A 57671-nucleotide genomic window follows, 5' to 3' on the forward strand; every position below is an offset into this window, starting at 1 on the left:
TGATTTGTGCTTGATTGAAGTTTGCTTCATAAATCCCTTCATGGTCGAGCCCCCGGCAAGATAAAAAGGCAGCATTGAAACGAAAGGAACTGGTAATGGGATCAAGTGTATTTGAAATAACTGTACTAGCATTAAGTTTGACTTCACCGCCAGTCAAATAAATTTTTAAAGATTCGTTCTAACATTCACTTAACTTTAAAGCTGTACGCAAACCATTGGTAATGATAATTAAGTTAGGTATCTTAACAAGTAGTGGAATAAGGTGTAGAACAGTACTGCTGGAATCTAAAAAAATACACATACCTGGTGCAATAAAATCTCGTGCTAATTCACTGATGATCTTTTTTTCCGGGATATTACTGGCTTCTCTTTGAAGATAAGTATATTCCATGTTTGTCGTTTCGTTCAAGATCGCTCCGCCCCAAGTTCTGCGGATCAATTTTCGTTTTTCTAGCTCAAGTAATTCTCTGCGAAGTGTACTTATACTACAGTGAAGGTGAGTACAAAGTTCTTTGGAAGTTGCTTGTTTCTTTTTTACCAAATAGCTTAAAAGATCGCTTGTACGTCTAGTCTCCATTTTTTTCTCCAAGTTTTTCTTTTATTATAGCGCTTTCTTTTTGCGAATAAAATGCTTTTGAATAAAAATGAATGAGTTGAACAAAAATCTTGCTAATTTTTGAACAATGATCAAAATTTTAAGCAAGGATTTCCTTTGGTTAGAAAGCGCTTTATAATCGAGGCATACATACGTTGGAATAAAAGGAAACGATGGAAGAATAACAGATAAAAATTAGATTTGTGATATATGTAAATAAAATGTGGCGGCAAAAAGCTGGGTTGTCAGGATAAAGAAAATGGTTCTATGAAGTTGATGGATCAGTTTTTTTAGGTATCTTCATCGGGATCAGCAGCCTGTAGATTATTCATTGACCAGTGCGGATGGAATTGTGAGGAGTAATTATAGAAATGAAAAGTTGCTATTTATAACTAAAGCCCTAGATAACACGACAGGATTAGCTAAAGAATCAAGGAGGGACATATGGTACGAGAAGTTGCTACTAACGGGAAAAATAAACAGCACAGACAGCTTTCTAAGTCGATTTTATCTTATCTTTTTGTCTTTCTAGTGCCATTTTTTATGGTATCGTTAATTTGGTTTCATACGGCTAAAGAAAGCATTAATCAGCAAGTTGTTTTGACAGCCAAGAACCAGTTACTCCAATTGAAGTACTCATCTGAAAATAAGTTTTTGCAATTGGATAATATCACTCAACATATTCCTTATAACACCAATCTTTCACCTGGAAGGCTTTCCCATAGTTATTATGCTCGTGAAGGACAACTTAGCTTGCAACAATATAAGCTAAGTAATGATTTTGTTGAGGAAATTTATCTTTACTACAAAGAAAACCCAAATACATTGTTTTCATCTGCCGGTAGCTTGACAGTGGACAATTTTTTGCAACGAAAAATCAATAATCATTCGCTTGATAAAAAAGAGCTGCTTTCACATCTAGATAACGATATTCCAACTGGGCTAACCCTGAAAAAAGAACCCAATTCCACACAACTTTTTTACATTGTTCCAATTAAAGATGCAGAAATGCATTTTTATGGCGTAGCAATCTATTCAATCAATCTTTCGATTTTGAATAAGCTGTTGAATCTTTCCAATAGTGATGGTATCAGTACCAACTATCTGATTGATGACTCGTATCGTATTCTAGCAGCAGATACCAGTAATAACAAACTAACGGCGCATTTGCATCAGCCGAAGCAAATACAAATGATCTTGCAACAGGATAATTTTTACTACAACCATCGAAACTATCTTGTCCAGTCTTTGAATAGCAGGGATTTGAATATGTCATTTGTTTCTGTAATGGATCCATCACAAGCTTTGACAAAGATCAATACCATCCACCAAAAGTTTTTAAAACTTTTTTTTGTGATATTTGTGTTTGGTCTAGTGTTTGTAGTGATTATAGGTACTCGTTTTTCACAGCCAATCCGCAACATTGAAAAATTGATTGATCAATATTATCGAAATAAAATCGGTGTAGCTGTTTCCAACGGGAATGTCTATGAAACGTTGGCGCAATTTTTGAACGAACATGAAGAGCTACATAAAGAAATTAAACGACAGACTCCCCATGCGAGAGAACAGGTCCTTAGAAAAATTTTAGGAGGGAAATTTAAGTCTCCAGAAGATTCATTAGTTCTACTGAACTCTGTCCAAGTACATTTTACCGGTACTTGCTATTTTGTCGTCGTAGTTGATTATCCTATCCAGAGCATTGACGACACAGCTAATGAGTTACCGCTGAAAGTAAGCGGAAAGAACTTTTCGGGATATGGTACAGAGATCCTATCTGCAGGAGTGACCGCCTATATTTTTAGTACCTATGAAAAAACTAGTCACAAGAAAGTTGTAATAGAGATGATTCAGCAACTAAAAAAAACGTGTTACGGTACTTTTAGGATAGGAGTAGGAAATAGTACTGAAAACCTTACGAAGATCAATGCTTCTTATATTGAAGGTTTGGCCGCATTAGACTATTCAACAGTAGAAAATAACTTTGTTTTCTATAATGAAATTCCAAGTGAAGAGTCTTCAACTAGCATTAATTACCCAGATGGAGAAAAACTGAAATTGATTCAAAGTCTGCGTCAAGGAGACTTAACGATTGCTGCGGAAACGATTGAATCGTTGATTGAGCGGGGGATTAAAGAACATTTTTCTTATAGTGGACAAAAAATGTATGGTTTTTATCTGTTAAATGCAGTTGCTAAAGTAAGTAGTAATTTGCAAAATAAAACAATTTTGAAAAAAGCAGAAAGAAGTGCCAAGTTTAGTAATTTACTCGAATTGAAGCAACAACTATTAATGCTCGCAAAAATGATCTGTGAGGTTATGCAAGTTAAGCCACAAAATCAAGAGTCTGTGCTGAAAAAAGAATTGTTCGAATATCTTCACAAAAACTATGCTTCTTCCCAATTATCTATGGAAAAGTTGGCAGATGAATTTCAACTTTCAGTTTCGTATCTTAGCCGTTTTATCAAAAAAGAAACAGGTACTACTTTCTCAAAATATCTGCAAGAATTGCGGCTAGAAAAAATCAAGCAAGACTTAATAGAAACTGATTTGCCAATAAAAACGATTATTCAAAAGAATGGTTATTATGATGTTTCAAACTATACGAGAAAATTCAGGACGAACGTTGGTGTGACTCCAGGTCAATACCGAACAATGAATAGAGAAGGAACTTTATAAGCAATAAATAGGAGTAAACTAAGGGGGGCATCGAACTGGAGCAGGACGAAGAAGTCATTTTATTTCCAGTTTTGAGCTTCTAACTAAAAAAACAAAAGCAAATAATTGTAAAAGACTGAAATAACTACCCAAATTGTTGCTTTTTCAGCATACAACTTGGGTAGTTATTCAAATGTTTTACGATATTTCTCACTAAAAGTATGTTTTTACAAGCTTTCGATGCCAGTATTGTTTGTGAATCGACGAAGGAAGTATCATCTGCTTTATATTTGCTCTTTATTCGTCTTTCAAGGTAATTTCAATTACTGGGATCAGCACATCAGGCTTGATGATTGGCAAGGTGATGACAAGATCTTCTGGAGCAATGACTGCTTCTGTAGAAGTAATCACTTCGTCCGGATCAAATCCTCGATAAAAAATTTCCGAGCCATCATTGAGCAGACGAATAAACTCAACTTTACCTGCTAATCCTTTAAGATGAAGGTTGCGGTAAGGATAAGAAAAGAGATGCAGATAAAGCTTGTTTCCATTTTGTGTATATCGGCAATCGTCAGGAGCTTCAAAGGCGCTATATGAACAGCCAATGACAGATGCTTTGTGAAGGGTCATCCAATCCCCGATAGCATGAAGCCGCTCCAACGTTTTCGTATCAATCATTCCTCGTGGATTAGGACCAATATTCATCAAGAAATTCCCATTTTTTGAAACGGTATCAATCAGCATTTTCAAAAGCATCTCACTACTTTTCCATTCCATATTGTCACGGTCATACCCCCAAGTGCCATACATTGTCTGACAGGCTTCCCAGATAACAGGCATGCCGTTTTTCTCTAATGGTTTATCAGGTTGAAACTGTTCTGGAGTAGTGATGCCATGTCCTAAATCAAGCCGATCATTCAATAGGAGATGGGGTTGCAGTTCTAAGCAGAGCTTTTCTAGTGCTTCGCTATCCCAATCAATGTGCCCTTTTCCTTTTGACCAACCCCAATCGCGGTGGCTGTAAGAAAAATCGAACCATAAATAATCGATTTTTCCATATTCTGTCAGTAGTTCTTTGACTTGTTCGCGAAGATAGCGTTGATAAATCTTGATATCTCTTTCGGAATTTTTTTCTCGCAGTTTCTGGTTCTCTCTTTCAGGATGCAGTCCGTCTAGTGGGAAATGTTCATGGCGCCAATCGATCAGTGAGTGGTATAACCCGATTTTGATCCCGACTTTGCGAAAAGCCGGGAGTAGCTCTGCCAGAAGATCTCGTCCAAAAGCAGTATTGGTGATTTTGTAATCAGTTTGTTTCGTATCCCATAAGGCAAAGCCTTCATGATGTTTTGTCGTGAATACCATGTATTTTACCCCACAGCGAGCGGCTTCTTTTGCCCAAGCATCTGCATCAAACAAATCAGGGTTAAAATGCTGAAAATATTTTTTTGAATATTCCTCTAAAGAGACTTGTTCTGTGGTCATAAACCATTCGTGTCTAGCTCCCACACTGAACAAGCCAAAATGGATAAACAAACCAAAACGATCATGGATAAACCAGTTAGGATCAGGATAGTCGGTGGGCCAATTATTGAATTTTTTCATATGAACACTCCTAATTTAAAAATTGTGTATTTGTCATTGTTGTTTCTTTGATTTTCCATTTATTCTCTTCAAAAATAAAGGTGTGATATGCCGTTGTGATATGATCTCGATATGCCTTCTTCCCATGATTCACTGTTTTTTGTTCTGCCACTACTAACATCGATTGAGGCGCTTGTTTGATTACTTCGAAAGAAAGCAGTTCATGACTGACATCATAGTCTTTAAAAAATTGCTGCATTTCTTTTGTGGTCGCTTTATGTGCATCTTTGACTAGTGTTGCTAAATAGTCGTTCAGATTTTTATCCGTTGCAGCCTTTAAATTTTGTTGCAAAAGCTGATGGCAGATGTTCGCAGTTCTTTGATTATTGATTTTCCCAGTGATTTTAGTAGATGTCTGTTTTGCTTCGACACGAGGCACGTTTCTGACAAGCTGAGAAGCAGCAGTGACCAACAAAAAAATACTCAGAATGACCAAAAAAAGAGTTCTCTTTTTCATTTTTTATTCCTGCCTTTAGATATCTGATAGTTTACTAGCACTATAAATTCCATGGAACAAGTTTCGCCCGACACCGCTTGCTGTTTTGAAAGGAGCATCGAAGGGTAAAGGCGTTTGCTCAAGCTCAGGCAATTGCTTGATTTCTCCTGTTAAAAATTTATTCAGTCGCCAAATGGTTGTTTCTATCCGACTTTTTAAGGCACCGTAACGAAGATCGATAATTTCATAGCCAAAGGGTTTATTCCATTCAAACCATAGCTGGCGATGGAGGTGTTGCAACTCATTGATCTTTTTGGTGAGAACTTCCAGTTCGTGAAGGATTAGTTGTAACTGGTCATTCCTTTTTGATTGGTAGGCTCGATAAGAGCGACCGATCAAATTTGTTTTTATAAAAAGGACTTGTGCTAATTTCTGATAAAAAGTAAACATCGTTTGTGTGTCCTCATTAGCTGTTACGCTAGATAGTTTCTCACTTAAGTCCTTATAATGCGAAGGAAGTTCTAAATTTTGCAGATCAACATCGTAAAGACCGTATAATAGATCTTGATAAAGTGCCAACTTACTACTATTTGATCCATCAGGGTTATTTTTTGCTACACCTTTCGTCTGATCAAAAGCATCTAGCAGTAAAAAATCATCAGCTTCAAGATGGTGGAAGAGACGGAAACGCTCCTTAATCAGTTCCATGCTTACTTCAGGAGCAAATTGTTCCTCGCTGAATTGTTGTAATCCTAACAAACTTGCGATGATCGGTGTTTCAGCACTATCATCGCCCCATAAAGTAGCATAAACTTCGTTGATTTTTTCCTCTTTTGCGACAGAAAGACTAGCACTGGTCGTTTCAAACGATTTTCCATAATTTGGTGCAAGACCATTCCACGTCCAGATACCGCCCGCAAAAACGATCGGTCGTTGCAATTTTTTATGATTTGAAAAATGCAATTGGTATTCTTCTTTTGAATGATGGTAATAATCCCAATAAACCATACTAATTTCAGGAATCTTTGCAATCAAATCTTCTGGGAAATGTACGTCTTTATCGTAATAGTCTCCTGACTTTGAACCGATTCTAAAAAACATATCGCTCCACATCATGGGCTGTAACTGATAGTTCCTGCAGATTTCCATTACTTTTTTCAGATGCTTTTCCATAATATCAAAGCGATCGATCAAACCATGCTGGGTTAAATAATGACCACGTCCCAGATCATGAGCTTCGTCCATCCCGATATGAATTTTTGAGGTTTTAAAAGCGGCTGCGATCACAGAAATTGCACGATCTAAAAATTGATATGTTTTTTCCTCTTCCACAAGGAGAATATCACTTGTATCTCTCATGCCATTGGCAAATCCCCATTTTAGCGGATTAGTTAAATGAGCCAGCGTTTGAATACAAGGAATCAGCTCGATCCCTACCGTCTCTGCAAAAGCATCCAACGCCTTTAATTCCTCAAGAGAATAGGCACCACGACAATAACCAAAATAAGGATAATCAGGGATTTGATACGTATCTTCCATATAAAGCATGCAGCTATTTAATCCCATCTTGCTACAAAGAACAAAAAAGTGTTTCAGCTGATCAACAGTCATCACAGCATTTCTAGAAAGATCTACCATGGGACCAATTTTTTCAAATTGCGGAAACTCTTCATAAACAAATTCTTCTTCACAGCGATCTAACCAGAGTGACAGCGCTCGAAAAAGATGGGCTTTTTCCTGAAAATAGATAAACGTTTCGTTTTCTTTATTTTCAATTTTTAATGAACCGTTGCGCTGAATCAGTTGGAGTGGTTTTCCATTATCTGAAATAGTTAACGCTAATTCGTTTGTCGCAATTTCAAAAAAATCACGCATGACATCTGTAAGTTCGATTGAAACTTGCATAATAACCTCCTTGAAGTAATCGTTTTCATTTTCAGTATATAGCACTTGTAAAAAAAGAAAATAACTAGCTTGAAAGTACATAATCTGTTTATTTGACATAGTGAAAGTTGATGAATATACATAGCCAATCAGCTTCTGGAAAATAATCAATGAAAGAAAAAACGAAAGGGATAAGTAACAGGTAGTAGCCTTAGCAAAAATTGAAAAAAGGCTTGAGTCAACGATTGGCAGAAGGTTCCCTTTGATGGCGACAATTATGAATAAGGAGTGAAACAGACATTTGACTTTTACCTAAAGGGCTGACGAATCGCATTGTAGATTGTAAGTTAAAAAAAGAGCTATTATTGAGGTTTCCTTGTAAAATCTCCTCGCAGTTCTGTTACAGCTTTTAGCTGTTTGTTTGATTTAAGGTTTGTTTTTTGTTATTGCGTTAACGTACGATTTTTTTCTTCAATTTTAATCATTGATTGCAAAGAGAACCAACTTAATGGCAAACAGAATAAAGGCACAAAAGCCACGATTGTCAAAATTGGGAAAAAGGTAGAGACAGCCGTCACGACAAAGATCCCCAGAATAATCGCTACGGTCTCAATCAAGCTACACAAAGATAGAAATAATGCTTGTTTGAAATATTGTGTGAATGACAAATCATAACGTAAAAATACTGGGAATAAATAAAGAATGACTATGACAGTTGCGATAAATAATAATAAGATCCCCATATGAATGAAAGGGTTTTGTAAATACACAGCTGCAATTCTCAGATCCATCCATAGAAATCCTAGTAACATGCCAGCAGCATAGCCTAGTTGATTTGTTGAAATAAACAGATTATTGAAGCTTGTTTGAAAATCTGAATATAAGACTTGAGGAATTTGTTTTTCTTCAAATAAATGATAGAAAAATTTGAGAACGGTAACACTTGCGGGAAAAGTTCCTAGTAGAATACAACCTTTTAATACCGATAAAAACCAAAATACTTGGAGCTTGATGAGAAAAAGCAAGAATTTTCCTAAAGAATAGGTGAAATCAAAAATAGAATGTGGTGATCGTTTATGTTGATTCATAGCTAAAACCTCCTTGTATTAGTCATACAGCTCTTTTTATTATAGTAAGGTTTATTTATGTTTTCTATCAGTATGCGATTATTACATAGCTTTTTCTACTTTTACATAGTTACTTTCCGACTAAGAGATAAGATATAGATATCCTCTAAATAAGTTACGCTTTATGCTGTTTTTACATAGCTTATGCTTTTTACATATTGCTGTTGCCTTGCTTTTTTTGTAAATTTAAAGCACAAACATGAAAGGGGTTTCATAAATGGCGATACGCGGAGATATCGAAGTACCTAAAGAGGTTGAATTAGATCATAGGACTTATCCAGAAACAGAAATGCTAAAAGAACGATTAGAATGGTTTCAAGATTTAAAACTTGGCGTGATTTTTCACTACGGACTTTATGCTCAAGCAGGAATCGTAGAATCTTGGCAACTTTCTGAAAAAGACCTTTGGGCAAGAGAAGGGCGTGAGTTTCGGAAAGATTTTAAACAACTGCAACTAGACTACTGGAATTTGATTAAAGAGTTTAACCCAGAAAAATTACAGGCAAAGAAATGGGCAAGTATATGTAAAGAAGCAGGCTTTAAGTATTGTATTTTTACAACGAAACATCACGATGGGTTTAATATGTACAATACTCTTGAAACAGAATATAAGGTTGGCGGTAAACAAAGCCCGTTTAAAAGAGATATTTTAAAAGAAGTTTTTGAGGCTTTTCGTAAGGAAGAAATAGCAACAGGAGCCTACTATTCAAAAGCCGATTGGTATTCGCCGTTTTATTGGTTGGATGACGATACGATCAAGGGGCGTCATGCGAGCTATGATACGGAACGTTACCCAGAAATTTGGCAACGTTACGTATGTTTTGTTCATAATCAGATTAAAGAAATCACGCATAACTATGGTCATGTGGATCTTTTATGGTTAGATGCTGGTTGGTGTGGACAGAAAAAAGAAGACCTGGAAATGGATCGATTAGCAGAAATCGCTCGTGAGAAGCAACCGGAATTAATTATTGTGGATCGTATGATGGGGGGCAGACATGAGAACTATGTGACCCCTGAACGAAAGGTGCCAGAACTAGCTGAAATTCCCAAGAAAGTTTGGGAAAGTAATATCCCGATTGGTGATGATTGGGGCTATGTACCAAATGATCGCTTTAAGAGTTCCCAAGAACTATTGGAAACTTTTGTCGATGTGGTCAGCAAAGGTGGGAATTTGATCTTAGGAGTTGGGCCAAAACCAGATGGTACCTTTACTGATGAAGAAACCAAAATCTTACAGGAAATTGGGAATTGGCTAAATATCTATGGAGAAGGAATCTATGAAACTCGCTCACAACCTAAAGAATGGCAAAATCAGTGGAAATTAACATACAGCAAAGATCAAACCATACACTATGCCTTTCAAAGTATTCGCTTTACACAAGAAAAAATATTTTTAGCTGACATTGAGGCCGATAAACATCATGTGATTAAAGATTTATCTACAAAAAAAGAATTAGAAGTATATACGGAAGAAGATCAAATATATATCCTCAGCAGTGAATTAGAGAAACCAGCAATTGGGCTGATTGGTCTTGAAATTTCAAAAAAGCCACAAGGATAGAGATGAGTGAACTTCATAAAAGGAGGTTAAAAAATGGCTGATGCATTACTTGATGTCAATAAAGAGAAAGAGAAAACAAAATGGTCAGAGATCAAAAAAAAATTATATAAAAGCCGACAGCTGTATGTTTTTGTCATTCCAGCATTGGTGGTGGTTGCTGTTTTTTCTTACGGTCCCATGTACGGCGTGATTATAGCATTCAAGGATTATATCCCATCATTAGGGATTTTTGGAAGTCCTTGGGTAGGATTTAAGCATTTCCAACGTTTTTTTGATTCCTACTATTTCTGGGATCTAATTAAAAACACGTTAGGTATCAGTATATATTCTTTGGTCGTAGGATTTCCGCTACCGATTATATTAGCACTAGCACTAAATGAGTTGAAAGATGGAAAATTTAAAAAATTTACGCAGACAGTGACTTATGCACCTAATTTTATTTCAGTCGTTGTCGTTTGCGGTATGTTAATTGCTTTTTTGACGCCTTCCACCGGTATTATTAACCATCTACTGGTTTTTCTAGGTTTTGAGCGAATTAGTTTCATGACAGATCCTCGTTGGTTTAAAACGATCTACGTATTATCTGGGGTTTGGCAAGGAACAGGATGGGGCTCAGTGATTTATTTAGCTGCATTATCTGGTGTTGATACGCAGCTTCATGAAGCTGCAACTGTCGATGGTGCAACGAGATGGCAAAGAATCTGGTATATCAACTTACCGACTATCATTCCTACTATGGTTATTTTACTGATCATGAATGTAGGGAGTTTGATGTCATTAGGTTATGAAAAAATCCTGTTGATGCAAAATGCGTTGAATATGGATTCTTCAAATGTGATTGCCACGTTTGTTTACAAACAAGGGTTGCTTGACGCACAGTACAGCTATGCATCAGCTGTCGGACTGTTCAATGCAGCAATCAACGCATTTTTATTAATCACAGTAAATAAAATTTCGCGTAAAGTCAGCGAAACAAGCTTATGGTAATGGAGGGAAAATAATGTATTCAAAAGCGATCCGATCATCGAAAGGCGACAAATTTTTTATGTTTCTCATCTACTTGTTTATTGCCATTGCACTTTTGTTGGTTATTTATCCGTTGATTTATGTTATAAGCGCATCTATATCTAGTCCGACCTCCGTCAATTCTGGAGAAATGTGGCTATTGCCAAAAAAGATCACTTGGGATGGTTACAAAACAATTTTTACGTATAAAAGTATCTGGCAAGGTTACCGGAACACGATTTATTACACATTACTAGGTACATTTATCAATTTATTATGTACACTTCCTTGTGCATATGCTCTAGGAAGAGCAGAATTTTATGGGAAAAATCTATTTATGAAGTTTTTGATGGTTCCTATGTTTATCAGTGGCGGTTTGGTACCTACTTATTTATTGATTAAAAATCTAGGGATGAATGATTCGATTTGGGCGTTAGTTATTCCAGGGGCCGTTTCAGTTTATAATATTGCAATTACACGTACTTTCTTTCAATCCACCATCCCTAGAGAAATGGAGGAAGCGGCATTGATTGATGGATGTTCTGACTTTCAGATATTTATGAAGATTGTTTTACCTTTATCAATGCCAATTATTGCAGTAATGGGACTATTTTGCGGAGTGGCCCATTGGAATAGTTATTTTAGTGCGTTAATCTATTTAACAAACAAATCAATGTATCCGCTTCAATTAATCCTGCGAGAGATTTTAGTGAATCAAGATTTAACAAAAGGAACAACAGAGATGACAGCAGCGGCAGCAGAAGTAGCTTATAGTAAACAACAGCTTGCACAAGTCATTAAATATGGAGTAATGATCGTTTCGACATTACCAATCATTATGATCTATCCGTTTTTACAAAAGTACTTTGTTAAAGGTGTCATGGTTGGTTCTTTGAAAGGCTAACTAAAAATAAATAAGAGAGTGAGTGAAATGAATGAAAAAATGTTATTTAGTAATTGCATCATTAGTGTTGACAACAACTCTTTTGGGTGCTTGTGGCAACAAGGGAAATACTGCTGGAAAAGAAGAAACTATTGCCGTTGAAAAAACCGGAATGCCAATCGTTAAAGAAAAAATCAACATGACGATGATGGCGCCTGGTGGAGAAGCAGAATGGGATGAGTTAGCTTCGGCTAAAGCGTTAGCGGAATTAACTGGAATCAATTTTGATTATATTACTCCGCCAAGTACAGATTTTGAAGCAAAATTGAATTTGGCTTTTGCTTCTGGTGAGTTACCAGATGTTATTTTTGGTGCAGGAAGTGGTCTTTCAAATGCCAAACAATCAGATTATGGATCACAAGGAATTTTAATTGCCTTGGAGGATTTGATTGATGACTATGCGCCAAATTTAAAGAAAATCCTTGATGAGAACCCAGAGTTCAAAAAATCAATTACTGCACCAGATGGTCATATCTATTCTTTACCACGATTATATCCAGAAGATACCTCTAGCCCTCTTTATATCTCACCTTTATGGTATAACGGCGAGTGGCTAGAAAAATTAGGGGTAACCGAATTGCCAAAAAACACGGATGAGTTATATAAATTGTTGAAGCGATTCAAAGAAGAAGACCCCAACGGTAATGGCAAACAAGATGAGATTCCGTTATCAGACGGCAACAAGTTGGCAATTATTCGTACGTGGTTGCTACCTGCTTTTGGTATGAAATCTCTAGGAATCGAAGAAGTTAACGGAAAAGTGCGTTATGCTGCTGCATCGGCTAACTATAAGGAATATTTAACGTATATGAATAAACTTTATTCTGAAGGATTGCTGGACCCAGAAGTCTTCTCGCAGTCAGAAGAAAAGTATCAAGGAAACACACAAACAGATAAAGTCGGTTTATTTGGCGCGTATGCTTCATACATGGCTACTGGTAAAATGCCTGAGGATTCTTTATCAGATCCAATGTTTTCACCAGTTACTTCAAGTATTCAAAATACACCTTTAGCACCGGGTCATCCTCGTGTAACAACTGGAACTTTTGCGATTACCAATAAATGTAAAAGTCCAGAGGCAGCAATGCGATGGGCGGACTATCTTTACACAGAAGAAGGGCAAGATTTAATGACAAAAGGTCCAGAAGGGGCATTTTGGAAATATGAAACAAACGATTCTGGAGAAAAAGTTCGGGTATATACAGGTGAAAATAAACAAAAGATGGAAGAAGACCGTGGGAAAATTGCAATGGATTATGGCTTAGTCGTACCGGGTTTAGAAGACGATTATGCCCAAAGTGTTTTAGCTAATGTCAACGATCCTGATCCTAGTGTATGGACGGAATTTCGCATGAAAGAAATCAACGAGAAAATCATGCCCAATACCGAGGTACCTTTCCCAATTGTTTATATGACGAAAGATGAAGCAGATCAAATTGCGATCAACGCGACGGACATTCGGACTTATGTAGAGCAAATGGAAGCTAAATTTATTACAGGTGTGGAAAGTTTGGCTAAATGGGATGAATATGTCAGTACATTAAAATCAATGGGATTAAATGATTTTGTCAGCACTTATCAAAAAGCATATGATCGTTGGGCTAAAACCGAATAATCATCTTTAACATCAAAGTGGACGTTTGGGATGTTCCTAGCGTCCAGCTTTGTTTGAACAAAACATCAAGAGTTTGGAGAAACCAAAATGAGATTATTAGCAACTAGCATAGCGATGATGGTCAAACAAATGGTTTCATGATAAAGATCAAAGAGAACGAGTATCACACTGACTAAATAATTTTGCCAAATCATGGTAAATATAAATGAGAAAAAGAATGAACCAACATAAACGATGATCATTGGGTTCACTGACTGAAGGGAATCAGTGGATAAAACGATAGAAAAGGAAGGAAATTTTAAATGGATACATTTCCACAAAACTTTCTGTGGGGAGCAGCGGCTTCTGCCCCTCAGACAGAAGGAGCTGCTTTGGTTGATGGCAAGAGCCCATCAACTTGGGATAAGTGGTTTGAAATAGAACCAGAATTGTTTTATAACGGAACAGGACCAGAAAATACCTCTAATACGTATTATCAATACAAAGAAGATGTTGCCTGTATGAAGGCAATGAATTTAAATTCCTATCGGACCTCGATTGCTTGGACGCGTCTTTTACCGGATGGCAAGACATTAAATCCGCAAGCTGTTGATTTTTACCGAGCCTATTTTCAGGAAATGCTGGATAATGGCATTGAGCCGATCATCAATTTGTTCCATTTTGATATGCCTTGGTGGCTGATGGAAAAAGGTGGCTGGGAAGTTCGTGAGTCAGCGGATCATTTTGCATTTTACGCAAAGACTGCGTTTGAAGTTTTTGGTGATTTAGTAAAAAAATGGGCGACGTTCAATGAGCCTCTTGTACACATCGAATGTGGGTATATGGGAGATGCACATTGGCCCAAGGTGCATGATTTTAAACGAGCTATACAAGTTGCCTATCACACACTACTAGCGCATGCGAAAGCTGTAAAGGAGTACCGGTGCTCTTCTTTTAATGACGGACAAATTTCTATCATTCTCAATTTAGCACCCGTTTACTCTAAAAGCGAAGAAGTTGAAGACGTGGCTGCTGCAAAGTGGGCAGACCTGTTTTATATTCGCAGCTTTCTGGACTGTGCGGTACGAGGTACTTTCCCAGAAGAGCTGGTAGAGGTATTACGAGAAAGTGATTTGCTTCCTAAAACAGAAACAGGTGATAAAGAAATTTTTGCGGAGAATACAGTAGACTTTATTGGTTGTAATTATTACCAGCCATTACGTGTTCAAGCACCTCAAGAAAAGAAACGACCAATCACAGGACTAAGAGATTTATTCCGAGGTTATGATTGGCCGGAGAAACGAATTAACCCACATCGTGGCTGGGAGATTTATCCGCGGGGAATCTATGATATTGCGATGCGGTTAAAAAACAGTTATAGCAATATCCCTTGGTATATTTCAGAAAACGGGATGGGTGTGTCGCAAGAAGAACGGTTCAACAATAAAGAGAATATGATTGACGACAACTACCGAATTGATTTTTTATTTGAACATTTGACGCAACTGCAGCAGGCAATTTCAGAAGGTTCTCCTTGCTTTGGGTATCATATGTGGACATTTGCTGACTGTTGGAGTTGGTTGAATGCCTATAAAAATAGATATGGTTTTTATCGTGTCGATCTGGACAATGGCTATAAACGGTTACCGAAACAATCAAGTTTATGGATGGCACAGGTAATCGCTGAAAACCGCTTAGTTGAACCGTTTGCTCAAAACTCAAGTAGTCATTAAAGGCTAGTAAAGAAAAAAAACGATAAATGATTTACTTTTCCTAACTTTTTCTTTCAGTACAAAGAGTTCTGCAATGAAATGAGTAATGGCATGGCCAACTTTTTAAATGACTGTTCCATGGTACTTCGCGCTATCAAAAATTTTGTTTACGATTGTTTGTTATAAAAGTAAGATGGATCGGAATTTCTTCCATCCTAGAAATTATAGCGTCAGTATTGCTTCTTTCGGTTTTTTTGCTATTATTAAGTAGGAGAAACCATAAAGGAGCGAGACAAATGTCAAAAATTTTAGTTTTTGGTCACCAAAATCCAGATACAGATGCAATTGGAGCGGCAATCGCCTTTTCACACTTGCAAAATCAACTAGGAAAAGAAACTGAAGCTGTAGCTTTAGGTACACCTAACGAAGAAACACAATATGCATTAGATTACTTTAAGTTATCTGCCCCACGTGTCGTTCAATCAGCAAAAGAAGAAACAACACAAGTGATGCTAGTGGACCATAATGAATTTCAACAAAGTATTTCTGATATTGCAGAAGTAGAAATTTTAGCGGTCGTTGATCATCATCGGATTGCAAATTTTGAAACAGCCAATCCACTTTATTACCGAGCTGAACCAGTAGGTTGTACAAGTACAATCATTTTGAAGTTATATAAAGAAAACCAAGTAGAACTTCCTAAAGAAATTGCTGGCATTATGCTTTCTGCAATTTTATCTGATACATTGCTATTCAAATCACCAACATGCACATCAGAAGATGAGGCAGCTGCAAAAGAACTTGCAACAATTGCAGGCGTTGATTTGACAAGCTATGGGTTAGAAATGTTAAAGGCCGGTACAAATCTTAGCGATAAATCAGCTGCAACTTTACTTGACCTTGATGCCAAAAGCTTCCCAATGGGAGAAGCTAATGTTCGTATTGCACAAGTGAATACAGTCGATTTAAGCGAAGTAATGGCTCGTCAAACGGAACTGGAAGAAGCGATGACTGAAGAAATGGCTAAAAATGGATATGACCTCTTTGTCCTAGTGGTAACGAATATCCTAGATAGCGATTCGGAATTATTAGTTGCTGGTCAGGGATTAGATAAAGTCGAAGAAGCTTTCCAAGTTAAATTAACGAACAATCGTGCCTTATTAAAAGGAGTTGTTTCTCGTAAGAAACAAGTCGTTCCTCAGCTAACAGCAGTTTTTAACTAAGCTAGCTAAGGGGTTGCTAACACCTTTTATTCGATTTATTAAAGAGCCTGACAGCTATTTGTTCCAGGCTCACAATGCCAGCCTAGCTTGTTCGATCAAAATGAGGTTGGAACAGAAGTGATCCAGCTTTAAAAAATAAGCCGAAGAATCCGAAAATAGTTGCTCGTATTTTTGGGATTCTTCGGCCTATTTCCGATTGAGCTAGGGAAAACGAGAAGGGGAAAAAATGAACTATTTTTATTCACAAAATCACCAGCAGTTGCTTAGCAAACTAGTAAACAATGCTGTTTTTCCAACTTTGATTGAGTATTTGCATCATCATCAAGAAGAAGACATTATTTTGAGAGAGTTGAAAAAAAATTTTGATCATCCAAAATTTGAAGCTTTTCTTGATCAGCTGATTGATGAAAATCTAATCAAGCGGGAAAATCGTCGTTATAAGTTGAATTTTCCAATATTTGAGGAAGAAACTTATCAAAAAGAAATTGAAGAAGCTGCAGCCCAGATTTTACAAGCTATTAGTCATTTGTCGCAAACGGAAAAACAGTTGGTTATGGGAAATGAATGTTGGCAAGAATGTTTCGTGTCTAATTCAACCTATTTTTATGCAACCGTAGAAGATCTTATTCCTGTGACGAGACAGGTTGCCGGCAATGAGAATTATCGATTTGTTTCTTTAAATTATCATAACAAGTTATCTTATTCTCTTGCCAATTATTTTTATTTACAAAAGAAACAATTACCTGTGCCATCAGAATTTTTAAAAATTGTAGAACTGATCGGTGACGTCAACGAAACTTATTATTTTGATCAAGTTGAAGTAATCATTGAGCGTATCCAAGCTCAAAAATATAAGAATCGTCGTTCCAGTATCTTCTTTGATTCACTGATCTTGTCGAATACTGTTAAAGTTGTGAAAACTGATGATCAGCTCAACTATCAATTAGCATTGCCGTTGGTTAAAACGGCAAACAGCAGAAGACAACTACCCAAAATCGCTGCTGGAAGAACCGTGGAAGAGCATGCTTATATTGCTAGAAAAGTCTATGATCGTCTTATCAAGGAACTAAATTTAGCAGATTTTTCTTATATAGAAAAAATCAACTGAAAAATTTTTAGACTCAACTGTTAATAATCCTCAGACATCAAAGTTATCAGAAATGACTAGCTTTGATGTTTTTTATGTAAAGTTCAATCATTTATGTCTATTGTAAAGGATTCTTTATTAGCAATATCATCCGAAAAATAAAAAAACAGTTCAAGGCACTTAGACTTACTTGTCCTGAACTGTTTTTCTTATTTGCCACATCATCATTCCTAAACACGAAATGAAGAGTAATTCAAGAAAATTACTAGTGATTTGAATATTTGCTGGATCAAAAGTTGGCGCTAACGCTAATACAAGAAAAGAAAAGACACTATAGACAAAGCAGAATAGTGGGATTAGTTGCATTAAAAGTGGCAAGCGTAACTTTTTGAATATTAGTGAAAAAATAAAGTAAGTAAAGATGGATAAAATGATAACCAGTCCATTCAGTATAAAAAAGAACAATGAATTTTGGTTAAAGGAATAGAATAAAACGGTCAGCAATGCGAGCAACCTAGATGCAACAAAAATTGTAGCAGCTTCATCCATCTTTTTGGGAATTTGTTTTTTCACATATGTTCGAAAAGCCAATGAAAAAATAAAACCACACAAAGATGAAAGAATTAGCAAGAAGAGGCTCTCATCTACCTGACTTAAACCGGGGTGATCTAACAATAACCAGCCAAAGGCATTACATGGTATATCGGAAGATCTGAAATAGGAATAGCATAAGAACAAAAAAAGTGTCAATAGGGCGAAAAGCGTCCCTATGTGCAAAAATGTACTTGTCTGTCGTTTCGTTTTCATATATTCTCCTGATAAAAATAGTGTTAATCAGATATATGATAACAAAATGATGAGTATATGTCGATGCTTTTTAATGGAAATAAAAAATAAAGGCTTTTTTTATATGGTAAATTTCATTTTAACTTCAATTACAAGTTTTCAAACTAATTTAATTAAAGGTTTTACTAATGATGTGCCTCACTTAAATGTTTTTATTCACAAAGAAATTTAGTGACAACATTGATTATTACTTATGAGTTAATAATAGATCAGTTTGATGTAGATTTTCCCAAAAGTATATTTATTCTCTATTTTAAAAAGGAGAAGTTTGAACATGAAATGCCTGAAAAAAGAATTAAGTTTTTTCAGAACTAGACAGTCAAAATGAGGAGCATGACAAAAAATCAAGAGGTACTCATAGGTTGTTAGGTCATTTTGATTGTGAACGATTATTTGAAAAAAAGAAAAAATTAAAATTTAAGCCTTTTTTGTTCTAAATGATGATAAAACGATTATAATAGAATTATAAAGAGAGTTGGTGATACGAATGAAAATAATAAACCGAGCCATAGGAGTCACTCATGTTCTCAGTGTTGCCTCTTGTGGGTATTTAGATTTATATTCACTTCAGCAGCCCATCGTAGCCAATAATAATATCTTTCAGATATCATTGACCGATAGCTTGCTTTTAAGTATTTTTTTATTTTCCGTGATTTTTATCGGAAATATTTTTGGCAGCTTTGCTAGTTTTTTTAATTTCACAATTTATCCACTGCTTACCTTAGGATTAGGACTAGCTGGTCTTTTAGCATTATTGCTCTTTTCAAGAACGATGAGCTTATTTTTGATTTTGTTTGGTACGATTTGTTTATTTCAAATTGTGGTTAGTGGATGGGAAATATTTCGTTCGACTATTTTGATGAAGATCGGAGACTAAAGAAGTGAATCCAATTATATTAAAACGTAAAGTAAATAATATTCCATTATTAGAAGTTGTCCTAACCGAATTAAGAGCTGAAAAAATTCCGATAATTATTTATTATCATGGTTGGCAAACGAGTAAAGAATTAGTTTTGACACAAGGAAGAAAGTTTGCTAAACAAGGATTTCGTGTCTTACTACCAGATGCAATGAACCATGGTGAAAGAAAGCAAGTAGTTTCTGCTATTCCTTCCTTTACCTTTTGGAATAGTATTTATGGAAACTTATTTGAATTTGAGACTTTATTGAAGCACTTAGAAAAACGAGATGTTCTTCATGAAAAAGTAGCTGTAGGTGGCGTTTCAATGGGGGGGATGACGACTTGTTCGTTGTTAACAAAACATCCGCATTTGGTTGGTGGTATTTGTCTGATGGGTTCCCCTGCGCCTGAACAGTATGCTAAAGAAATTTACAAAAGAGCTCATCAGTACCAATACATACTGCCGAACGATTATTTTGATTTAATTTCTTGGGTCGAAAAATATGATTTATCTTTGCAGCCAGAAAAACTAGCTGGGCGACCTTTATATTTTTGGCACGGTGAAAAAGACGAGAAAATTCCCTTTCAACAAACCAATGATTTTGTGAAAAATAATCAAAAAGAGTGTTATGGTCAAGGAATTGTTTTTGATTATTCGCAAACCGAAAAGCATATGGTAAAAGTCCCATTGATGGATACAGCAACCAAATTTTTGGTGCAAATGATGAATGGATCCAAAGAATAGAAAAGACAGGTGTATTTTGATTTTTTATAACAAATTAAATAGATAGAGAAGTAAACAATGCTATGAAATAAGCAAAGTTGAGGTTGAGAAATAAGCGTTTAGCATCAAGAAATACGAAAGAATATCCAAAAATTGACAAGAAACACAAACACTGGTTTTTGCTATTGATGGATACTTACTAGGTGTTTCTCAAATTTTTAGTCAATTTCGGCAAATTTTTTGATGTTGTTGCTTCTTAAACATCGTTTATTCGTTTTAGAGATACTAGAAGAGGAGGCTATTTTTGGCTTAGTCTCATTCTTTGCTATTTTTCTAGTTCATATCTGAAACTAGAAAATAGATGGAGATAACGTACATTTTTCTAATAAAATGGAGTAACTGGCTTTCGATTCTAGTGAACTTTTATTAAAAAGATGCTGGCGTGCAGATGATTTTTACGATATTTCTACATTTTATCGCTTTCAAGTTTGCTATAATGATAGAAAACAGAAAAAAGTTTTCTATTGTGAAAGGAGCAACCTATGCCAACATTAGCTGATGTTGCTAAAAAAGCAAATGTATCCAAAATGACGGTGTCTCGTGTCATCAATCACCCGGAACAAGTAACGGATGAGTTAAAAGAATTAGTTTTTTCTGCGATGGCAGAATTAGATTATCGCCCCAATATTGCAGCAAAAGCACTCGTTTCTAATCGGTCACAAATCATCAAACTTTTCATCCTTGAAGAGATTGATACAACAGAACCGTATTATATGAATTTATTGATGGGAATCGCAAAATGTATTGGAAAAGCGCACTATTCTTTGCAGTTGGTAACCAATGATGCATTTGACGTAGGGTCTTGCGACGGCTACATCATTACAGGGGTGAGAGAAAAAGATTTTGACTGGATCGACCGATTGGAAAAACCAGTCGTCCTTTTTGGTGAAAATCGTTTTGGCTATGATTATGTAGATAGCGATAATCATTATGGCACAGCAAAGGCTTCACAATATGCTATGGAATGCGGTTACGAGACCATTATTTATATTGGGATTGACGAGGATGAGCCATTTGAGTTATCAAGAGAAGCAGGCTACCTTTCAGTTATGGAAACAGCCAACATGAAGCCGCAAATATTACGTTTCCCAAATCATTCGACAATGGCAGAGAAATATCTTGCCGATCATTGGTCAACTATTAAACCAAAGACTTGTTTTATTTGCAGCTCTGACCGATTAGCTTTAGGGATTGTAAGAGGTATTGCTAAAGAAAAGGGGAAAATTCCTGAAGATTTTGGAGTCATTGGCTTTGATGGCGTATTTTTAGACCAAATCAGTTCACCCAAATTAACTACGGTAAAACAAGATATCGTACGAATGGGTGAAGTTTGTGGTGAAATGTTGTTAAAAAAAATTACCGAAAAAGGAGAAAGTCAAGGATACCGTCGATTTTTCCCTGAATTGGTCATTCGAGAAACGACCAGATGACCGTCGAAAGAGGTTAAATTTAGTTATGGTTACTATGGAAAATGAAAAAATTATGCTATGATTGAGAAAAGTTCCATTTATGAGAAGGATGGTTTAAAATGAATGAAATTAGACGGAAACATTTTCGTTTTCCTGCCTATGATGACGAAATTGGCGTCAAACTAGCAAAAAACCAAAGGCGTGTTTTATTTGATGGACAGGATGATCTATTAACCGAAAACAATAATCAACCAATGTTTGAGCAAATGCAAGAATTTCACTTTGCTCAAGGCGATGCTAGAGAACAACGCAAACGTCGAAATTTGAGCAATTCAAAAAAATCAACAATTCCAAAAGAAAATTTAGTCAGACACAAAGAACAGCTTCCTGATTATCATACGCATCAAGCAAGTAATCGCCCATTGACTAATCAGCGGACGAGAAAAGCGGCTGATTCAATGAATAGTCAGAAGAGTCAAGAGCAGCACACAAGTACCAAAGCCTATACATCGAACCAACAAAAAAATGGTCGTGGGCGTTCTTACTTTGTACCTAAGTATGTGCCAGCATCAATTATTCCTGATCCAAAAGTATCTAGTATTTCTGACGCAGAACTAGTTGATTCAATGAAAAAAATGAAAGATTCATATTTGTTATTTGATAATGAACCGGTACCTTACCAAACAAAAAAAGCCGGCTCTCCTTCTGTACAACCTTTTAACAAAGCTGAGAAAGAACCACTCAGTGCGACATCAAAAAGAAAAGATAAAAATCATGGTGTTTTAGAAAGATCATTAAAAGGATTGATAGAAGAACAAGGGAATTCTTTGGGAGAAAATAGCTATTTTAAATAATGGAAAGCCTGGATAACTCCTTTCGTGGATTGATCCAGGTCTTTTTGTATAAAGAAAGAAGGAAAGGTTTCTATGAAAAAACAAATGAAGCAAATAGGGTTTTATGAGGGATTACCATTGACTGACAAAAATAGTTTTTTAGAAAAGTTGGCAGAAACTCCGGTTCCTAAAAACAGGGAGTTATTGGTGGAGATTTCAGCGGTTTCAGTGAATCCAGTGGATGTAAAATTTAGAATGCAGACGCCAAAACAATAGTCTTTTACTGTTTTGGGATTTGATGCGGTAGGGAGAATAGTTGCAAAAGGTCCCCAATCTGAAAATTTTGAGATAGGAGACCGTATTTATTATGCTGGTTCAGCAAAACAACCAGGTAGTAACCAAGAATATCAGTTGGTAGATGAACGAATTGTGGCAAAAGCACCAGAAAATCTCACGGACGAAGCTAGTGCAGCATTACCGTTAACTGCGATCACCGCCTATGAACTCTTATTTGAGAAATTTCAATTGATTCCTAAAGAATCAGCGAATAAAGGTAAAAAAATATTGGTCATCAACGGTGCTGGAGGTGTCGGTTCGATTCTCACACAATTAGCAAAATGGAGTGGGTTAGAGGTGGTTGCGACAGCCAGCCCCAAAAACTTTCAATGGTTAAAAGAAAATGGGGTCGATCATCCAATTGATTACCATCAAGAGTTAAAGCCTCAACTAGAAAAGGTTGGGATAAGCACCGTCGATGTCGTAGCAGTTTTACATGATATCCGTCCCTATCTAACTGAGCTGGCAGAAATGATTCAACCTATGGGGAAAATTGGGATGATCGTAGGACTTGATGGACCAATCGATATTGCAAGTTTTAAAAATTTATCTGTTTCATTTGAATGGGAGTATATGTTTACTAAAACGGATTATGGTCAACTAATCGAGACACAAGGGGAAATATTAAAACATTTGACAGCATTAGTAGAAGAAGAAAAAATCCATACTACTTTAGGAAAAGTATACAGAGAAGGCATCAGTAAAGAGACTTTAAAGCAGGCAACGAAAGAAGTAGAGACTGGAAAAGTACATGGTAAAGTAGTGATTACTGGAGGTTTTGCTAGTAACGAAATAGCGACTGAAAAGTAGAAATATACTTTTCAGTCGCTAACCAATCATTTAAGAATGTTATTCAAATTGTTCTGCAGAATCAAGAGTATCAAAAGGTTCTTTTGAACGATTTGCAGAAAAAGGATTGAGAGAACCTTTTACTTCGAGATATTTCACTTTGTTTAACGTATAAGATAAGATGGAGCAACTGAGTAAGGTATAAACAAAATGTGTTACATCCAGATATAATAAAGAAACAACCAAGATACCAAATGTAATCAAGAATAGACTTTTACCGATCTTGATATGGAAATATTTTTCGAAGGCTTGGTAAATAATGTCTGTTCCGCCAGTGCTTCCACCAAAGCGAAAGACCAGACCACAACCGATACCAGATAATACACCAGTCATCAGACTATTGAGTAAAAGATTGTGGACAGCAAAATGGACGTTTAGTCCTTCCCACAAATGTAAAAAGAACACTAAGGCAAAGGTTCCGACAATCGTTCGCAGAAAAGCCTGCTTACCAAAAATGAATAATGAAACCAATAGCAATGGTAAATTGATAATAAGTGATGTAATGGAAGGAGCAAAACCGAATAAATTATTAAGTAAAAGGGCAATTCCTGTTACACCACCATCTGCTAATTTAGCAGGAATATTGATCCCGGTCACAGCTAAACCATAAAGTGCAGCGCCAAAACTGATACCAACCAGATCAATTAATAGATTTATTTTTTTCATTCTCAAACCTCTTTTCTTTTGAAAATTTTCAGCAACTTCTTTATTATACTTATTAGTTAAGAATCTTCAATAGATAATTTGAAAAATTTTTTCAACATTTAAAGGATGTCCAAGGAAAGGAGTAACTATGCGAGCAGCTGATCTATTAACACTCATCACAACTTCTCCAACGAAAAGAGAATATAAAGGCATCTATTGTGATCTTCATGATAATCTGCAGGCTTTGACGAGTATTCAAAAAAAAGGTGAGGCTCAATGTGTGTTTTTATTTGAACCAAATAAACCCAATCTGCCGATGAAAGAGTTGCTTGTTTTCTTGATGAAAAATCGTGAAAAAGAAATTTTGTATCAAAAAGGTCAAGAATTTTATCCATTATACGGAGTGAAAGAAAGAGCAAACCAGCTAGTCATTTGAGAAAAAATAGGAATTTCGAGAAAAATTGAACGTTTATGACTCTAAAACGATCATTTATTACTTTTTTTTATCTTTGGACAAAACTTACAGTATAATAATTTATGAACAAGCCAGTAAAAATTATCTCCCCCACGAGGTTTCTGCTTTACTGGCTGTTTTTTTATATTCAAATAAATTAGACACATTTCTCGTTCAAATTCGTGAGATGTGTCTTTTTTTATATAAAAGAAATACATAGAGTTTGAAGAAATAAATTTCCTCTTTCTTTCCATTTTCTTTCCATTTATTGATTAAGGACTTTATTGCTAGTTTGAAGCATACTCTAAGAATTGCCGGGATGTTGGGTTTACAAATGATGAAGTACGCATCTTTTTTGTTCTTTTCAGACAACTTAGTTGGGGATTTTTTCGTCTATGTTTATACTTAAATTAGAATGGAAAGGAAGATCCTATGAATAATTTTTTTCAAACGCTTGTTGAGCGAAAAGGAGAATTGATCTCCGCAACATTTCAGCACTTATCAATTTCATTAATTGCCTTATTGATTGCGATTGTTATTGCAATCCCATTAGCTATTTGGGCAGTGAACCATAAAAAAATGGCAGAAGTATTGTTGCAGATAACCAGTGTTTTACAGACGATCCCATCTTTAGCTTTATTAGGATTGTTGATCCCCTTCGTTGGAATCGGAACAGTGCCAGCGTTGATTGCATTAGTGATCTATGCGTTATTACCAATTTTTCAAAATACGTATATCGGACTTAGTGAAATTGATCCATCCATTGAAGAAGCAGCAGTTGCTTTTGGTATGTCACGCATGAGACGGTTGATCAAAGTGGAATTGCCAATCGCATTACCAGTGATTATTTCAGGTATTCGGACAGCCCTTGTCTTGATCATTGGAACAGCGACGTTAGCAGCATTGATCGGTGCCGGTGGATTAGGAACGTTTATTTTATTAGGAATCGATCGCAATACGCCAGTTTTGACTCTGATCGGTGCAATCAGTTCAGCTTTGTTAGCGATTATTTTCAGTAGTTTAATCAGACTTCTTCAACATTTGAAACCTCGATATACAGTTATCACTTTATTGCTTATCTTTTTGGGAATCGGTGGAATATCTTTGTATCAAAGCGGACTCTTTAAAGAAGATAAGGTGACAATTGCTGGGAAATTAGGTTCAGAACCAGATATTTTGATTCAAATGTATAAAGAATTAATTGAAGATAATTCAGATGTTGAAGTTGAATTAAAACCGAACTTCGGCAAAACCAGTTTTCTTTTTAGTGCATTGGAGAATCAACAGATCGATATTTATCCGGAATTTACAGGAACTGTTTTAGAAAGCTTAGTTAAAGTACCTGATGACTTAAAAAATAAAGAATTGAATGAAAAAGAAACCTATAATCAAGCGAATCGCTTATTAGGTGGACAATTTGAAATGACACTTCTTCAACCAATGGCGTATCAAAATACCTATGCTTTAGCGGTGAAGCGATCATTTGCCAAAGAAAATGGGCTAAAAACCATTTCTGATTTGGGAAAGATTGAAGATCAGATAAAAGCCGGTTTCACATTAGAATTTATTGATCGTTCGGATGGCTATAAAGGAATCCAAGAACTTTACAAGCTTAATTTTCCAAGTGTACAAAGTATGGAACCAAGTTTACGCTATCAAGCCATCGATAACGGAGATGTCAATGTAGTAGATGCTTATTCGACTGATAGTGATCTAAAACAATATGACCTTGTCACCTTAGAAGATGATCAGGGATTATTTCCAGATTATCAAGGAGCTCCTTTGATGACCAAAGCCTTTGCGAAGGAACATCCAGAAATCGTTGCAGCTCTAAACAAGCTCGCTGGCAAAGTAACAGAATCTCAAATGATTGAAATGAATTATCAAGTGAATGTAGAAAAACAACAACCTGCGGAAGTAGCGCATGCATTCTTGGAAAAAGAAGGACTACTGAAGGAGGGGAATAAATGAATAATCTGATAGAATTCAAGCAAGTCCAAAAGAAATTTGGCGAAAAATATGCAATTAAAGAACTAAACTTATCGATTGAACAAGGGGAAATCTTTGTTTTGGTGGGTCCCTCTGGTAGCGGGAAGACGACCTCGCTTAAAATGATCAATGGTCTATCTCAGCCGAGCGCAGGGGAGATCTTCTTCAAGGGTAAATCGTTAAAAGACTATGATTTACAAAAAATGCGGTGGAAAATGGGCTATGTTTTACAACAAATTGCGTTGTTTCCAACTATGACTGTCCAACAAAATATCGAAGTTATTCCAGAAATGCTAGGATGGGAAAGAAGAAAAAGAGAAAAAATAGCTGACCAATTACTTGAGAAAGTCGGACTTGATCCTACAATCTATCGAAATAGAATGCCACAGGAATTATCCGGTGGAGAGCAACAACGGATCGGTATCGTCCGTGCTTTGGCAGCTAGCCCAGAAGTTATTTTGATGGACGAACCATTTAGTGCTTTAGATCCTTTGTCTCGAGCTTCTTTACAAGACCTTGTACTTTCCTTACATCGAGAATTAGGCACAACGATCGTCTTTGTGACGCATAATATGGATGAAGCCATAAAATTAGGAGATCGGATCGCTGTCATGAAAGAGGGCGAATTAATTCAATGTGACCAACCCGACCAGTTGTTGACTCAGCCTAAAAATGAATTTGTACGGAGCTTTTTTGATGAGACGATTCAACAAAAACAACAAACAGTAAAAGAGCTGATCGTAGCTGACGATTACAGCAAAGGACTTCATCAAGCGGATTTTCCAGATGTTTACTTAAGTACACCGCTGACTGAAGTATTCGAATTATTGATCCAACATGAAGCAGTAAATATTCGAGAAAATGAGGAAAATCTAGGGGAGATTACAAGAAAAGATATCTTCACTTATTTATCTAGAAAGGAAAGGGAAAATGAAAGAATATGATGAAGTTGTGATTGGTTCTGGCGTAGCTGGTATGAGCGTGGCTTATGGGTTAAAAAAAGCAGGGAAGAACGTCTTGATCATCGAAGAAAATCTTTGGGGTGGTACTTGTCCTAATCGAGGATGTGACCCTAAAAAAATTCTACTAAATAGTGTGGAAGCAAGAAAACGGATTGAACAGTTGTTGGGTAAAGGATTCAGCGAAGTACCAACTGTTGATTGGCAAGAACTACAAGCATTTAAGCGCAGTTTTACAGATCCAGTTTCAAAGAATCGTCAAAAAGAATTAGCAGCAGCTGACATTGATTATCTAGCTGGAACAGCACGCTTTATCAATGAAAATACGATCATGGTAGGAGAAGAAAAAATTTCAGCTGAACATTTCATTCTTGCTACTGGTCAACGACCATCGATTTTACCTATTGATGGGAATGAATTTTTACAAACAAGTACTGACTTTTTATCATTAAGTGAATTGCCTCAGGACATTATTTTTATTGGTGCAGGCTATATTGCATTTGAATTAGCGATGATCGCTCATGCTTCAGGAAGCAATGTCACGATCGTTCACCATAATCAACGACCATTAAAAGCATTTGACGAACAATTGGTCAAACAATTAGTTAAACAAATGGAAGCAGCCGGGATTCGATTTGTTTTTGATTTTGAGTCACAGCGAATCATTCAAGAAGGAACGCACTATTCCTTGCAGTCAAACGATCAAGAACTACAAGCAGATGCGATTTTTTGTGCCACTGGAAGACAGCCAAATGTTGAGCGACTAGACCTGGAAAAGGCGAAGGTAGAAACAACGAAACATGGTGTTGTTGTTAATGACTATCTTCAAACGAGTAATCCAATGATTTTTGCTTGCGGGGATATCATCTCACGGACAGAGCCAAAATTAACGCCAGTTGCTACCTTTGAAGGAAATTATGTTGCAAACTATGTATTAGGAAATACTAAAGAAAAAATTAGTTACCCTTCCATCCCTACGATCGTTTTTACTAGTCCGAAATTGGCTCAGGTCGGGGTAACAAAAAAACAACTCACTGGACAAGAAGAAGTAGTAGAAATTGATATGACCAATTGGTTTACCTATCATCGTGTGAATGAACCACTTGCTAAATCCCAAATGATCTATGACAAAGCTGGGTATTTGATTGGTGCCAGTGTCCTTAGTGAACAGGCAGATGATTTAATCAATGATTTGAATTTATTGATCAGTCAACATACAAAAAAAGAAGAATTAGAGCAATGGATCATGGGTTATCCAACGGTAGCGAGTGATTTATCCTATTTATTGAAATAAAAAATATAGTGTATTGATTATGTAAAAAAACGATTAAATATAAAAAAATAAACGCTTAAATCTGTGGCTGAAAATGTCCTCGAATTTAGGCGTTTTTTCTATTGTAGTGAAAATGATAAAAAGATTATTTTAGTGAAAGGCTCTTTATGGAGTTCTCTAAAAGATCCGGTAGTAAATATTTTAATAATAGATATCTTGAGTGTTATTTTTATTAAAATATTACCTCGCAGAAAAGCACGAATCTTATAGGTTGATCACTACTTTTTTAATATTATTATACTTATATTTTAATGAAATGGTAGACATACTTATTTTCGTACATTAAAATTAATAATAGAGGAGAATAGAGAAAACAAAGCGTTTGTAAATTTTGAGGGATTAGGAGGGGAAAATGAAGCAATTACTAACGAAACAAAGTTTAAGACAGCTAGCACTCTTAGAATTACTCTGGAGCAACGAATGGCTGACGATTGCAGAGATCGTCAAAAAAATAGGTGGGGTTGAAAAAACGATCCGAACAGACATCAAACAACTGAATGAAATAATTGAACCTTTAAAAATAGAGACTTCGGTAAAATATGGCGTTTTTTTAAGTAAAGACTTAGGTGTTTCAAAATCATATGTTTATTCGCTTTTTTTACAAAAAAGTGTCGAATGTCAAATGTTGGAAATGATATTCATCAATCCCATGATGAAAAGAGGGGAACTATGCGATCAACTCTTTATTTCAGAAACACAACTCAATCGATTACATAATAAAATGAATATTTTAATGAAAAAATACGAAATAAAAATCACAAATGATTTGAAATTGATCGGTCACGAAAAAAATATCCGTAAACTTTTCTCTAGTTTGTTCTATGAAAAATACCTTTCACCCGATTTACTTTTTAAAACAGAAGAATTTCAACTGATTGATACAGTACTTGATATTTTTTATAAACAAAATAAAGAGAAGATGGTTATGGATGATCAACATCATTTTTTATTGAATAAAATGCGAATGAGATTATGGGTGGCTGCCTATCGTTGTAAATCTAGCTCATTCTTTAAACAAGAGGAAGATTATTTTAATTATTCTATGATTACTGGAGATCGAGAATTAAACAAAAGGTGGCAAGCTGTGTTTGGTATCGAACTATCAGAAGAAGTTTTGTTTAACCTGTTTGAGTATTTTCATGCTCCATTCAAATTAAATGAAAGATGCTTACAACTAGGGACTAGTCAATCGATCTTACAAACAAGACTGGAAAATCTGATTTTGGAAGTTAGCTATGAATTTAAGATTAAATGCCAGAACAAAACAGCTCTACTTCAGGCCGTTATGTGGCGGATATTTCGTACGATCGGTCCAACGCATATTTTAAATAACGTTGAAGAAGATTTTGTCTGCGAATTAATGAATGATCGACAAGATATCGTTTTAAATTTGAAAGCTAAATTCAGTGAAATTTATGACGATCTAACCGTTCATTCTCTAGATAAAAAAAATATGATTTATCAATCCATTTATACTTTAGTTTCACAATGGTCTGAATTTCGTTCGGAAATACGTAAGCCAACGATTAAAATCCACGCTGCATTGCTATTAGATGCACCAGCCGGGCATTTAAAAATGCTAAAAGAAGAAATTGAATATCATTTTAGAAATACATATGAAGTTGATATTTTATTGCCAATAGCACAAAATTCTGTGAATCAGCTAAAACACTATGATTGTGTCCTAACCAATGGCTTTAATACTGGCGATCTAGGAGATGTGAAAATTATTGGTGTCCCTAATTATTTTGGAGAAGAATTTGTCAAAAAACTACATCATTTTTTGATCAACAAAAAGGAAGAATTACACGTTTTTAGAAAGAATATACTCATCTAAAAGCAAAACAAGTTGAATATACATATTGAGAAAGAGGCTGAACGATACAGTAACAATCATAGTAGTATTTCCGAATGAACATCCAAAGAGCGGTTATCGTTACATTAACTATAAAAAAAGTGAGCGTGCTATTTAGTGAAAACGATTCTGTTTGTTGCATAGATCTACCTAGTAAAGGGACCCGAGATGAATGATTGTCTTTGGTCTCCTATTTTTTTACTTTGCATCACGAACAACTCAATGGATCGTTGGAAAAAATAAAAGATTATGAAAGATATTTTACCAAGGGCTCGGTATATTAAGGTTATTTTTAAAGATTGGGATATGCTAAAAATAAAACAAGGAGTATTTATCTGTTAGGAGAGGAGAGATGTAATAGAAATGAGAGAAATATTAGACGGGCGTTTGAGACGCCAATTGAATATTTTAGAAATCCTTTGGAATACGGAATGGATTACGACTGCGGAATTAGCTGAAAAAATTGATAGTTCAGAAAAAACCATTCGAAATGATCTATCTCAAGTCAACGAAATGATTGAGCCTCTATCAATTGAAACTTCTTTTAGAGCAGGAATCATTTTAAAGAAAGATATCACAACGCCTAAGTCATTTATCTATTCAAAAATTCTTGAAAAGAGTCTAGAATACACATTACTGGAAACGATTTTCCTAGGAAAAGTTACTTCTAAAGAAGAGCTTAGTGATTTGCTTTATATTTCAGAAACTCAGGTATCAAGGGTAATTAATCGAATCAATCAAGAAATCCGGTTTTTCGATTTTCAAATTACCAATCAAATCAAAATTATCGGAAACGAAGGGAATATCAGAGACTTCTTTTCAGTATATTTTTCTGAGAAATATCATTTGCCCGAAAAATTGATACAAAAAGAAGAAAGAAATTTGATTTCAGAGATCATTGATATATTCATCAAAGAAAATACGATATGGGCAATTGTGAACAATGACCATCATTTATTTTTGGGAAATTTAAAATTTCAATTGTATGTCTGTTTTACACGATTGAAGCAAGGCTATCAATTAGAAGTTAACGAGATACCTTTTCATTTTACACATCTAATGAACGAAAAAAAACTAGTAGAAAAAATACATAATGTCTTTGGCATCAAAAGTGTAAAAGAAAATCTTCAGCAATTATTTTATGAATTCCATCAGCCAATTAATCCAATCGCTCGTTTTCATTCAGAAGGAGTTGAAATCGATTCGGTCTCAATAAAGAAACAGATCGGCTATGTGATTACTTTGCTGGAAGAACGTTTTGGATTACTTTGCGAGAATCGAGATAAATTGATTCATGATATTTATTGGACGACCATGAGTTCGGTGCGACCTACTTATATTTTATACAATAAAAAAACGGATTTTTTTGAAAATACGTTGAAGGTAAGTCCTGAGTTAGTTACCGCATTAAGAGATGAATTTTTTGATATTTACTTTTCTCTTGGTAATCCATTTTTATCTTACTTAGATGAAATGATCCAGCAATCCATCTTCAAATTGTTAACTTCTTGGTCTGAACTATGGGTACGCGTGAGAGAAAGTAAAGCAAGCATCAATGTAGCACTTTTATTGGATAGCTCTTACGATCATATGCGGATGCTCAAAGAGGAAATTCAATTTTATTTTAGACATAATATCAAAATTGAGATACTCGATCCTACTACTCAAATACAAAAGGGCTATTTACAAAAGTTCGATTGCCTTTTAACAGATGTATATTCACCTGACCATTTCGGTATTCCAACGATTGGGATGTCTAGTTATTTTGATGAAGATATCATTAATAAATTAGTTGATTATTACCATATAAAAGTTAATTCCAGTATGGATAGTTAGTTTGCACTATGACTATAAATTTCGGAAAAGTTTCCGCTTATCAACTGATATGGCTAAAAATTAAGTATTATTTTTTAGATGTTCTAAGCTAATCATCTTTTTGTTACATAACAATTACTAATGGAAAAGGTATTTACCAATCTATCGGTAAAACTTGGTTTTCATTCTATTTTATTTTTACGGATAATATTATTGTGGAGGTTGCGTCGTTAAAGTATTGGAGGTGAAGAGCGAAATAAAAAGAGTGATGTATTATTTGATAGGTGTTTTAATGGTTAGTCTTTTCATTACAACAAACTGTCATGCACAAACCACAAATGAACAAACGATTCAAGTTGAAGCAATAATAGGAGTATGGGATGCGGACGCAGATGCCAGTACAATTGATAACGTAAGTGACGCAGGAACCAAAGAAAAAGCAACTATAACGATCACACCATCTGATTCAGGTTCTTCAAAAAAAGTGAGACTTCCACAAACTGGTGAACAATTGAGCGTTTATATGATGTTACTTGGAACAATTGTATCCCTTTTCTCAACGGTTATGTTGATTGAGCTCAATCGAGAAAAAAACTATATCATGTAATTTTATTTTTATGGAAATGTTGTGAGACGTTTTCAGCGAGGAGAGAGACAGAATAATGAAGAAGTTGACAAATGTGTTACTAGTATCATCTATTTTATTAGGTGGATTTGGGATTGGAACAATGAATGCAAGTGCAGAAACAGTTAAAGATAATGAATTAGGTTGGATTCCTGGATTAAGTGACCCTGAGGATGACAGCGCAACTATTCAAGGAAAAGATAATGCACAAATTGGAGTGGATGGCTGGATTGGTCCATGGGATCCGGTCGGACCGGAAGATGTATCTTATGTTGACATCACTGTACCTACAAAAGTACGTTATGCAAATGCGGTAACAGATGATGGCCAGCCACTTCCTAATATCTTATCACCTATTTATACCGTAACAAATAATTCTAGTGCACGTAGAGTCAAGATTGAAATATCAAAATTTGAAGAAAAAAGTCAATCGGGTGTAAGACAAGATTTATACTTTACGCCAACAAATGAAGCGGGCGTCCGTTTACAAAGTGTTGCGGGTCAATTTCTTAATAGCCCTACTTATTTAACAGAATTAGATAAATCTTCATCTAAAACGTTAAAATTCGAAGGAAAAATCGCTGAAGGATTTAAAGAAAATCAAGTGGTTAGACCAAGTTACGAAATAACGTTTAATTTCACTGCTTTAAAAGATACTGAATCATAAAAAAGCGTGATTTATTTCATTTATATCATATATTATTGGAATCCCCAGCAGAATAAACAGGGGATTTCGCACATAGTAACAATGACATGACTGTCTTAGAATACCATTTAGCAGGATTCCAAATAGTTGGAGTTCTGCTAATCATTGAAAGTATAAACTGTTGGAACGAAAGAAACTAGTTGATCAACAAAAAAACTTGTGGATTGTTTGAAAAAAAAATAAAAGTAAATGCTTAACGAATGATTTTTTTATCCATCTGGTTGAGACGATTTGTTTTTGATTTTATCAGAAAGGGAGATTTTTAAATGGCACATAAAGCAAAACAAAGAAAAAAAAGCACATATATCCTGATAACCTTCTCTGTAGTACTTTTGATATTGGGGATCAGTGGATACTTCTATTTTAATCAATCTCCCCCTCAAGTCGTTACAGGATTGCCAGATTTTGATGAGAACATCACTCAGTTGAATAATGGCGAATTATTAAAAAAGATGCAGGAAGAAGTCGATAAAGACAATGTTCGGATTGTATTGAAGCATGAAATCGAATTAAATAAAGAGGGAAAAGCCCACGTGGATGTACGTAATGTGGGTGTCAACTCCTATAATATACAAGTAGAATACTATTTAGCATCTAATCAAAAAAAATTATATGTTTCAGGATTGATTCCACCCAACAATGGGATTGAATCGGTTGCTTTCAAGAATATGCCTTCCTCGGGTACGCATGGCATAAAGATATATTATAAAGTATATGATGAAAAAGAACTAATCAATACAACAACCATTGATGGAACACTCCGTATTGATTAACGAATCATAGCTAGCATAATAAAAAATAGTTATTTAGAGGCGGGCCAAAGCTTGCTTTATTATCTTAGTTCACTCGAAAATTCACGAAGTAGGTTTTGTTTTAACTGGTTTACTTGGGATCCTTTAAAGAGGGTCCTTTTTTATTTCACTAAAAGTACATAATTACCAAGAAATAGGAATTTTTCGGTTTGTTTTTTCGGATAGAATTAACTAAACTTTAGATGAAAACGTTGTTTATTTACTTGTTTGAAAGATTCACATAGTAAGAAGAAAGTAAGGAGGCAGAACTATTAAATCAATCAAATTAGAAAAAACGGATTATCGATTTTATGAATTAGAACAAGTCCAAAGACATAATCAAAGAGAAATAGTTGAATCAAGTATTGTACAACCAGATAAAACATCTTTAAATTATGATGTTTTAAATAAGAAATTTATTGACTATAAAAAGATCATTAGAAAATATTTGACCCATTTATCTTCAACAAAATCGATTCATTCTAATTGGACAATATTAATTGAATGGCGAATCATCTTTAAAGAATCGGCATTAAAAAAATTATCAGTAAGAGAAACAAAACTATTTTTTTTACAAATTGTTCAAACCTTTCAAAAACTATACGGTCTATCGAATATCATTTATGCACATGTTCATTTTGATGAAGAGAAACCACACTTACATATTGGCCTAATACCCATGAAAGAAGGACGTCTCAATTCTGCTTATATTATGTCCAAATATAAAAACTGTGAAATAGAAACAGAATTACTCAAAAAGTTAGAAGCAGTTCTTCAACAAAATAAGACATCCATCTATCGAAAGAAATCGACAAATGATCATATGAAAGAACAATTGAATGCTGAGTATCAAGAATACAAAGAACTGTATACTAAATTACTTCACCACTCGTTGTTGCCTTCTGAGGTGGGGATGAAGAAACCAGGAAGAGAAACAGATAACTATTCAAATCATATGACAGACGAAAAGAGTAAAACAATAGACGAATTACATAAAGAAAACAATTATTTGAATTCATTAGTGAAACGATTGAAAGCAGAGAACAACTATTTATTGAACGTCATGAAAGAAACAAAAAATAATTTTGAGCAGTTAGACAAACACAACTGTTCAAAAAACACGATGAACGAACCACCATTTGCCAAACTGGAATTAGAAAATCGAAATTATCAAAAAAATTGACAGAAAGGATACTATTTCTGCCAATTTTTTTCATTTACGCTTTGCTTAGTAAAAAAAAACGAAGATCCTAAAGAGGGACCTTCGCTTTTTAAACAAGCTATTTATATTAGTACCAACCGTTTGCTTCCCAGAAAGATTTAGCTGCTTCCCATGAGCCGTAACGAGAAGATACGTATTGTTCAGCAACTCGTTCTTGGTTTGCTGCTGAATAGTCACCATTTAAGTAAGAAGAATCTAATTGGTAACGTCCGATGTAACGACCGTTTGTTGCTGTATAAGAACCGCTAGATTCTTTTTGAGCGATCCATTCTTTCGCTGAGCTTGTGTTTGTTGTCGTTGGTGTTGCTTGTGTCGCTGTTTGCGTTGCTTGAGCAGGTGCTGCTTGTTGAGCTGGTTCTTGCTTCACTGGTTGTTCAGCCACTGTTTTTGTTTGAGCAGGCGCTTGGTAAGCTGTTTGTGTTGTTGCTGCTTGTTCGCCTGTTGGGATTGTTAATTGTTGACCTGAATAAATCAAGTTGATGTTTGAGATTGAATTTTTTTCTGCAATAGTTTGGATCAAGGAGTTATCACCAACGTATTTTTGAGAAATCGTTGATAGCGTATCACCTGATTGAACGGTATAAGCTTCGTCCGCATGTGCAGATGTTCCCATAAAGAATAGTGCGCCGGCAGTCAAAGTTGTTCCTAATAGTAATGTTTTAAGTGATTTCATGTAAAAGCTCCTTCGTAAATTTAAAAATAGTTTTGTTGTGACCAACGAGGAATACTTTACCACGGGGATATATTTCATAGGTAATAGCTTTATGACAAATCTACCTTTTTTGTAATATTTAAAGTAACATATGTAATCGAAAACGATTTCTTTGTCGTAAAATCAAGCATAATGTCTCTGAAAAGAGTAGCTGTCTAGTTATTAAGAAAAGGTTAATCTCACGTTTTTTTGTAGAAAAAATCTCTCTTTTGTCTCGAATAACGCTTACATGAATATAAATAAAAACAGTCATGAGCATACAAACTAACGCTCATGACTGCTTTATTTATATTAGGAACAGAGGATAATTAAAAAATTATCGTTCTACTCTATTTGTAATAAGTGGAAAGAATTTCAAACAATAAATAGCACAAATTCCTACGATAATATAGATCGCTTTAGCTAGAATTGTCGTAGATCCACCTGCAATAGTAGCAACTAAATCAAATTCTAATAAACCAACCAATAACCAATTTAATCCACCAACGATCAATAATGTTAAAGCAATAATGTCTAAAGTTTTCATTTGTTATTTCTCCTCTCCATATTTGACATACTCTAATTATAAACTAATTTTTATATTAGTACTAAAATACTGCTTAAGCTTATAAAATAAGGTTATAAGCTGGTAATGTCATCTTTATTTATAAGAATACGAGTTTGATGATGAGAAAAAAATGAAATATATAAGTTAAGAAAGAGAAATGTCCAATGGAAAGCAAAAGGATTCAAGAACTGTAAACAAGCGTTACACTATTTAAAAGAATCGATTGAATAAGAGTTCAATTATGGTTCCTAATATTCATCGTTCTCATAATTCTTTTACAGTATAGGTCATAGGTTGTAAGTATAAAAAATGATCAAGATGGGCAAAATAGAAGGCATGCAGATAAAACAATACTGATTTCATTGCTTAATCGTAATAAGGAGAAATAATCAAAAAAGCTATCTTATGAAACATAAGAAGGAACTGTCCATGGTAATCATTAGCAGTAAATTAACAGGAAGAGTAAAATAGAAAGAAGAATTAATGCGTAAAATTATCAGAAGTCAGGTCGTTTAGTATAACGAACAGTAAGTTTATTAATAAGACGTGAATAAGAAAACAAAAAAACGTAGAGCACGGAATGCTCTACGACTAGTCATTGATGCAGACGATGGGATTTGAACCCACACGAGCGTACGCTCACAAGACCCTCAATCTTGCATGTCTGCCGTTCCATCACGTCTGCGTATAATAACAATAAATTAATGATAGCGAGTATTTCCGCAGATGTCAAGATGAAAAGGGAGAGAAAAAGTGGAAAAATATGATGGGGAGTTTTCTACCTTAGGAATGAGTGTTGGGCTAATTCTTGGTATTGTATTGAAAGATTTGTCTGCCGGAATTTTTTTGGGTGTTATTTGCGGAATTGCTATGGACTGGGGTGCGAATTTATTCAATGAATATCGACGGAAATGAGTTTGAAAACTAACTAAAATTTCTTATGGTTTTACTTAAAATTGTGGTAAATTTTAGAGGGATAGAGTATGATATTGAAAATAAGTAAAAAATAAAAAATCAGAAATTTCTGTTTATTTTGAAATGAGGGATTGGATAGCGTTATGAGAGAATTTGAAAAATCCAATAAACTAGAAGGCGTAAGCTACGACGTACGTGGACCTGTGTTAGAAGAAGCCGAACGTATGCAAGAAGAAGGGATCAGTATTTTAAAGTTAAATACTGGAAATCCTGCCCCCTTTGGATTTGAAGCGCCAAATGAAGTGATACGTGATTTGATTATGAATGCACGAGATTCAGAAGGCTATTCTGATTCTAAAGGCATTTTTTCAGCAAGAAAAGCGATTGAACAATATTGTCAAATCAAAAAGTTCCCCAATGTGACGATCAACGACATTTATACAGGGAATGGAGTCAGCGAACTGATCACAATGTGTATGCAAGGTCTACTTGATAATGGGGATGAGGTTTTAGTTCCGATGCCTGATTATCCATTATGGACGGCTTCAGTATCATTGGCTGGTGGAAAACCTGTTCATTATATATGTGACGAACAAGCAGAATGGTATCCTGATATTGATGACATTAAATCAAAAATAACGAGTAGAACAAAAGCAATCGTGATCATCAACCCAAATAATCCAACTGGAGCATTGTATCCAAAAGAGATTTTAGAGCAAATCGTGGAGATTGCTCGTCAAAATCAATTGATTATTTATTCTGATGAAATTTATGATCGTTTAGTCATGGATGGTTTAGAACATATTCCAATCGCTACTTTGGCACCAGATTTATTTGTCGTGACGTTGAATGGTTTATCTAAATCCCATCGTGTTGCAGGATTTCGTGTTGGCTGGATGGTGTTGAGTGGAGATAAATCACATGTTAAAGGCTATATTGAAGGATTGAACATGCTTTCTTCGATGCGTCTTTGTTCCAATGTATTGTCTCAGCAAATCATTCAGACGGCATTAGGTGGTTATCAAAGTGTGGATGAATTATTATTACCTGGTGGGCGTATTTATGAGCAACGAGAATTTATTTACAATGCCATTAATGACATTCCCGGCCTTTCTGCAGTAAAACCTAAAGCAGCGTTTTACATTTTTCCTAAGATTGATACGAAGCGTTTCAATATTTTAGATGACGAAAAGTTTGTTTTAGATTTCCTACATGAACATCATATCTTGCTGGTTCATGGTGGGGGATTTAATTGGCATCAACCGGATCATTTTAGAATCGTTTATTTACCAAAGATGGATGATCTGAAAACGACTGCTGTCAAAATGCGTGAATTTTTATCGACTTACCGACAAAAATAGCCTGTCATGGATGTTTTTACTCAAAAGAGCCGAACTCAAGTTTTGGCTCTTTTTGGTGTGAGAGATGAAATAATCACTAGCTAAATCAAAAATAAGGAAGGAAAAAAGTCGGATAAGTTTTTGATAGGACTTTTCTTGATGTTTCTTCTTCCGTAAAGTAAAATATTGGTATAATGCGAATACGCATATTTTGAAGGAGGATGCTTATGGAAACGTTGGTCGCTTCCTTTGGTACAATCATAAAAGAAATTCGAAAAGAACAGAAGATGACACAAAAAATGCTTTCGCAAGATATTTGTTCACAGAGTGTTTTAAGCAGAATTGAAAATAATGAAGAGCTACCAAATGTTGTTGTAATGGCACAAATTTGCCAACGTTTAGGCGTAACGATCGATCATGTCATGCGTTTATCTCATGGGAAAATTCGAGCGGTCTTAAAGAATTTTGAATTAACAGACTTGTATTTTCAGCAACGAGATTATCGCAAGCTGGAACAAGTGTTAAAATCGCCAGAGGTTACAGAAAATTTGTACGAAGCTGCGGATTTTCAAAAATATTATTATTATTTAGGCGTCTGTGAATTTACATTACGAAAAAATATTACTCAAGCACTTAGTTATTTAAAAGAAGCGCTCTCCTATTCGACGTTAAAAGATCGAACACAAGTGACGGATGTTGAGATCCAGCTAGTCAGTTGCATTGGCAAAATCTATGGCGTAGCTGGCAAAACTGCGGAAGCTAGGTACTATTTAAGTCGTAGTATCCAACTCTTCCAAGAGACGATCCAAGATCGAACCAAAAGTGAGTTTACTCAAATTTTTTATAACTATGGAAGCTTTTTGTTGCACCAAGGAGAAATTGAACTATCTTTAGAACAAGTAAATCAAGGAATACGGTGGGCGCAAGATAAAAATAGTTATTATTACCTTAACGATTTATTTATTTTAAAGAGTTTGATTTATAAAAAGAAAGGTGAAATCAATAAAGCTCTCTTTTATGAAGAATTGGCACAATCAGTTAAAAAAATAGCAAAAAGTCTCTAAATGGTGTAGACCATTCTTGACTTATCTCCAAAATAAGAGTACCTTTAGGATAGAAAATCAAAGGAGAGAGAAGAATGAGAACTTTTATCTACGCAGACAAATTCTTTTTGTCATCCGGTGTCAAAAATGCAGGTTATCTTGAAATCACTGATGGTCTTTTTGGGGAGTATACCCAAAACACACCTGAAGGAGAAGTCAATATCATTGATCAAAGCGGAAAATGGATCGCTCCTGGTCTAGTTGATACGCATATTCATGGCTATATGAACCATGATGTGATGGATAATGATGCAGAAGGTGTGAAAGCAATGTCAGAAGGATTGCTTTCTTGTGGAGTAACATCGTTTTTACCAACTACTTTAACATCAAGTAAAGAACGTTTAAAAGATGTAGCTGAAACAATTGGAAAAATGTACCAAGAAGCTCCTGGAGCAAAAATTAAAGGAATCTATTTTGAAGGACCATTCTTTACGGAAGAACATAAAGGGGCGCAAAATCCAAGTTATTTTGGAGACCCTGATCTTGATACTTTCCATGAATGGCAAGAAGCTTCTGGCGGACTGATCAAAAAAATTGCCCTAGCCCCAGAACGAAAAGGCGTTGAAGAGTTTGTCAAACAAGTGACAGATGAAGGCGTGGTTGTTTCATTGGGTCATAGTAATGCGACGATCGATGAAGCACAAAAGGCAGTAGAAGCAGGTGCCAGTGTCTTTGTCCATGCGTATAATGGCATGCGTGGATTAAATCATCGTGAACCTGGAATGGTTGGTGCGCTACTATCGCTAGAACATGTTTTTTCAGAATTGATTTGTGATGGGCATCATGTTCATCCAAATGCTGCTCAAATTTTAATGGAAAAAGCAGGTCATGACCATGTGGCATTGATCACTGATTGCATGATGGCTGGTGGAATGCCTGATGGCAATTATAATTTAGGAGAATTTCCAGTGGTCGTGAAAGATGGAACTGCTCGCTTAGAATCAGGTAATTTAGCAGGAAGTATCTTGAAATTAAAAGAAGCAATCAAAAATGTAGTAGACTGGGGATTAGCTACACCTGAACAAGCTGTGATGATGGGAAGTTTAGTACCAGCAATCAGCTGCAAGATCGATGATACTTGTGGCAAGATCGCAAAAGGACGGGACGCTGATTTTATCGTATTGAATCCAGATATGACTTTAGAAGCAACATACCTAGATGGTGTAGAACGTTATCACGCTTAATAAAAAGACTGTTATTAAGTAAGTAAGAGCGAACCATCGCTGAAAGGCTGATTTGAAGAGTTTTGACTTAATGGATCAGGTCATTATGTTTGAACATCATTCGTAAATAAGCAAAAGCCGATGTGGCTGGGACAGAACCTTGTTCCATTCACACCGGCTTTTTTTAACTGATTTGGATGACTTTGACCCCAACATGGTTGATTTCAGCAATTACTTTTTCAGAACAAAACTGGTCGGTAATCAAATAATCAAAAACAGAAATATCTGCAATTTTAAATTTCGATGTTAAACCAATTTTACGATGATCAGCAACTAGAATCTTACATTTAAACGTTTGACGAATCATCATTTCATTGATCGTTGATTCATTGAGAATTTTAGTTGTTACGCCATTATCGATCGATACGCCACTGCAACCAATGATACAGACATCAGCATTCATTGAAGAAATGGTATTTAATGCGATATCACCCACTAATGCTTCTTTTGGAAAGCGCATCTCACCCCCAGTCAAGATATAATTGCAGTTTTCTTTGTGAGGGGAGTAAGTGATTTTTACGTTATTTGTGACAATTGTCAGGTGATTGGCACGTACATATTCAACCGCTTTAAGTGCAGTAGAACTAGAATTTATGAATACGGTATCATAATCATTGATGTATTTACAAGCTTCACGAGCGATTGCTTGTTTCAGCCGTTCTGGACCAGATTGATCAAAGTCTGTACGATTATCATAATTATAAGAACAATACCCGTAATTGCGAATGATCTCATTTTTTTCTTCTAATAAGTTTAGATCTCTGCGTATTGTACTAATAGAGACTTTTAAAGATTCAGCTAACTCATATGTTGTCATTTGCTCTTTTTGCTGTAATCGTTCCAAAATATCCTTTTGCCGCTTCTCAATATTGACAATTGAATTTTTCATTATTTACCCTCCTATATGTCGTTTGTATATATGATTTTTATTACTTCAAAAATTCATATAAAGTTTATTAACTACATCTATCATACTAAAAAAATCAATTAACTAACAAAAACGATCATATAAATAACAAACACTCATATAAAAGGGTTTTCATGTTTGACGCCGCATATTATGATTTAGATGTCAACAAAAGAAAGTTCTTGAGAGGAGCATTACAATGAGCAAACATGTCAATGATGTCACAAAAGAAAATTGGGTTTTAGAAACATTTCCTGAATGGGGTACCTACTTGAATGAAGAGATCGAAGCAGAGGAAGTAAAAGAAGGAACGGTTGCGATGTGGTGGTTAGGTTGTACCGGGATTTGGTTAAAGACGCATAAAGGGACAAATATTTTGTGTGATTTATGGTGTGGGACAGGTAAACGTAGTCATGGAAATGGGATGATGAAAAAAGGGCATCAGATGATGCGAATGAGTGGTGTTCAAAAAATGCAACCGAACTTGCGGACGCAACCTTTTGTGATTGACCCTTTTGAAATGAAAAGTGTAAACGCTTTAGTTGTCACGCATATCCATTCGGATCATTTGGATATCAATACAGCAGCTGCTGTTCATCAAAATTGTCCGAATGCAAAATTCATTGGTCCTCAAGAAGTAGTAAATACTTGGTTGAACTGGGGAATTCCAAAAGAGAAAACGATAATCGTCAAACCAGGAGATGAAGTCAAAATTGAGGATGTAACTATCGTTGCTTTAGAAGCATTTGACCGTACAGCATTAGTCACTTGTGAAGATCCAGAGGAAACTTTAAAAGGGAAAATACCTCAAGAAATGGATGAGATCGCTGTGAATTATCTATTTGAAACATCGGGTGGAAATATTTATCATGCTGGAGACTCTCATTATTCTAATATGTTTGCGAAACATGGGAACGAACATACTATTGATGTTTGCCTAGGTGCATATGGTGAAAATCCACGAGGTATCACGGATAAAGTGACTTCTGTCGATATGTTGCGAATGGCTGAGTCATTAAAGGCTAAAGTAGTCATCCCTGTTCATTATGATATCTGGGCAAATTTTATGGCTGATCCAAAAGAAATTACCGAAATATGGAAGTTTAAAAAGGATCGATTGAAGTACGATTTTAAACCATATATCTGGCAGGTAGGAGGCAAGTTTACCTATCCAACGAACAAAGACGACCTGGAATTTAATTTCTACCGTGGTTTTGAGGATGTATTTTCTGTAGAAAACGATACACCATTCCCGTCATTCTTATAGAAAAGAGGCTAACAACATGTTGAAATATTTTTTGGATCAAGGCTTGGTGAAATATTCCGATAAAGAAATTACTGATTGGAAGGAAGCTGTTGCTGAAAGCTGTCAACTATTATTAGATAAAAAGTTGATTGATCAAAGTTACGTAGATGAAATCATCCAATGTGTAGAAGAACATGGTCCTTATATCGTGATTGTTCCCAAAGTGGCAATGCCACATTCTTCAGCAGATAGTGAAGGAGTTTATGGAACAGCTATATCATTCACTAAAATGAAAAGACCCATTCAATTCGACCAAGAAGAAAAATCAGCAAGTTTATTCTTTACTTTAGCAGCCAAAAATGTAGATCAGCATATGGAAAATATTCAAAAATTGTCTGAGTTGTTGATGATAGATGGACTAATTGATCGTTTGGCAGATACCGATTCGATTGAAGACTATCGAGTGGTGATGCAAGAGTATAACTTATAGGAGGAAAAAAGAATGGCTGATTTTTTATTGAGCATTTGGACTTATTTCGCTACAAACATCTTAACTCAACCAGCTTATCTGATTGGTTTTATTGTACTGCTAGGGTACATTCTCTTGAAACGTCCATTTTATGAGTGTATTGCTGGTTTCTTGAAAGCAACAGTCGGTTACTTCATTTTGACGGTTGGTTCAGGAGGATTAGTAAACAACTTCCGCCCCATTTTAGTAGGTTTAAAAGAACGGTTTAATCTGGATGCGATGGTCACCGATCCATATTTTGGACAAAATGCCGTTGACTCTGGATTAGAGGAAACATTTGGTCGTACATTTGGGGATGTCATGATTTTACTTTTGATTGCTTTTGTTATGAATATCTTACTCGTTCGTTTTCAAAAATATACAAAATTACGTTCGGTTTTTACAACTGGAAATGTTCAGATTCAACAATCTGCAACTGCTTTTTGGATATTATTATTTTGTTTTCCCTCTTTAGGAAGAATTCAAGTTCTGATTTTTATGGGACTGATTTTAGGCTGTTATTGGGCAGTAGCTTCTAATTTAACAGTTGGTATCACCCAGGAGTTAACCGAGGGCGCTGGTTTTTCTGTGGCACATCAGCAAATGTTTGGTATCTATATATTTGCGAAGTTAGCCGAGTTTTTAAAGAAACGTGATCAAAAAAAAGAACACTCTAAAAAAGTGGATAAAAAATTGGAAGATATTGAATTACCAGGTTTTTTATCTATATTTAATGAAAATATGGTAGCAACTTCTTTATTAATGCTTTTATTTTTTGGAATTATTTTGTTAGTGCTAGGAAAAGATTATTTGATTCAAGCACAGTTTATGCAAGAAGGACAAAGTTTCTTGTTCTATATTATGACAACATCATTGAATTTTGCTGTCTACCTAGCCATTTTACAATTAGGAGTCCGTACTTTCGTGGATGAGCTAACACAATCTTTTCAAGGGATCTCAAATACAATCCTACCAGGTGCGGTTCCTGGGATTGACGTAGCTGCTACTTTTGGTTTTGGTTCACCTAACGCCGTAACCATTGGCTTCTTGTTTGGTGCCTTAGGTCAATTTTTGATGATTGCCTTACTCATTTTGTTCAAATCACCAACCATCGTGATTGCTGGTTTTATTCCACTGTTCTTTGACAATGCAGTTATCGCAGTTTTTGCCAACAATCGAGGTGGTTTCAAAGCCGCCTGTCTGTTCCCATTTCTTTCTGGAATCATTCAAGTTGGTGGATCGGCCGTTTTTGCAACTTGGATCGGCATGTCAAAATATGGTGGCTATCTCGGTATGTTTGACTGGGCCACTGCTTGGCCATTATTTACTGTAATGATGAAGTTTTTGGGGTATGTTGGTATCGCATTAGTCGTGGTTGGGCTATTGATTATTCCACAATTACAATACCGTAAAAATCCAGACGGGTACTTTTTGATCGTCGATGATTATGAGCAATATGCAGAAAAATATCACAACGAGAATTAAATACAACAATAAAATTAAAATGAACACATAGGAGGAAAACATAATGAGAATTTTAGTATCTTGCGCAAACGGGTCGGGAACAAGTTTGATGATGATGAGAAGCGTCGAAAAGGCAATGAAAGAACTAGGTGTGTCAATTACCAAAATCCATCATTGTGCAATTTCTGAAGGAAAAAGTTCTGCGACTCAGTATGATGTCGTTTTTACACCAGTCAATTTTTTGAATATGTTTACCCAAGCAGAGAAAAAAGGAATTACAGTGATTGGCATTAAAAATGTCATGTCAGCCAAAGAAATTGGTGAAAAATTTGCTGAATCAGCGTTGTATCAAAAATCTAAATAAAAGAGGAAGACAAAATGAGCAGACCAAAATTACAGATTGCTTTGGATCATAATGATTTAGAACAAGCATTAGCAGATGTATTTCAAGTAGGGGATATTGTCGATATTATTGAAATTGGAACCATTTTATGTCTGCAAGAGGGGCGCAAAGCCATCAGCTGTATTCGTAGCATGTTTCCAAGGAAAACAATTGTTGCTGATACAAAATGTGCGGATGCCGGGGGAACGGTAGCCAAAAATGTAACTGATGCCGGTGCGGATTTTATGACTGTTATCTGCTGTGCTACTCTGCCAACCATGGAAGCAGCTCAAAAAGAAGTGAAGGCATTGCAAGTCGAACTGTATGGAGATTGGACCTATGAACAAGCAGCTGAATGGCGGAGGATCGGTATCCAACAGGTGATCTATCATCAAAGTCGAGATGCATTACTTTCTGGTGAAACTTGGGGAGAACGGGATCTGACAAAAGTAAAGAAATTGATAGAAATGGGCTTTGCAGTTTCTGTGACAGGTGGATTAAACGTGGAAACATTGAAATTATTCGCAGGGATTGAAGTGGAAACTTTTATAGCTGGAAGAGGGATTTCTAGTGCGGACGATCCTGCAAAAGCAGCCAATGATTTTAAACAAGAAATGATTCGCATTTGGGGGGAATAGACTTGGCTCAAATCGGAATTTATGAGAAGGCACTACCAAAAGATATCTCTTGGAAAGAGCGCTTTTTATTAGCAAAGGAACTTGGTTTTTCCTTTATTGAGATGTCGATTGACGAGACAGATGAACGCCTAGCTCGACTCAATTGGTCTGACGAGATGATCAATCAAATACGCAAAGACATGAAAGAGACGGGCATACGGATCAATTCCATTTGTCTGAGTGGTCATCGCAGGTTTCCTTTTGGCTCTTCAAATGAAGCGTATCGGATAAAAGCCAAAGAATTGATGGTCAAAGCGATCCGACTTGCTCAGCGCTTAAGTATCAAAATTATCCAAGTAGCCGGATACGATGTCTATTATGAAAAAAAAACAAGGCTATCACGAAAATTATTTATTGAAGGACTTGAAGAAAGCGTCAAAATAGCTTCTGAATATGGAATAATCTTGTCAATTGAAATTATGGATGATCCATTTATGAATTCAATCACTAAATTTTTAGAAATCAAACGCCAGATTGATTCACCTTATCTTCAAGTCTACCCAGATCTTGGGAACCTTTCAGCTTGGCAAGAAAACGATCCAGAACGTGAACTAGAAAAAGGGATCAATTGGATTTCTTCCATCCACTTAAAGGATACCTATCCAGTAACAACTGAATCATCAGGTCAATTTCGTGATGTTCCTTTTGGCGCAGGCTGTGTTGACTTTGAGGGTTTGTTAAAGAAACTCAAACAGATGAATTATAATGGGTCATTTTTAATTGAAATGTGGAGTGAAAAAAATCCGGATTTTAAAAAAGAAATCGTAGCAGCAAAGAGCTATCTTTATCCGAAGCTAAAGGAGGCAGGTTATGAGTTTGCGTAATCCGATCATTAAAGAAATGAAACAACGTGTTTATGAAGCAAATTTGGCACTACCTCAATATGGACTAGTTAAGTTGACTTGGGGCAATGTCAGTGAGATTGATCGAGCGCTTGGGGTGATCGTGATCAAGCCAAGTGGTGTAAAGTATGAACAGATGGCTCCCGAACAAATGGTAGTGACTGATCTAGCTGGAAATCTGCTAGAAGAAGATGGGATGAAGCCCTCTTCTGATTTATCGACTCATGTGATTTTGTATCAAGCTTTTGAAAAAATCAATGCTATCGTCCACACGCACTCCACTCATTCAGTCATGTGGGCGCAGGCTGGTCGAGACTTGCCTGCCTATGGAACAACTCATGCGGATGCTTTTTATGGAACGATTCCTTGCACACGGCAATTAACTGAAAAAGAAGTTAAAAGTGCTTATGAAAGAAACACTGGTCATGTGATTGTTGAAACGTTTCAAGAAAGACAATTAGCTCCCACTGAAGTTCCTGGTGTATTCGTTTATGGACATGGCCCATTTACTTGGGGTGAAACCCCTGCAAAGGCGGTAGAGAATAGCTTGATCTTAGACGAAATATGCTTAATGGCTAAAGAAAATGAAAAAATTAATCCTGCTATGCAATCTATTCCACAATATCTTTTAGATAAGCACTACTATCGAAAACATGGGATGCATGCATATTACGGTCAAAAATGACGAAGCTTGCGGGGGCTTACTTGAAGTCTTCACATTTATTGATTCGTAGCACTTAGTAGCAAATTTTTATTCTTGATTTATAAAAGAGTTACTACGTCTGAGTTTGATGTCTGATGTCAAACTCAGACGTAGTTTTTTCTTGTATAAATATTAGTTATCCCAAGCTACGATTCAACTAAAATTTCTAAACGCGTCACATATTCTTCTGGCTTATTCGTTTCGTGAAAATCAATCAGATAAGATTCATAAAATGGACTGGCTCTATGAAGCGAATGGGTAGTCAGGTAGTTCATGATGGTAGCAATTCCTTTCTTCCTTTGTTCATAGTCACCTTTAAAACTATAACTAAGATAATTTCCAGCAGGGAGTATCTCAGCATCCTCATTTTTAATCGTAAGGTCAGGACAAAAATAAAATACTTGATAGGTAAAAGGATCTTCTTCTAAATGGATGATACTACCAAAAAGATTTTGATTATTAGTGCTTAATAAAGGTTCGTATTTTTTATGAAGTTCTTTTAACGAAAAGTCGATTTGTTCATCCGTCGCAACCGTAGAAGCTTTAAGAATCAGTCTTTTCGGTTGCTGCACTAATAGCACTTCTTGATAGTCTATGCTTTCTGCTTCTTCAATTAACTGGACACGTTCGATTAATAGTTCGATTTTTTTTTGTGAGTCACTGATGAGTTGATGAAGTGCCTCGATTTCAAAAGCTAATAATTCTTTTGTCTTGCTGATTTCTTTTTGCTTCAAATAATCGGCGATCTCAGTAATGGAGACGTCAAAATAACGTAGGTCACGGATGGTATTCAGTTGTTCAATGTGTTCGTAAGAATAATTTCGATAGCCATTTTCATCATAATCCGGTGTAATCAAACCTAATTTTTCATAATAGCGTAAAGTATGGGCTGTAATATCATAGAGCTTTGCTAATTCATTGATTTTCAAATCATCACTTCCATTGATCAGTCATTTTAAGTAAGGTTATTTTACTACGAAACGTGGGGGAAATGTGAATGGAATTGATTTTCTTATTCTACATAGATAGATTTGCTTAAATTTTTCTTGACCTTAGAGTCACTCTAACCTTTATGATTTGATCAGTAAGAATTATTGGAGGAAAAAAATGAAAGAATGGTACACCTTATCAATCATAGAAATCAAAGAAAAATTAATGGTAAAAAAAGCAATGAACGAACAAGAAAGGAACGAACGACAACTTAAGTATGGAAGAAACGTCTTAGAAAATGGTATTAAAGTTCCAGAATGGAAAAAATTTCTTTCTTACTTTCATGATGCACTGATGTACATTTTACTAGGAGCTGCGATCGTTAAGCTTTTTACAGGCGCATATATTGAAGGCAGTATGATTTTTTTAGTTGTTTTCTTAAATGCGCTGATCGGCTATTTACAAGAACGAAAGGCAGCTTCATCTTTAGACAGCATTGCGGAATTACTTAGTGAAAAAGCAGTCATCATCGAAAAGGGACAGCAAAAAGAGATTGCACCAGCTGATTTAGTGGTGGGGGATCAACTCGTATTGGCTGCTGGAGATATCGTTTCTGCAGATGTTCGTTTGAGTGAAACGTTCAATTTACAAATCGATGAAGCAATTCTTACTGGAGAAACCCATGCGATCCAAAAGACGACCGACCCGTTACCGCTAGAGACTCCTTTAGCGGAACAAACGAATATGGCTTTTTCTGGGACTAAAGTGGAATCAGGTAGAGGAATAGGGATCGTAGTCGCGGTTGGAACTGCTACAGAAATTGGAAAAATCAGCACTTCATTAGGGTCGATCTCTGAACAAGAAACGCCTTTATTGAAGAAGATCAAGGAAATGAATACTAGTATATTTAAAGGAATCGCTGCGTTGATTTTATTGCTAGCTACCGTATCCTACTTTTATTATGGCATGACTTGGGGCTATATAGCGACAGCTGTCATTGCCTTGATCGTGTCTTCTATCCCAGAAGGACTTCCTTCGATCTTAACGATTATTTTATCTTCGGGTGTCAATCGGATGGCAAAGAAACAAGCAATCGTCAAAAATCTACCTACAGTTGAAACGTTAGGGGCAATGACAGTAATTTGTTCAGATAAAACAGGAACACTGACTAAAAATGAAATGACATTGGTTAGCTTAGCGACTAGAGAAGCGAACCATGGGGTGGAAATGCTTGAAGAAAAAAACTGGACCAAAAATGAGACTTGGCTTGTTGAAGCGATGCATAATTGTCAAGAAACCCAACTAACTCAAGGAGTATGTCCAACTTCAGGTAATGCCACGGAATTAGCTTTATTAAAATGGACCAATCAACAACCGATCGAACTTTATCCAGTCGTTGATAAAATCCCTTTCGACTCAGCTTACAAATATATGGCGACCGTCCATGAGATTGCAGGAAAAAGGATCTTATTTGTGAAAGGTGCGCCAGATGTTTTACTGAATAAAGTGCAATATGAACTGGGATCAGATGGAAGACAACAACAGATAGATCATGCTATGTGGTTACAAAAAAACGAACAATTAGCGCAAACAGGCCAACGTGTCTTAGCGTTTGCAATGAAAGAGTTAAAGGATCGTGAATTGTCACATGAAGAATTAACGAATGAGCTAGTGATGATTGGACTTAGTGGCATCATTGATCCGCCAAAGGAATCAGCTATTGCTTCAGTCAAGGAAATGCAACAAGCAGGGATCAGAGTAAAAATGATCACTGGCGATCATCAAGCAACAGCAAAAGCGATCGCTGAGGAATTAGGTTTAAAAAATGCTAAATCGGCGATTACGGGAACGGAACTAGATCAATTGACAGAAGAAGAATGGAAGATCGCTGTCCGTGAGAATGATGTTTTTGCCAGGACGACACCTGAACATAAATTGGCTATTGTGACCTATCTCCAAGAACAAGATGAAATTGTTGGAATGACTGGGGACGGCGTTAATGATGCGCCAGCTTTGAAAAAAGCCGATGTCGGGATCGCTATGGGAATCAAAGGGAGCGATGTTAGCAAACAGGCAGCAGACATGGTGTTGGTAGATGATAATTTTGAGACCATTGCAAAAGCCGTGAAAGAAGGACGACGTATTTTTGATAATTTGAAAAAGACGATTCTCTTTTATTTGCCAACTTGTTTAGCCCAAGGATTACTGTTGCTCTTTTCATTGGTAGGAAATTTCCCATTACCTTTAACTACTGTACAAATCTTGTGGTTAAATCTAGTCGCTTCGATCACCCTTTCATACGCATTGGGTTTTGAAAAAGCAGATCAAGATGTTATGAATCGTCCACCGAGACCAATTAACGAAAAAATCCTATCAAAATATGCACTTTTGCGTATTTTATATGTTGGGATCATCATGACTATTTTAGGGTTCGTTGCAATGGATTTTGTTCCTGCTGAAGCGAAACAAACCGTTCTGATCAATGCGATGGTTTTTGGACAAGCCTTCTACATGGTTAATTGTCGAAGAGTGACTGAATTTAGTCTGACAAAAGATCTTTTTGAAAATCGGGCATTACTCTATTCGATTGGAGCGATGATCCTCTTACAAGGATTGATGTTAGTGTTCCCACCATTAAAAATTGCGATTGGGACAGTTTCGTTGACTGTCCAAGAAGTAAGCATCAGTTTACTACCTGGATTGGTTTTATTCCTTCTTGTTGAATTAGAGAAAGCTTTTGTAGGGATGACGGTAAAATCAACTCACAAACTAGATGCATGAGCCATTTTCTTTTTAAAGAAAAGAAGCGAACAAAAATAATAAACGATCGCATTAAAGTGCTTTTGTTGCCGGTGGGGTGTCCGCCCCACTGGCTAAATCGTCATTGGGAAATTGGTAAAACAAAATTATCGATCAAACTATACAGAAAGTTATTCTATTGGTATGATAGAACAAAACAGAGGAGGAGGCGATTACATGATTGGAGGGATGGCGTTAGAGACGATTTATTGGTATACACTTTTAACTTGTGCGGGGATTGCAGTTTTTCTGCTAGTCTTTGGAGATATTTTTGATTTCGATGGTCCAATTGACCCGATACTCATTGTCCCTTGGCTAACTTTTACCAGCCTGTTTGGGTATTTAGGAGAGCGCTTAACAGAATTAGATTCGCTGTTTCTATTGATTTCAAGTGGGGCGATTGCAACTGTTTTAGTGTTTTTGCTCAATTTTTATGTCCGAATGCCGATGAAAAATGCTGAAAGTACGTTGTCGGCATCAGAAAAAACTCTTGAAGGACAGATGGCGATCGTAGTTACACCCATACCATTAAAAGGGATGGGGGAGATCCAATTAAAAAGTGTGACTGGTTCGATTACGCGACCTGCATGCTTTTATGCCCCACAAAGTTCACCAGCTAAGCAAGGGGAACAGGTCTTGATCATTGAAGTAAAAGAAAGAGTTTGTTATGTAACGCCTTATGAAGGCATGCTAAAAATATGAAGGAGTGTGGTAAGAAATGGAAATATCAGGAGTTTATATCGCAATTGCTATTGCAGTATTGATCATTTTAATGTTACTGATCGTCTTTGTAGCAAAATATCAAACTGCCAAACCAGATGAAGCATTAATTATTAGCGGGAGTTATTTAGGCAGTAAAAATGTCCACGCAGATGAAAGTAATAATAAAATCAAAATCGTTCGTGGTGGCGGAGCATTTGTTTTACCAGTTTTTCAACGCTCGAATCGAATCAGTCTCTTGTCAAGCAAGTTAGATGTTTCGACGCCAGAAGTCTATACCGAACAAGGGGTACCAGTGATGTGTGATGGCACCTCGATCATCAAGATTGGTTCTTCAGTGGAAGAGATTGCGACTGCTGCAGAACAGTTTCTAGGTAAAACACGTGAGGAACTTGAAAATGAAGCAAGAGAAGTTTTGGAAGGGCATCTTCGTTCCATTTTGGGTTCGATGACTGTAGAAGAAATTTATCAAAACCGCGACAAATTTAGTCAAAGCGTTCAAGAAGTAGCATCTGTTGATTTAGCGAAAATGGGATTGATCATTGTTTCGTTTACGATCAAAGAAGTCCGTGATAAAAACGGTTACTTAGATTCTTTAGGGAAACCACGGATCGCCCAAGTGAAACGTGACGCAGATATTGCGGAAGCAGAAGCGTTAAAAGAAACACGTATTAAAAAAGCAGAAGCTGAAAAAGATTCTCAAGCAGCGGAACTACAAAGACAGACGGAAATTGCAGAATCAATCAAAGAAAAAGAATTAAAACTAGCTTCTTACAAGCAAGAACAAGATATTGCAAAAGCCAAAGCAGACCAAGCCTATAACTTGGAAAGCGCTCGGGCGCAACAACATGTTGTTGAACAAGAAATGGAAGTAAAAGTCATTGAACGACAAAAACAAATTGAATTAGAAGAAAAAGAAATCATTCGTCGTGAGAAACAATACGATTCAGAAGTGAAGAAAAAAGCTGATGCGGATCGTTATGCCAAAGAACAAGAAGCACAAGCTCAAAAGGTAAAAGAAGTAACTGAAGCCGAAGCTGAACAATTCCGCGTTGAAGCTCTGGCACAAGCCGAAGCCAATAAAACCCGGTTAGCTGGTCAAGCGGAAGCGGAAGCGACTTTAGCCAAAGGAGCGGCCGAAGCTGAAGCCAAAGCCAAAATTGCAGATGCGTTCAAAGAATATGGTGAAGCAGCGGTCTTGAGTATGGTAATCGAGATGTTACCACAATTAATGAAAGAAGCAGCACAACCATTAGGAAACATTGAGAAAATCTCAGTGGTTGATACCAGTAACGGGTCAAGCGAAAATGGCGGAGCAAACCGGGTGACTAACTATGCTACCAATCTCTTAGCTTCCACTCAAGAAACGTTGAAAGAAACAACAGGATTAGATATCAAAGACATTATCGAAAATCTCTCTAATCGTGGAACGATGAAACAAGTTAATCTCTATGAAAACGGGGAACAACCCGATCAAGCAGAATAATTATCGCTAAAATTAGTTAGAAAAATAAACAAACCAGTTTCTTTCATGTTGAAGAGACTGGTTTGTTTATTTATGTATTAGCTATTTTTGTGTTTTTTGATCTGTTCTTCGACTTCTGCCAAATTTTCTCTAAGCAACGCTTCTTTTTTTTGCAGCTCAACTAAGTCTTCTACAAGCTCTTCTTTCTTTTCTGTCTCAGGTGGACGGAGAAAGAAATTGATTCCGATGGCGATAAAGGTTCCAATGAATGTGTCTAAGACTCGTTGGATCGCATATAAAGAGGATTCGCCTTGAGGAACGCTCAGGGCAATCAACAACAAAGTGGCGATTGCTGAGATGATCCCAGAATTATTATTGATTCCGTCAGATACCACGATGACGATGACCACTAGAACCGGCAGCAGAAATAATTCCACTAAAAAATCATTGTGAAAATAGTTCTTTACTAAAAAATAGATGATTCCGAGAAAGCCGCCGATTGAATTGCCAATGATTCTTGAACGACCAAAGGAAACAGTAGTGGTCAAATCTTGGCGCAAGGAAAAAACAGCTGACAATGCAGCAATCATCGGTAGTCCTCGATCAGTGACGTGGAAAAATAAAATACATAAAAAAACTGCTAATGCGCTTTTTATTGTTCGCATTCCTAAACGAAAACGGCCAAATTCCATCGCTTATTCTCCTTTTAGTCCTTTTTAATAGGATAACGAACTTTTAAAGAGATTGCTAGTTTTTAGCTAAGTCTTTTAGTATAATTCTAAGAAAAGAGAGGGGTTGCTTATGCGTATCGGAATGAGGACCGTGAAAACAGTGGTTAGTAGTATGTTGTCCATGGTTACCGCTCAAATGTTTTCATTATTGTTTTGGCCTTCAGCAGGAATCATTGCTTTGTTAAGTGTGGGCAACACGAAACGTTCAACTTTAAGAACTGGGATGTTAAGGATTGCGGCATTTATTTTAGCGACTGTGATTGCTTTTATTAGTTTTTTTATTTTTGATTATACGATCTTGGGGTTTGGCTTGTTCCTACTACTGTTTATTCCTCTGACTGTTGGGTTAAAATTGACGGATGGAATTGTCGTAAATTCTGTGCTAGTCACACACTATTTAAGTGAAAAAAATATGAGTTGGTCGTTGATCGGTAATGCAGCAAGTTTAATGGCTATCGGTGTTTTTTTTGCACTAGTAGCGAATATCTATATGCCGGATATCAAAAAACAGCTACAAAAAAATCAACAATTGATCGAAGAAGAGTTTCGTATCATTTTAAACAACATGGCTGATTTCCTACTGACTGGAAGAAATACTAGCAATCAACTGCTTTGTGATAAATTGTTGGCTTTCGTAAGAGAAAGTCAGAGCGATGCTAGGAAGTACCAAGAGAATTACTGGGTGAAACAAACGCAATACTATGAGACGTATTTTTCCATGCGTCGAACCCAAATCAACGTGATCAAAGATATGCAAGGAAATCTGGATCGAATCCAAGATCCGGTTCCTTATGGCAAGCATATTTACGGCTTGTTGGTTTATACTGCAGAAACTTTTTCTGAAAAGAATGATGGGAAAGAATTATTGAAGCGAATTGAAGAAGTCTACGAACTATATCGGGACATGGATATGCCCAAAGAACGTTTAGAATTTGAAGATCGAGCAGAATTGTTTCAATTTTTGCAATCCTTTAAGAGCTTTATTGAAATCAAAGCGGAATTTTCGCAACAATCGATTGGTTAAATTATTCAGTTCAATGAATGAAATAAAGAGAAGCTGTTTAAGCATTGGGGGTGTCTCCGTTGCTTAAACAGCTTTTCATGTTTTGAAAAATTCCGGTTTATTTCAAGGAGCTTATTTTTGCCAAAGTTTTTGCATCCCATCAAGGATCTCGATGACATCGTGGGTCAGAAACAACGAACGGTTAGGGAGTTCGCCTTTAATAGTTTTGACCATATTTTCGATTTCATAATTCATGGCTTGCGCGGTGCTGCCGCTTTCGATCCATTCTTTTGTCCCGTCATTGAAGATGATCTCCGCACGATCCGCACGAGGGTAATCGGTGATGGTGATATAGCCTTCTTCAAAGGCAACGATTCCCACTTTAGGCATTTTGGCTTGGAAAGTCAGACTGATCGTTGCTAACTCATTTTCTTTATTCCTTAAAATAGTCACTGACTGTTCATCCACACCTGTTTCAAATGGTACCATTGTTGATGCAATAACTTCTGGTTGAGAGCTCAAAAAGAAACGAGCAAACGAGACGGCATATGTCCCAATATCTAATAAAGCACCACCAGCTAATTCAGGATTGAAAAAGCGATTGGTTGGGTCGGGATCTTTATAGCTGCCAAATGGTGCTTGAATCATTTTTAATGCCCCAAGCTTGTTTGTGTCGATCAAAGAACGTAACTGTTGATACAATGGCATATTGAAAATCGTCATCGCTTCTGCTAACACTAGATTCTTTTCTTCTGCTAATTTCATTGCTTCGGTCAGTTCTTTTTTATTCATGGTGATCGCTTTTTCACATAAAACATGCTTATTCGCTGCTAATGCTTCCATGATATGTTGACTATGTTGACGATTGGGAACGGCAATATAAATAATATCGATTTCTTGGTCATTAAGCATTTCTTGATAACTACCATATGCTTTAGGAATATGATAGCGTTGTGCAAATGCTTCTGCTTTATCTATTGTTCGTGAAGCAACTGCTGCCAACTCGCTTGTTTCTTGGTCAAAATGTTCCGCAAACTCATGTGCAATATTTCCTAAGCCAATGATTCCCCATTGATACTTTTTCATACTTCAAAACTCCTTCTCGTGTTATATTTAATATAGTGAATGAAATGAAAAAATGCCATTGTCCTTGTTTAATTATACCAAATGAATCGTTAAAATTTGTGTTAGAGTACTTTAATAAGAAAAAGTAAAGTCGTAGTGAATTTTTTTGAAATTTAAGTAAAATGAGTAGAGGGGGAAACTTTTATGCATCAAGTTTATGTTGATTTGATTCTTAGTGTATTACTGGAACAGTACGCAACAGAAAAGAATTTTTTAGAGGACTATTTAGTAATTGACGAAGCGCAGTGGGAAGGCTGGAAACGAGGAGAGAAGAACCTTCCATCTGAAACCATGCAGAAAATCAAAAACCTGTTTACTGATTATGAATGGATGCTTACGCAAAAGATTTTACGACAAACGATCATTTTCCCTGAAAAAAGGACGACTGCAGTGGCAGAGTATAAACAAATCAAAACGAGAATCGCTCAAAAATGGTTAACGGATGGTCCTGCCAAAGTCGAATTGATTCCATTAAAAAACGATCAATATCTTACAGGGTTCCTTGACT

General features: G+C 36.0%; 51 protein-coding genes, 1 tRNA gene and 2 pseudogenes (2 of these 54 only partly in view). 39 read left to right on the top strand and 15 right to left on the bottom strand.

What is annotated here, in order from left to right; all coding sequences use genetic code 11:
* Window positions 1–577, bottom strand: a pseudogene (locus IGJ11_RS05090) (DeoR/GlpR family DNA-binding transcription regulator) (it extends 191 nt beyond the left edge of the window).
* 462 nt (window positions 578–1039) lie between these two features.
* Between IGJ11_RS05090 and IGJ11_RS05095 the strand changes: the two are divergent.
* Window positions 1040–3274 (top strand): helix-turn-helix domain-containing protein, encoded by a 2235-nt coding sequence (locus tag IGJ11_RS05095; RefSeq protein ID WP_251849624.1) that lies wholly within the window; start codon window positions 1040–1042, stop codon window positions 3272–3274.
* Window positions 3275–3550: 276 nt separating this feature from the next.
* Here IGJ11_RS05095 and IGJ11_RS05100 read toward each other — a convergent pair whose 3' ends face one another.
* From IGJ11_RS05100 to IGJ11_RS05115, 4 genes are all read right to left on the bottom strand, one after another.
* A complete protein-coding gene (locus IGJ11_RS05100; protein WP_207432422.1) occupies window positions 3551–4855 on the bottom strand; it encodes an alpha-L-fucosidase in 1305 nt (434 codons plus the stop codon).
* Between the two features lie 10 nt (window positions 4856–4865).
* Window positions 4866–5330 (bottom strand): hypothetical protein, encoded by a 465-nt coding sequence (locus IGJ11_RS05105; protein ID WP_258924912.1) that lies wholly within the window; start codon window positions 5328–5330, stop codon window positions 4866–4868.
* A 36-nt stretch (window positions 5331–5366) separates the two neighbouring features.
* The gene (locus IGJ11_RS05110; protein WP_207432420.1) at window positions 5367–7235 is read right to left on the bottom strand and encodes a beta-N-acetylhexosaminidase; all 1869 of its coding nucleotides are present in this window, start codon (window positions 7233–7235) and stop codon (window positions 5367–5369) included.
* A 422-nt stretch (window positions 7236–7657) separates the two neighbouring features.
* The gene (locus tag IGJ11_RS05115; RefSeq protein ID WP_010737390.1) at window positions 7658–8302 is read right to left on the bottom strand and encodes a DUF624 domain-containing protein; all 645 of its coding nucleotides are present in this window, start codon (window positions 8300–8302) and stop codon (window positions 7658–7660) included.
* 256 nt (window positions 8303–8558) lie between these two features.
* Here IGJ11_RS05115 and IGJ11_RS05120 point away from each other — a divergent pair, with 256 nt between their 5' ends.
* From IGJ11_RS05120 to IGJ11_RS05135, 4 genes are read left to right on the top strand one after another with little or no spacing between them, the layout of a single operon-like run.
* A complete protein-coding gene (locus IGJ11_RS05120; protein ID WP_053766421.1) occupies window positions 8559–9905 on the top strand; it encodes an alpha-L-fucosidase in 1347 nt (448 codons plus the stop codon).
* A gap of 33 nt (window positions 9906–9938) precedes the next feature.
* Window positions 9939–10892, top strand: coding sequence for an ABC transporter permease (locus IGJ11_RS05125; protein ID WP_034867549.1), 954 nt, complete (start codon window positions 9939–9941; stop codon window positions 10890–10892).
* Window positions 10893–10902: 10 nt separating this feature from the next.
* Window positions 10903–11814 (top strand): carbohydrate ABC transporter permease, encoded by a 912-nt coding sequence (locus tag IGJ11_RS05130; RefSeq protein ID WP_370566457.1) that lies wholly within the window; start codon window positions 10903–10905, stop codon window positions 11812–11814.
* A 31-nt stretch (window positions 11815–11845) separates the two neighbouring features.
* Window positions 11846–13468, top strand: coding sequence for an extracellular solute-binding protein (locus IGJ11_RS05135; protein WP_010719441.1), 1623 nt, complete (start codon window positions 11846–11848; stop codon window positions 13466–13468).
* Window positions 13469–13533: 65 nt separating this feature from the next.
* Here IGJ11_RS05135 and IGJ11_RS05140 read toward each other — a convergent pair whose 3' ends face one another.
* Entirely contained in the window at window positions 13534–13710 is a 177-nt protein-coding gene (locus IGJ11_RS05140) for a hypothetical protein (protein WP_161338556.1), read from the bottom strand.
* A gap of 60 nt (window positions 13711–13770) precedes the next feature.
* On the opposite strand from IGJ11_RS05140, the gene IGJ11_RS05145 reads away from it, so the two are divergent.
* The 3 genes from IGJ11_RS05145 (at window position 13771) to IGJ11_RS05155 (ending at window position 17490) form a co-directional block, all read left to right on the top strand.
* The gene (locus tag IGJ11_RS05145; protein ID WP_207432416.1) at window positions 13771–15180 is read left to right on the top strand and encodes a glycoside hydrolase family 1 protein; all 1410 of its coding nucleotides are present in this window, start codon (window positions 13771–13773) and stop codon (window positions 15178–15180) included.
* 275 nt (window positions 15181–15455) lie between these two features.
* Window positions 15456–16382 (top strand): manganese-dependent inorganic pyrophosphatase, encoded by a 927-nt coding sequence (locus tag IGJ11_RS05150; protein WP_207432414.1) that lies wholly within the window; start codon window positions 15456–15458, stop codon window positions 16380–16382.
* A gap of 226 nt (window positions 16383–16608) precedes the next feature.
* Window positions 16609–17490 (top strand): DUF1803 domain-containing protein, encoded by an 882-nt coding sequence (locus tag IGJ11_RS05155; protein ID WP_207432412.1) that lies wholly within the window; start codon window positions 16609–16611, stop codon window positions 17488–17490.
* Between the two features lie 165 nt (window positions 17491–17655).
* On the opposite strand, the gene IGJ11_RS05160 is transcribed toward IGJ11_RS05155, so the two are convergent.
* Window positions 17656–18042 carry a hypothetical protein gene (locus IGJ11_RS05160; RefSeq protein ID WP_240143728.1) on the bottom strand — a complete coding sequence of 129 codons (387 nt, stop codon included), beginning with the start codon at window positions 18040–18042 and terminating at the stop codon, window positions 17656–17658.
* Window positions 18043–18802: 760 nt separating this feature from the next.
* Here IGJ11_RS05160 and IGJ11_RS05165 point away from each other — a divergent pair.
* The 5 genes and pseudogenes from IGJ11_RS05165 (at window position 18803) to IGJ11_RS05185 (ending at window position 23388) form a co-directional block, all read left to right on the top strand.
* Window positions 18803–19192, top strand: coding sequence for a hypothetical protein (locus tag IGJ11_RS05165; protein WP_010719436.1), 390 nt, complete (start codon window positions 18803–18805; stop codon window positions 19190–19192).
* A gap of 4 nt (window positions 19193–19196) precedes the next feature.
* Window positions 19197–19961, top strand: coding sequence for an alpha/beta fold hydrolase (locus tag IGJ11_RS05170; RefSeq protein WP_251849618.1), 765 nt, complete (start codon window positions 19197–19199; stop codon window positions 19959–19961).
* A gap of 521 nt (window positions 19962–20482) precedes the next feature.
* On the top strand, window positions 20483–21430 hold the full coding sequence (locus IGJ11_RS05175) for a LacI family DNA-binding transcriptional regulator (protein WP_034700335.1): 948 nt from the start codon (window positions 20483–20485) through the stop codon (window positions 21428–21430).
* Between the two features lie 98 nt (window positions 21431–21528).
* A complete protein-coding gene (locus tag IGJ11_RS05180) occupies window positions 21529–22263 on the top strand; it encodes a hypothetical protein (RefSeq protein WP_010737399.1) in 735 nt (244 codons plus the stop codon).
* Window positions 22264–22335: 72 nt separating this feature from the next.
* Window positions 22336–23388: pseudogene (locus tag IGJ11_RS05185) on the top strand (zinc-binding alcohol dehydrogenase family protein).
* 39 nt (window positions 23389–23427) lie between these two features.
* On the opposite strand, the gene IGJ11_RS05190 reads toward IGJ11_RS05185, so the two are convergent.
* Complete coding sequence (locus IGJ11_RS05190) at window positions 23428–24093, bottom strand: YitT family protein (protein ID WP_010719430.1); 666 nt, start codon at window positions 24091–24093, stop codon at window positions 23428–23430.
* Between the two features lie 127 nt (window positions 24094–24220).
* On the opposite strand from IGJ11_RS05190, the gene IGJ11_RS05195 reads away from it, so the two are divergent.
* The 10 genes from IGJ11_RS05195 to IGJ11_RS05240 all read left to right on the top strand — a co-directional run bounded on the left by IGJ11_RS05195 (window position 24221) and on the right by IGJ11_RS05240 (window position 35782).
* Window positions 24221–24508, top strand: coding sequence for a hypothetical protein (locus IGJ11_RS05195; RefSeq protein ID WP_207432406.1), 288 nt, complete (start codon window positions 24221–24223; stop codon window positions 24506–24508).
* A 450-nt stretch (window positions 24509–24958) separates the two neighbouring features.
* Window positions 24959–26497 (top strand): ABC transporter permease/substrate-binding protein, encoded by a 1539-nt coding sequence (locus tag IGJ11_RS05200; RefSeq protein WP_207432404.1) that lies wholly within the window; start codon window positions 24959–24961, stop codon window positions 26495–26497.
* Complete coding sequence (locus IGJ11_RS05205) at window positions 26494–27459, top strand: ABC transporter ATP-binding protein (protein WP_034700339.1); 966 nt, start codon at window positions 26494–26496, stop codon at window positions 27457–27459. The genes IGJ11_RS05200 and IGJ11_RS05205 overlap by 4 nt, the downstream gene beginning before the upstream one ends.
* Window positions 27446–28768, top strand: a complete 1323-nt coding sequence (locus IGJ11_RS05210) for a dihydrolipoyl dehydrogenase family protein (protein ID WP_034700340.1) — start codon at window positions 27446–27448, stop codon at window positions 28766–28768. The genes IGJ11_RS05205 and IGJ11_RS05210 overlap by 14 nt, the downstream gene beginning before the upstream one ends.
* Before the next feature lie 391 nt (window positions 28769–29159).
* The gene (locus IGJ11_RS05215; RefSeq protein WP_034867558.1) at window positions 29160–30644 is read left to right on the top strand and encodes a helix-turn-helix domain-containing protein; all 1485 of its coding nucleotides are present in this window, start codon (window positions 29160–29162) and stop codon (window positions 30642–30644) included.
* Between the two features lie 381 nt (window positions 30645–31025).
* On the top strand, window positions 31026–32498 hold the full coding sequence (locus IGJ11_RS05220) for a helix-turn-helix domain-containing protein (protein WP_010719424.1): 1473 nt from the start codon (window positions 31026–31028) through the stop codon (window positions 32496–32498).
* 223 nt (window positions 32499–32721) lie between these two features.
* Entirely contained in the window at window positions 32722–33084 is a 363-nt protein-coding gene (locus IGJ11_RS05225) for an LPXTG cell wall anchor domain-containing protein (RefSeq protein WP_229445205.1), read from the top strand.
* A gap of 55 nt (window positions 33085–33139) precedes the next feature.
* Window positions 33140–33769: a hypothetical protein gene (locus IGJ11_RS05230; protein ID WP_010737408.1), complete on the top strand. Its 630-nt coding sequence runs from the start codon at window positions 33140–33142 to the stop codon at window positions 33767–33769.
* Between the two features lie 305 nt (window positions 33770–34074).
* Window positions 34075–34581 (top strand): hypothetical protein, encoded by a 507-nt coding sequence (locus tag IGJ11_RS05235; RefSeq protein WP_010737409.1) that lies wholly within the window; start codon window positions 34075–34077, stop codon window positions 34579–34581.
* Between the two features lie 382 nt (window positions 34582–34963).
* Complete coding sequence (locus IGJ11_RS05240) at window positions 34964–35782, top strand: plasmid recombination protein (RefSeq protein WP_374220323.1); 819 nt, start codon at window positions 34964–34966, stop codon at window positions 35780–35782.
* A 106-nt stretch (window positions 35783–35888) separates the two neighbouring features.
* Here IGJ11_RS05240 and IGJ11_RS05245 read toward each other — a convergent pair whose 3' ends face one another.
* The 3 genes from IGJ11_RS05245 to IGJ11_RS05255 all read right to left on the bottom strand — a co-directional run bounded on the left by IGJ11_RS05245 (window position 35889) and on the right by IGJ11_RS05255 (window position 37765).
* The gene (locus IGJ11_RS05245) at window positions 35889–36494 is read right to left on the bottom strand and encodes a LysM peptidoglycan-binding domain-containing protein (RefSeq protein WP_207432402.1); all 606 of its coding nucleotides are present in this window, start codon (window positions 36492–36494) and stop codon (window positions 35889–35891) included.
* A 355-nt stretch (window positions 36495–36849) separates the two neighbouring features.
* Window positions 36850–37059 carry a DUF378 domain-containing protein gene (locus IGJ11_RS05250; RefSeq protein WP_010719419.1) on the bottom strand — a complete coding sequence of 70 codons (210 nt, stop codon included), beginning with the start codon at window positions 37057–37059 and terminating at the stop codon, window positions 36850–36852.
* Between the two features lie 623 nt (window positions 37060–37682).
* Window positions 37683–37765, bottom strand: a tRNA-Leu gene (locus tag IGJ11_RS05255).
* A 68-nt stretch (window positions 37766–37833) separates the two neighbouring features.
* Between IGJ11_RS05255 and IGJ11_RS05260 the strand changes: the two genes are divergently transcribed.
* The 4 genes from IGJ11_RS05260 (at window position 37834) to nagA (ending at window position 41622) form a co-directional block, all read left to right on the top strand.
* Window positions 37834–37995 (top strand): hypothetical protein, encoded by a 162-nt coding sequence (locus IGJ11_RS05260; RefSeq protein ID WP_178306027.1) that lies wholly within the window; start codon window positions 37834–37836, stop codon window positions 37993–37995.
* A 143-nt stretch (window positions 37996–38138) separates the two neighbouring features.
* Complete coding sequence (locus IGJ11_RS05265; protein ID WP_010719417.1) at window positions 38139–39356, top strand: pyridoxal phosphate-dependent aminotransferase; 1218 nt, start codon at window positions 38139–38141, stop codon at window positions 39354–39356.
* A gap of 206 nt (window positions 39357–39562) precedes the next feature.
* Window positions 39563–40399: a helix-turn-helix domain-containing protein gene (locus IGJ11_RS05270; protein WP_010719416.1), complete on the top strand. Its 837-nt coding sequence runs from the start codon at window positions 39563–39565 to the stop codon at window positions 40397–40399.
* 74 nt (window positions 40400–40473) lie between these two features.
* A complete protein-coding gene (gene nagA, locus IGJ11_RS05275) occupies window positions 40474–41622 on the top strand; it encodes an N-acetylglucosamine-6-phosphate deacetylase (RefSeq protein ID WP_010719415.1) in 1149 nt (382 codons plus the stop codon).
* A 163-nt stretch (window positions 41623–41785) separates the two neighbouring features.
* Here nagA and IGJ11_RS05280 read toward each other — a convergent pair whose 3' ends face one another.
* Window positions 41786–42550, bottom strand: coding sequence for a DeoR/GlpR family DNA-binding transcription regulator (locus IGJ11_RS05280; protein ID WP_207432393.1), 765 nt, complete (start codon window positions 42548–42550; stop codon window positions 41786–41788).
* 217 nt (window positions 42551–42767) lie between these two features.
* On the opposite strand from IGJ11_RS05280, the gene ulaG reads away from it, so the two are divergent.
* From ulaG to IGJ11_RS05315, 7 genes are read left to right on the top strand one after another with little or no spacing between them, the layout of a single operon-like run.
* The gene (gene ulaG / locus IGJ11_RS05285; protein WP_178286383.1) at window positions 42768–43835 is read left to right on the top strand and encodes an L-ascorbate 6-phosphate lactonase; all 1068 of its coding nucleotides are present in this window, start codon (window positions 42768–42770) and stop codon (window positions 43833–43835) included.
* A 16-nt stretch (window positions 43836–43851) separates the two neighbouring features.
* Entirely contained in the window at window positions 43852–44304 is a 453-nt protein-coding gene (locus tag IGJ11_RS05290; protein WP_034866766.1) for a PTS sugar transporter subunit IIA, read from the top strand.
* A gap of 12 nt (window positions 44305–44316) precedes the next feature.
* Complete coding sequence (locus IGJ11_RS05295; RefSeq protein WP_010737417.1) at window positions 44317–45807, top strand: PTS ascorbate transporter subunit IIC; 1491 nt, start codon at window positions 44317–44319, stop codon at window positions 45805–45807.
* Window positions 45808–45850: 43 nt separating this feature from the next.
* Complete coding sequence (locus IGJ11_RS05300; RefSeq protein WP_207432390.1) at window positions 45851–46150, top strand: PTS sugar transporter subunit IIB; 300 nt, start codon at window positions 45851–45853, stop codon at window positions 46148–46150.
* Window positions 46151–46164: 14 nt separating this feature from the next.
* On the top strand, window positions 46165–46806 hold the full coding sequence (locus IGJ11_RS05305) for a 3-keto-L-gulonate-6-phosphate decarboxylase UlaD (protein WP_010719407.1): 642 nt from the start codon (window positions 46165–46167) through the stop codon (window positions 46804–46806).
* A 2-nt stretch (window positions 46807–46808) separates the two neighbouring features.
* Entirely contained in the window at window positions 46809–47669 is an 861-nt protein-coding gene (locus IGJ11_RS05310) for an L-ribulose-5-phosphate 3-epimerase (RefSeq protein ID WP_010719406.1), read from the top strand.
* A complete protein-coding gene (locus tag IGJ11_RS05315; protein WP_207432386.1) occupies window positions 47656–48372 on the top strand; it encodes an L-ribulose-5-phosphate 4-epimerase in 717 nt (238 codons plus the stop codon). Before IGJ11_RS05310 ends, IGJ11_RS05315 begins: the two co-directional genes overlap by 14 nt.
* 164 nt (window positions 48373–48536) lie before the next feature.
* Here IGJ11_RS05315 and IGJ11_RS05320 read toward each other — a convergent pair whose 3' ends face one another.
* Window positions 48537–49319 carry a MerR family transcriptional regulator gene (locus IGJ11_RS05320; RefSeq protein ID WP_010719404.1) on the bottom strand — a complete coding sequence of 261 codons (783 nt, stop codon included), beginning with the start codon at window positions 49317–49319 and terminating at the stop codon, window positions 48537–48539.
* A 178-nt stretch (window positions 49320–49497) separates the two neighbouring features.
* On the opposite strand from IGJ11_RS05320, the gene IGJ11_RS05325 reads away from it, so the two are divergent.
* The 3 genes from IGJ11_RS05325 (at window position 49498) to IGJ11_RS05335 (ending at window position 54325) form a co-directional block, all read left to right on the top strand.
* Window positions 49498–52101, top strand: coding sequence for an HAD-IC family P-type ATPase (locus tag IGJ11_RS05325; RefSeq protein ID WP_207432384.1), 2604 nt, complete (start codon window positions 49498–49500; stop codon window positions 52099–52101).
* 195 nt (window positions 52102–52296) lie between these two features.
* Window positions 52297–52821 carry a hypothetical protein gene (locus IGJ11_RS05330; RefSeq protein WP_251849616.1) on the top strand — a complete coding sequence of 175 codons (525 nt, stop codon included), beginning with the start codon at window positions 52297–52299 and terminating at the stop codon, window positions 52819–52821.
* Between the two features lie 16 nt (window positions 52822–52837).
* On the top strand, window positions 52838–54325 hold the full coding sequence (locus IGJ11_RS05335; protein WP_010719401.1) for a flotillin family protein: 1488 nt from the start codon (window positions 52838–52840) through the stop codon (window positions 54323–54325).
* 77 nt (window positions 54326–54402) lie between these two features.
* Here the strand turns inward: IGJ11_RS05335 and IGJ11_RS05340 are convergent, their stop codons facing one another.
* On the bottom strand, window positions 54403–54996 hold the full coding sequence (locus IGJ11_RS05340; RefSeq protein ID WP_010719400.1) for an FUSC family protein: 594 nt from the start codon (window positions 54994–54996) through the stop codon (window positions 54403–54405).
* Window positions 54997–55105: 109 nt separating this feature from the next.
* Between IGJ11_RS05340 and IGJ11_RS05345 the strand changes: the two genes are divergently transcribed.
* Window positions 55106–56059 carry an aromatic acid exporter family protein gene (locus IGJ11_RS05345; RefSeq protein ID WP_207432380.1) on the top strand — a complete coding sequence of 318 codons (954 nt, stop codon included), beginning with the start codon at window positions 55106–55108 and terminating at the stop codon, window positions 56057–56059.
* A 111-nt stretch (window positions 56060–56170) separates the two neighbouring features.
* Here IGJ11_RS05345 and IGJ11_RS05350 read toward each other — a convergent pair whose 3' ends face one another.
* A complete protein-coding gene (locus IGJ11_RS05350; protein ID WP_010737424.1) occupies window positions 56171–57124 on the bottom strand; it encodes a Gfo/Idh/MocA family protein in 954 nt (317 codons plus the stop codon).
* Window positions 57125–57307: 183 nt separating this feature from the next.
* Here IGJ11_RS05350 and IGJ11_RS05355 point away from each other — a divergent pair, with 183 nt between their 5' ends.
* Window positions 57308–57671 carry the 5' portion of a hypothetical protein gene (locus IGJ11_RS05355; RefSeq protein ID WP_014834723.1) on the top strand. It continues 173 nt past the right edge of the window, so the window shows 364 of its 537 coding nt (coding positions 1–364); it begins with the start codon at window positions 57308–57310; its stop codon lies off the right edge, out of view.

Origin of the sequence: Enterococcus sp. DIV0691 (assembly GCF_051711145.1) — a bacterium.
In the GTDB taxonomy this organism is placed as follows: Bacteria; Bacillota; Bacilli; order Lactobacillales; family Enterococcaceae; genus Enterococcus_B; species Enterococcus_B hirae.

Coding starts and splice junctions, on each gene's coding strand:
- IGJ11_RS05095 (WP_251849624.1), top strand. CDS start 1,040: ATGGTACGAGAAGTTGCTACTAACGGGAAAAATAAACAGCACAGACAG.
- IGJ11_RS05100 (WP_207432422.1), bottom strand. CDS start 4,855: ATGAAAAAATTCAATAATTGGCCCACCGACTATCCTGATCCTAACTGG.
- IGJ11_RS05110 (WP_207432420.1), bottom strand. CDS start 7,235: ATGCAAGTTTCAATCGAACTTACAGATGTCATGCGTGATTTTTTTGAA.
- IGJ11_RS05115 (WP_010737390.1), bottom strand. CDS start 8,302: ATGAATCAACATAAACGATCACCACATTCTATTTTTGATTTCACCTAT.
- IGJ11_RS05120 (WP_053766421.1), top strand. CDS start 8,559: ATGGCGATACGCGGAGATATCGAAGTACCTAAAGAGGTTGAATTAGAT.
- IGJ11_RS05125 (WP_034867549.1), top strand. CDS start 9,939: ATGGCTGATGCATTACTTGATGTCAATAAAGAGAAAGAGAAAACAAAA.
- IGJ11_RS05135 (WP_010719441.1), top strand. CDS start 11,846: ATGAAAAAATGTTATTTAGTAATTGCATCATTAGTGTTGACAACAACT.
- IGJ11_RS05140 (WP_161338556.1), bottom strand. CDS start 13,710: ATGATCATCGTTTATGTTGGTTCATTCTTTTTCTCATTTATATTTACC.
- IGJ11_RS05145 (WP_207432416.1), top strand. CDS start 13,771: ATGGATACATTTCCACAAAACTTTCTGTGGGGAGCAGCGGCTTCTGCC.
- IGJ11_RS05150 (WP_207432414.1), top strand. CDS start 15,456: ATGTCAAAAATTTTAGTTTTTGGTCACCAAAATCCAGATACAGATGCA.
- IGJ11_RS05155 (WP_207432412.1), top strand. CDS start 16,609: ATGAACTATTTTTATTCACAAAATCACCAGCAGTTGCTTAGCAAACTA.
- IGJ11_RS05165 (WP_010719436.1), top strand. CDS start 18,803: ATGAAAATAATAAACCGAGCCATAGGAGTCACTCATGTTCTCAGTGTT.
- IGJ11_RS05175 (WP_034700335.1), top strand. CDS start 20,483: ATGCCAACATTAGCTGATGTTGCTAAAAAAGCAAATGTATCCAAAATG.
- IGJ11_RS05180 (WP_010737399.1), top strand. CDS start 21,529: ATGAATGAAATTAGACGGAAACATTTTCGTTTTCCTGCCTATGATGAC.
- IGJ11_RS05190 (WP_010719430.1), bottom strand. CDS start 24,093: ATGAAAAAAATAAATCTATTAATTGATCTGGTTGGTATCAGTTTTGGC.
- IGJ11_RS05195 (WP_207432406.1), top strand. CDS start 24,221: ATGCGAGCAGCTGATCTATTAACACTCATCACAACTTCTCCAACGAAA.
- IGJ11_RS05200 (WP_207432404.1), top strand. CDS start 24,959: ATGAATAATTTTTTTCAAACGCTTGTTGAGCGAAAAGGAGAATTGATC.
- IGJ11_RS05205 (WP_034700339.1), top strand. CDS start 26,494: ATGAATAATCTGATAGAATTCAAGCAAGTCCAAAAGAAATTTGGCGAA.
- IGJ11_RS05210 (WP_034700340.1), top strand. CDS start 27,446: ATGAAAGAATATGATGAAGTTGTGATTGGTTCTGGCGTAGCTGGTATG.
- IGJ11_RS05215 (WP_034867558.1), top strand. CDS start 29,160: ATGAAGCAATTACTAACGAAACAAAGTTTAAGACAGCTAGCACTCTTA.
- IGJ11_RS05220 (WP_010719424.1), top strand. CDS start 31,026: ATGAGAGAAATATTAGACGGGCGTTTGAGACGCCAATTGAATATTTTA.
- IGJ11_RS05230 (WP_010737408.1), top strand. CDS start 33,140: ATGAAGAAGTTGACAAATGTGTTACTAGTATCATCTATTTTATTAGGT.
- IGJ11_RS05235 (WP_010737409.1), top strand. CDS start 34,075: ATGGCACATAAAGCAAAACAAAGAAAAAAAAGCACATATATCCTGATA.
- IGJ11_RS05245 (WP_207432402.1), bottom strand. CDS start 36,494: ATGAAATCACTTAAAACATTACTATTAGGAACAACTTTGACTGCCGGC.
- IGJ11_RS05250 (WP_010719419.1), bottom strand. CDS start 37,059: ATGAAAACTTTAGACATTATTGCTTTAACATTATTGATCGTTGGTGGA.
- IGJ11_RS05265 (WP_010719417.1), top strand. CDS start 38,139: ATGAGAGAATTTGAAAAATCCAATAAACTAGAAGGCGTAAGCTACGAC.
- IGJ11_RS05270 (WP_010719416.1), top strand. CDS start 39,563: ATGGAAACGTTGGTCGCTTCCTTTGGTACAATCATAAAAGAAATTCGA.
- nagA (WP_010719415.1), top strand. CDS start 40,474: ATGAGAACTTTTATCTACGCAGACAAATTCTTTTTGTCATCCGGTGTC.
- IGJ11_RS05280 (WP_207432393.1), bottom strand. CDS start 42,550: ATGAAAAATTCAATTGTCAATATTGAGAAGCGGCAAAAGGATATTTTG.
- ulaG (WP_178286383.1), top strand. CDS start 42,768: ATGAGCAAACATGTCAATGATGTCACAAAAGAAAATTGGGTTTTAGAA.
- IGJ11_RS05290 (WP_034866766.1), top strand. CDS start 43,852: ATGTTGAAATATTTTTTGGATCAAGGCTTGGTGAAATATTCCGATAAA.
- IGJ11_RS05295 (WP_010737417.1), top strand. CDS start 44,317: ATGGCTGATTTTTTATTGAGCATTTGGACTTATTTCGCTACAAACATC.
- IGJ11_RS05300 (WP_207432390.1), top strand. CDS start 45,851: ATGAGAATTTTAGTATCTTGCGCAAACGGGTCGGGAACAAGTTTGATG.
- IGJ11_RS05305 (WP_010719407.1), top strand. CDS start 46,165: ATGAGCAGACCAAAATTACAGATTGCTTTGGATCATAATGATTTAGAA.
- IGJ11_RS05315 (WP_207432386.1), top strand. CDS start 47,656: ATGAGTTTGCGTAATCCGATCATTAAAGAAATGAAACAACGTGTTTAT.
- IGJ11_RS05325 (WP_207432384.1), top strand. CDS start 49,498: ATGAAAGAATGGTACACCTTATCAATCATAGAAATCAAAGAAAAATTA.
- IGJ11_RS05330 (WP_251849616.1), top strand. CDS start 52,297: ATGATTGGAGGGATGGCGTTAGAGACGATTTATTGGTATACACTTTTA.
- IGJ11_RS05335 (WP_010719401.1), top strand. CDS start 52,838: ATGGAAATATCAGGAGTTTATATCGCAATTGCTATTGCAGTATTGATC.
- IGJ11_RS05340 (WP_010719400.1), bottom strand. CDS start 54,996: ATGGAATTTGGCCGTTTTCGTTTAGGAATGCGAACAATAAAAAGCGCA.
- IGJ11_RS05345 (WP_207432380.1), top strand. CDS start 55,106: ATGCGTATCGGAATGAGGACCGTGAAAACAGTGGTTAGTAGTATGTTG.
- IGJ11_RS05350 (WP_010737424.1), bottom strand. CDS start 57,124: ATGAAAAAGTATCAATGGGGAATCATTGGCTTAGGAAATATTGCACAT.